The following is a 56,674-nucleotide window of genomic DNA, read 5'->3' as shown; positions in this document are numbered from 1 at the left end:
CGTGCCTGGCGCGAGTGCGTCCGAAGCAGTGCGCTGTCGGCCAAGGGCGCCGTAGTTGGCTCCGCCTCTTCCGAAAGGCTCGCTCCCGGCGGGCCGGTAGCCGAGCTGGCTGTCAGCGCGGCAAGGGCCGGCGGCAGTACGGACAGGGCTTCGTGGGGGTCTAGTGGGTGACGCCGTAGAGCAGGGCGCCGATCAGCCCCAGTACGACGGCGACGTAGGTCACTTGGGCGCGCACGGTCTGCCCCCGTCCCGGGTGCAGGCGGCGTCCGGGAGGAGCACGGCCGCCTCGTGCTGCACCACCGGATCGGTGGGCAGCGCGGTCGGCTCGATGGCGAAGCGGCCAGGGCCGCTGTGGTCGAGGGCGGCGTGCCGCAGTCTCCTGGCGAGGTCGTAGGCGGCGCGGGACACCGCCGAGGCTCCCAGCCGCGCACCCCGGGCGTTCCAGGCGTACCGGGCCGGCCTGTCGGCCGGCTGCTCGGCCGGTGAGATCTTCCACTGCGCCCGCAGGAACTGGTGGCGCACGGTTCCCTCGATCCCGTGCCGCGCGAGTGAATCGGCCATCATCCGGCGGCCGGACATCTCCCGGTGCTCAGCCACGATGCACTTTCCGAGCTCTGGAGCGGCTGCGTGCGGCGCGCTCCTTCATCACCCTCACAGCCACCTGGGCGGCCTTGCCGTATGGGAAACGTTCCGTCGAGCCGTTCGCGCACGGCAGGCAGGCGGACACCGCGGCGGCCGGGCCCGAGCCGCGTTCCTCGAAGATGATCGGCTCGACGTCTTCGGCGGTGTCGCGGTGCCAGGTGCAGTAGCCGGCACTCATCTGGCAGTCCTTTCAGGGTCTTTTTCCGTGGGGCGGGCGGTGTTCGAGCCTGTACATCTGCGGCAGCGAGCCCCGACGCACCGAACTGCTGTGTCGTCATCGGCCTTGTCGGCCCCCGCGGTCAGCGGGCCTCCGCACCGGGGGCAGGTCCCGTACCAGCCGGGCCGGTGCGACGCGCTGCGAGGCGGGATCGTCCTAGGCATCGCGACCTCATCCCCGGGCCGGCACAGGGCGCACTGACAGTCCGGCCAGCGGGAGGTCGTCCTCGGCAGCTTGGTCGGGCGGACGATGCGCGGCCGGGTCCAAGAGCGCCCCGAGTCGCGGGATACGCGGACCGTCATACGGCTCACTTCGCGGCCCTCCCCGTCCAAGGGCGCAGGACGTCGCGCCGGGCGGCGTTGTAGGCGTCCCGCTCCTGCTGGGTGGCCGCGCGCAGATGCTTCGGGCCGGCCCACCACTCATAACCGGTGGGCGTGACCAGCTGCACGGGGCCGTCGGGTCGGGGCTGCTGTACCCGGTCCGTCCACGGCGGCTCAGGCGGCATCTGCTGCCCGGTGGTCTCGCCAACCCGATACGCGCCAGGAGCGTGGCGCTCTCGGGCTGGTCCTCAACGCCGTGGTGCTGTGGAACACCCGTTACCTCGACGCCGCCGTGGCCCGGCTCCGCGCCGAGGGCCACGACATCAAGGACGAGGACGTCGCCCGGCTCTCCTTGCTCAAGGACCGGCACGTCAACTTCCTGGGCCGGTACCTGTTCAACATCACCGCCAGCGGCCCCGGCCAGGGCCTGCGGCCCTTCCGCGACCCAGACGCGTCCGAGGACGGTGACGAGGAGGAGTAATCCGGGTCCGGACCGGTGTCCATTCAAGCTATGAGCAGACGGAGTCCGAGGTCTGCCGTGTCGAGGTGGGCGAGGCCGCTGTTGCGCTCAGCCCACCGGCCGGAGTCGAGGTCGTCGCGGAGGCTTCGCACCGCCCGCCGCTCGGCGTCCGGCCCGACCCGCGTCCACACCGACATCGCACGGCGGACGTGCTCCTCCAGATACGCCCCCGGTCTGCGCCAGTACGCCTCAAACAGGCCGTCAGCACAGTCCCACGGGATGGGCACCGGCTCGGCGCGGGCGCCGATCGCATCGGCCATCCCCGCAAGTGAGGGAAATTCCGCGAGGACGGTGGCGAACTCGGGCAGGTAGTCGCGGGTGAGCCAGAACCGGTCCTGCCATCCGGGCTCGTCGGTGTCGAACGTCAGCACCACCACGCGTCGGGCTACACGCCGCATCTCGCGCAGCCCCGCTATTGGGTCCCCCCAGTGGTGAACAGTGGAGACGGCCATCGCGACGTCGAAGGAGTGGTCCTCGAACGGCAGGCTCTCCGCGGCGGCGGCCATGCACGGCGCCGAACCGGCAGGCCGCTGACGCCGCATGACCTCCGACGGCTCCACCGCGGTCACCTCGCGATCAGCCGGCTCGTAGGAGCCCGTGCCGGCCCCGACATTCAGCACCGTCCGAGCGTCGCCGAGCGCGTCCCAGATCTGCGCTGCGATCCGAGGCTCGGTACGCCGCGTCGCGGGATAAGCGCCGCCGATCGCGTCGTACAGCCGTGCACCGAGCATCCCCAGTTGCTCCTCCGGTGTCACCTTCAGTCCCCTCGCCCGTGCCTCAAGTTCCCTGTCGATGGCCGCCACCATGGCGTCAGCTCGATCGCGCCGCTCCAGCAGCAGGCCGCGCAGTCGGCGCAGGTGCGCGACTGCGTTGGTGGACGAGTCGCCGACCAGTTCCGCAACCTCCCGCAGACCGAAGCCCAGCCGCCGGTAGGCCAGCACCTCCCGCAGCCGCTCCACGTCGCCCGCCGAGTAGGCCCGGTACCCACCCGCGGTCCGCGTCGACGGACGCACGAGCCCGATCTCGTCATAGTGATGCAGCGTGCGGACGCTCACGCCGGCCAGGTCGGCCACGCGCCCCACTGTCCAGTGATCTTCCACGGCACCGACTATGCAGCCTGACGTCACGTGAGGGTCAAGAGCCGCACCATGGCCCACAAGAGCCGACGCGGAGGCCATAGCCGCACGCCGCGTTACTGTCAGAAACGGGGGGCCTTTGCGCGAACAAGACCAAGAGCAGATTGCCGGAGCCCTGCCGACACCGGATCTCACAACTCGTTCTCATCAAAGACGGAACGGACCCCCTTCTGAGACTTGCATTTCGCGAAAATCCGCGCCCATGACGGCCCCTCAGCACCCCCTCCCCGGCCGACCGGTCGGACGCGGACGACGTCGAACGGCACGCCTGTCCGAAGTGCGACGTGCAGCCCGGCTCGCCGTGCCGCTCACGCGGCGGCACCGTCGCCTCCGCCTACCACACCCGCCGCTTCACGAAGGTGCCCCAGCTGAAAAAGGCGCTGCGGGTGCCCACCCCGGCCGACCGCGGACCGGGACGGCCGTGGCGGCCGGGCACCCCGCCGCCGCCGATCGACCCGGACGTGTCGAGCGTGGACATCCGCATCGGCTACGCGCGCTGTTCGACGCTCGGGCAGGAACTCGACTCGCAGCTCGACGCGCTCGCGGGGCACGGCATTCCGAGGGACAAGATCTTCAGCGAGAAGATCAGCACTCGGGTGCGGGTCCGCCCCCGGTTCGAGGAGGCACTGAGGACGGCGCGGGAGGTCAAGGCGCACGCCCCGCACTGCCGCGTCATCTTCACCGTCTACGAGATGAAGCGCCTCGGCCGCGACGCCGCCGAACTCACCGCGCTCGCCGACCACCTCACCGCCCACGGCCTGGTCCTGGAGATGCTCGCCGGACCCCTGCGCGGCATCTACGACCCCACCGGCCCCGGCAAGCTGCTGTTCGCGTTCTTCGCCGCGATGGCGGAGACCGAGCGGGAGAACATCCGCGAGTCGACACTGGAAGGGCTCGACACCGCGGCCTGCAAGGGCAAGCACGGCGGCCGGCCCCCGGTCATCACCGACGACATGCTCCACACCGTGCTGCGGCGCCGTGCAGCCGGTGAGTCCGTCGAGCAGATCCAGCCCGACCTGATCATCCCCTCCGGCAAGCGCAAGGGACAGAACCCCTCCGTCGCCAGCATCTACCGGGCGCTCGCCGAACACGCCAAGCGCGAGGCGTACCCCCAAGCCGTCGAACAGGCCCATGCCGACTTCGCCGCCCTCCAGGTTGGCGATGTACCCGGACCTCGCCTCACTCTCCCTGACCGAGCGTCACTCTGATTACAGAGAGCTGCCTGTCACTTCGTCGTAGCTTCGGGAGAACAGGGCCGTGCCGCACAGGGGTCCCACCAACCAGTGGCGCACAGCGTCGGCGGCACCCTGCTGCCCGCCTTCCTCGCCGAGCACCGCATCATCGGGCCGTGCGGCACGGATGACGCCGAGGATCGCCTCCTCTGCCTCCACATCGACGGCGGTGACAAAGTCCCCGGCACCCTTGTCGATGCGGCTGAGCCGCTGGCCGTACATGTCGCGGATCACGTTCGCGCCAGCCAGCGCCCCGGCTATCGCGACTGCAGCATCGTCGGAGCTCGTGCATGAGTCGATCACGCCGTGCAGGCTATCGAGGCGAAGCTGTCGCCTCGGCGATCCTTGCCGGACAGAGCACTGGCGAAGCTAGGCGCCCCCGCCCGGGGCGATCAGCCCCGTCTCGTAGGCAAAGACGACGGCCTGGACGCGGTCGCGCAGGTCCAGCTTCGACAGGATACGGCCGACGTGACTTTTGACCGTGGTCGGGCTGAGGAACAGCCGGGAGGCGAGTTCGGCATTACTGAGGCCCGTCGCGAGTAGGCGGAGCACCTCGAGCTCGCGCGGGGTCAGGCCGGACAGATCGCGGTGCGGGGCGATGGTCTGCGGTTCGTAGTGATGGGCGAAGCGCTCGATCAGCCGACGAGTGATCGTGGGTGCGAGGAGAGCGTCGCCGGTCTGCACCAGGCGTAGGGCGGAGACCAGATGTTCGGGACTGACGTCCTTGAGCAGGAAGCCGCTGGCGCCGGCCGTGAGCGCGGCGTAGACGTAGTGGTCGAGGTCGTATGTGGTCAGGATGATCACCCGCGATCCGGCCGGGCCGGCGTCGCCGATGATGCGCCTGGTGGCCTCGATGCCGTCCATCTCCGGCATCCGGATGTCCATGAGGACGACGTCGGGCCGCGTACGGCGAACCGCTGCGACAGCCTCGGCCCCGTCGGCGGCCTCGGCCGTCACTTCGATGCCGTCCGCCGCCAGGATCATCTTGAAACCGGTGCGTACGAGAGCTTGATCATCGGCGATGACGACGCGCAGAGTCGACCGGTCCGCGGTCATACCGCGCTCCGCGGCATGCGGGCCGTCACGCGGTAGCCGCCGGTCGGCGTCGGTCCGGCCGTCAGCTCACCTTGGTAAACGGCCAACCGCTCGCGCAGCCCCATGTGGCCACGGCCGTTACTCTGCACGGGCGCGGATTCCTTGGCACCGCCCGTGTCCGTGATCTCGATCTCCAGACAGGCGTCGGTGTAACCGATGGTGACGGTCGCCTGCGCGCCGCGCGCATGCTTGATCGTGTTGGTCAGCGCCTCCTGTACGACGCGATACGCCGCGAGGCCCACCCCCGGTGGCAGCGGATCCGGCGGCAGCGACACCCCGACGCTGACCGGCGTACCGGCGGCACGTACGCGTGCGACGAGCGCGTCAAGCTGCGCGAGCCCAGGCTGGGGCTCCAGGCCGTCGGGCCTCTCGTGGTCCGGGGCGGCCAGCAGGCCCATCACGTGGCGGAGTTCGGCCATGGCGGCCCGACCGCCCGCCTCGACGGCCAGCAGTGCCTCCTTGGACTGCTCGGGCGCCATGTCCATCACTTTGCGGGCCGCCCCGGCCTGGATCACCATCACGCTCACATTGTGGGTCACGACGTCGTGCAGTTCGGCGGCAATGCGGACACGCTCCTCTTCGACGGCGCGACGTGTGGTCTCCTCCTGAGCGGCCTGCAGTTCTGCCATCCGGTCCCGGCTGGAGGCCAGCCGCAGTTGCAGAAAGCGGACGAGGCTGGCCAGCATCCCTGCCACCAGGAGCACGAATCCCGGGCTGGACCATCCGGGGAGCACGGGCTCCGCGTTGCGGAAAGCGAAGCCGGACAGCGCAGCGGCGATCACCAGGACAGCGATCGCCGCTATCCGGTAACGGCTGTATACAACGGCGCTGTAGGCGCCGATGACACAGGCCAGGACGGTGATCCACGAGGCGGAGCTGCCGATGGCCAGTGCTGCTCCCAGCACCACCACGAACAAGGTCAGCGGATACCGGCGCCGGGCTGCCAGCGGCAGCGTCGACAGGAAGACCAGGGCCCAGGGCACGGAAGGGGGTTCCTCCTTCACTGGCACCTGACCAGGGTCGGGCGGCGAGGGCGGGGCCGGGACCCCGGTCCCGACGTCCACCCTAGGCGGATCGATGTTCACCGGCCCGTCGCCGGGATAGCGCACCGCCACGAACAGGGCAATGACGGTCAGTACGACCGCCAGCACCACATCGGCGCGCACCGCTCGCCGGGACAGCGGGGCGGCCTTCGCCTCCGGGCGTAGCGCGTCGACGAGTTGCTGATGCCAGTTGCGCCGGTCTTCCGTCTCCACCCGTGCATTGTGCTGCGCTCTCCGCCCGGCCCGCGTCCGCCTGTCCGGCCAGGACATTGCCCAAGAGGCCTACTTCTCAGGTATGACTCGCGGCCGAATCCTCCGCAGGAAGGACCTGATGTTGGTTCCGCGGCCGACGCGCCCCATACGCGGCACTTCTAGGTTCGCAGGCAACGGCAACGGTGCCTCTCGCGATCGTAAGGACGGACAACTCGTATGCATCAAGTGATCGAACTGGAGGGTGTGGTGAAGCGCTACGTCAGCGCCGACGCGCCGGCGCTCGGACCGCTCACGCTCAGCGTCGCCAAGGGTGAGGCCCTTGCCGTTACGGGCCCTTCCGGCAGCGGCAAGTCCACGCTGCTGAATCTCGTCGCTGGTCTGGACAAGCCGACCGATGGCGCCGTGACCGTGGCCGGGCGACGGATCGACCAGTTGAGCGAGCATGCCCTCGCCAAGTTCCGTCGCGAGCACATCGGCATGGCCTTTCAGTTCTTCAATCTTCTCGACGACCTCACCGTTACCGACAACATTCGGCTCCCGGCCCAGCTGATTGGGACCAGTCGGCGCAGGGCCGCGGCCCGCGCGGGTGAGCTCATGGAGATGCTGGGGATCCAGAAGCATGCCCGCGCCTACCCGGGCCGATTGTCCGGAGGTGAACGTCAACGGGTCGCGGTCGCTCGGGCGTTGGTCAACCGGCCCGCGCTGCTGCTCGCCGACGAGCCCACCGGTGCGCTCGACACCGCCTCGGGCCACGACGTCCGCAATCTGCTGATGGATCTGCACCGCGCCGGACAGACCATCGTGCTGGTGACGCATGACCTGACGCTGGCGGAGGCGTGTGCGAGCCGCACTGTTCACCTGGTCGACGGTCACGCCGCCCTCGACTCTTACGCGCAGGCCGCCCGATGAGCCTGTTCGGTACCGGCGCGCTGGGCCGGGTCGTGCGTTCCGGGGTGAGCCGACGGCGGGTGCAGACCGTGGTGATCGCCGTGGCCACGATGATGGCCGTGGCGTCGGCCGTGGTAGCCGGGTCGCTGATGGTCGCTGCGGCCGCGCCCTTCGACCACGCTTTCGGGAAGCAACAGGGTGCGCACATCACCGCGCAGTTCGATCCGGCCAAGGCGAGTGCGGGGGAGCTGGCGAAGACCGGGAAGTTGCCCGGCGTCGCCGCGAGCGCGGGGCCGTACCCGTCCACGTCGGTCCGCCCGGTGGATCGGGCGGGCTTCCAACTGCCCACGCTGACCCTGGTCGGGCGGTCCGGTCCGGAAGGAGCCGTGGACCGCGTGGATCTGCAGTCCGGCCGATGGGCGCAGAAGCCGGGCGAGATCGTGCTCGACGCGTCGTTCGAGGGGCCCGCCATCGGGATCGGCGCCACCCTGAAGGCCTCGGACACCACGAACGCCCCAACTCTTTCGATCGTCGGCTTCGCTGTGTCGGCCAGCAAGACCGCCGACTCCTGGGCGACTCCCGCGCAGGTCGACGCGCTGGCGTCGGAGGGCAACCCAGTCTCGAGTCAGATGCTCTACCGCTTCGACTCCGCGAGCACGAAGGAGCAGATCCTCGCCGACCGCAAGAAGCTCGCCGCCTCCGTGGGGTCCCGGGCGCTGCTGGGAACCCAGTCCTGGCTGGACACCAAGCGCGCCGCTGATCAGGGTGCGGCGGCGACCGTCCCGTTCGTGATGGCTTTCGGCATGCTCGGCATCGCGATGTCGGTGATCATCGTTAGCAGCGTGATCAGTGGTGCGGTCGGCACCAGCCTGCGCAGGATCGGCATTCTCAAGGCCATCGGCTTCACTCCGCGCGAGGTCGTACGCGCCTACGTGGCCCAGGCGCTGATTCCGGCCGGTGCAGGCATGGCCCTGGGGGTCGTCCTGGGAAATCTCCTGGCAGTGCCGCTACTCTCGGACACCGAGGCGGTATACGGCACCGTCTCGCTGTCAGTGGCCTGGTGGGTGGACGTCACGGTGCCGGCCGCCGCCCTGGTCGTCGTGGGGCTCGCGGCGTTGATTCCCGCACTGCGGGCCGGAAGACTGTGTACGGTCGAGGCCATCGCGGTCGGCCGGTCGCCACGCACAGGACGCGGCCAGTGGGCGCATCGGGTGATGGGGGTGCTGCCGCTGCCACGTCCGGTGACCTACGGTCTCGCGACCCCCTTCACGCATCCGGTACGTACCCTCGCGATGCTGCTCGCGGTGACGTTCGGCACGGTCGCGGCGACGTTCGCGGTGGGGCTGACCTCGTCCCTGAACGCAATCGGCACCTCCCAGGACCCCGAGAACCGTGCCGCGGTCACGGTCACGACGACCAAGGCAATCGAAGTAGCTCCTCCCCCGACGCCTCCTGCGGGGGGCAACGCGGAAGACTCGCCTCCCCCTGGCGGCAGCGAGCCAGGCCCGCCTCCCGTGGAAGACAGCGCGACAAGCACGTCCCAAAAGCCCAAGGTCGCAGATCCGGCGAAGGTGCGGGCCGCCGTCACGTCGCAGCCGGGTACGGAGTCGTACTACGGCAAGGCCCAGACCGAGGTCACCGTGGCAGGGATCTCCGGCTCGATCCAGGCCGACCTCTACGAGGGCAATGCGCGCTCCGGCAGCTACGAGATGCTCTCCGGGCACTGGATCACTGGTAAGGGGCAGGTCGTGGTGCCCTCCCGCTTCCTGGAGAGGACCAGCACCAAGATGGGTGACACGGTGCGGGCGACCTACGAGAAGGAGACCGCGAACCTGCGGATCGTGGGCGAGTCCTTCGACACGTCGGGCAGCCAGCTGGTAATCCACGCGGACATGGCCAACTTCACGTCGGCCAAGCCCAGTACCTTCCTCATCGAGACCAAGCCCGGCGTCTCCGCCGACGAATACGCTCAGGAGGTCGCCGCAGTCGTACAGCCGCTGGGGGGCGACGCCACCACCAACGTCTCCTCGGGGCAGGAGGGCGTCATCCTCATCATGTCCGCGATGGCGGTGCTGCTCACCCTCATGCTGATCACCGTGGCCGGTCTCGGCGTACTCAACTCCGTGGTCCTCGACACCCGGGAACGCATTCACGACCTGGGCGTCTGCAAGGCGATCGGCATGACGCCGCGGCAGACCATGTGCCTCGTGCTCGCCTCGGTGGCCATGATCGGCGCGATCGGCGGGCTCATCGGCGTCCCTGCGGGGTACGCGCTGCACCACGTCGTCATGCCGGTGATGGGGCGTGCCGTAGGAACCAGCCTGCCACCGCTGGTCCTCGATGTATACGGACCTTTCCAACTGCTCCTGCTGGGGCTCGGCGGGGTCGTGATCGCGGTGCTGGGCGCGCTGATCCCGGCAGGCTGGGCCGCCAGGGCGCGTACGGCCACGGCGCTGCGCACCGAGTAGCGTCCGGCGGAGCGCGAGCGGCTGGGGCGGATCCGCCGGGTCCGCGAGGTCGGGCCGCCTGTACAGGCACAGGTGCCGATGCCCCCGTCCAGGCAGGTCCTCCTGAGAGGGACTCGGAAGGCCCGGATGGGGCCCGGCAGCGGGAAGCGATGCGGGGCATCGGCGGCGAGACCGGGCGTGGGGCAGCAGCTCCGACCCGGTCTCGGGGGCTGAGATTGGTAACCGTCGGCCGGACAACCCGCTCACCCCGACGCCCGCCGGGCCATGATCAATATCAGCGGCACTTTCTGTACCGCAACTACTCACACCCGGAGGCGCGAAGCTCCACACCATCATGAAGGTCCTCGGGCACATCTCCGTGAACATGGCGCTCGTCTATGCGCAGATCAGCGACCACGAAGTCCTGCGTGACTATCAGGCCGTGCTCGGTCCCGGCGCCACCATCGCCGGCCCTGCCGCCGACGAACTGCGCAGCGGCACGCTGCCGGATGCGTCGGTCGACTGGCTCAAGACGAACTTCTTCAAGACCGAACTCGAACTCGGCCGTTGCCTTCGGCTTCCCGCCGGAGGCCCCTGCGAATGCGACCTCTACCTGACCTGCGCGAAGTTCGTCACCACGCCCGAATACCCACCACGACTGCGGGCACGGCGCGAGCTCGAGCTGGCCCTCGCCCGCGACGCGGCCGAACGTGGCTGGGACCGCGAGGTCGAACGCCACCGCTGCACCAGCGAACGCATCGAAAGACTCCTGGCCGACCTCAGCCAGCCGGCCAACGCGGAAGCGGTGGAGGACAGCTCCAGTGCGTGATCAACCCGTAGCGGAGCTACCGGAGCGGTCCTCGCTCGTCAACGTGGGCAGTGGGCTCCGACCAGAACACGTCGGCATCCACTGGGCCATAGGCGATGTTGAAGGTGTCCAGCCAGTACGACCAGTCCCGCACTCCCGCCGCGCTGCTGAAACGGTAGTTGAGCTGCCAGCGGACCCACTGGCCGGAGGCAAGACGCACGGCTGGGGGCCGTCGCGGCCGAGGGGGATGGCGAACAGAGGCTGCACTCGGGGAAGGACGCGCAGCTGGCCGTCGGCTTCGCGGAGCTGGACGTCGACCTTGCGCAGGTCTTCCTCGACGCCATGGGGCTCGAAGCCGTCTCGCTCATGCATGCGGACCACGTGGGCAAACGAGGGCGGCACAGACGGAACAGGGAAGCCGACCGGGGCCGCGTTCCTACGGGCGGCGGCCTCTCCTCCACGGGACTGTTTTGTCCCGGACGTTCGTATCCACTGGACGGTGATTTCCACGGCCTCCACCCCCTGCCACTCCGTTGAAGATCTCACTCTATGCGCGCGGCTTCTCCGGCCCGCACCAACACCGCCAATGCCACGAGCGGCAAGCCGAAGGAAGATCAACTTGAACTTCCGCATAAACAGCGACATTGTCTTCGGGCTGCTCACCTTGGCGGGGTTCACGTATGCGCCGCAGCTCGCTGACCTGCCGGACCAGAAAGTGTGGCGCATCGACCGTGCCGCCGACTACGGCGCCTTCCGGGATGCGGCCCGCGGCCGGATCGATCTCGCCAGGATTGAACGGCACTGGGAGGACATTCTTCGGATCATCGGCTCCATCCACACCGGTGCCGTGCGCGCGTACGACGTGATCCGGATGCTGTCCCGCGACGGCCGACCCACCCCGCTCGGCGATGCGATCGCCCACTACGGGCGGATCGCCAAGACCCTGCACATCCTGCGGCTGACCGACGAGCCCGGCTACCGGCGGCAGATCAAGAGTCAGGCGAACCTCCAGGAGGGGAGCCACTCCCTCGCCCGGAAGGTCTTCCATGGCCGGTCCGGGCAGCTCTACCAGCGCTACCAGGACGGTATGGAAGACCAGATCGGCGCCCTGGGCCTGGTCCTCAACGCCCTCGTGCTGTTCAACACGCGGTACATGGACGCCGCGGTGAACCAGCTGCGTGCGGATGGCTTCGACGTCCGTGACAAGGACGTGGCCCGCCTCTCGCCGTTCGTCAGGCATCACATCAACATGCTCGGCCGGTACTCCTTCCAGCTTCCCGACCTGCCCGGCGGCCTGCGTCCGCTGCGCGATCCGGACGCGGCCGAAGAGGTGTGAATCTGGTGCAGGTGGCATTCACCGCCGGGGCTATCCCGGCGGTGACGTTTGCACTGGTCATCGGCTCGTAGTGTGCCGGGAGCCGTAACGCAACCTGAGGTCGCGGCGGCTATGAAGTTCCGGGCTGCTGTTGGGTCGGCACTGGGGGGGCGTGAGGGGCCGCCAACACTGGGTGGATGCGGCGGCCGTGGGCGGGATCGGTTCGTGGTTCGAGTCAGTCAGCCCGGAGCAGGGTGTGCATCTCGGTGGTGTCGATGATGTGGGCCCCGGAAGACTTTGTGGAGCAGGACGTTGTGGACTTCGGTGTCTGGGTCGGCGACGCCGTCGGAAGGACGTAGAGCTGGTAGTCGCGGTCGGCCGCGTCGATGACGGTGGACAGGACGGCGCCGCTGGTGCTGATGCCGGAGGCGACCAGAGTGGTGATGCCGCGCTCGCGTAGCTGCTGGTCGAGGTCAGTGGTGGACATGCCGCCGTAGCGGATCTTGCGCACGACGATATCGCCGTCCTGGGGAGCCAGGCGCTCTTGGATGGCAGTGGCAGGGTCCTCGTGGTGCATGACACGGTGTTGGGCCAGCGGGGCGATGGACTTGTTGGAGGCCGGAAACGCGTCCCAGTCGGCATCGGTGAAGCCGACGCGTACGTAGGCGATGGTGCCGCCGTTTGCGCGAACGTCGGCGATAGCCCCTTCCACACGACCGAGCAGGGCGTTTCGGTCCTCGCCTTCGGGCCCAAAGGCCAGGATCGCGGGCTGGTGGTCCATGACGAGAAGAGCGGTGTGGGGGGCAGGTGCGGGGGCAGTGCTCACTCGAGTGTTCTCGTTGCTGGTGGTGTGCCTGTCGACGCGGACGCGCACCGGTGGACCGGCTGAGGGCTGCGGACTTCAGTGGTGAGTTGCGGTGTCTCATGAGTGGCTGCGGGACAGTTCCGGCTCGTGCTGCAACGTCTGGTCCTGTCGGAGAAGCAGGAGCGGGGTGGTCAGGATGAGCAGTCCTGCGACCGTGAGAGCGGTGCGAGGGCTGGTGACGTCGGCGAGCAGCCCGGCGAGTGCGGTGAGGACGGCGATGGACGCCTGCTGGCCGATCGACCAGGCCGTCAGGGTGCGGGCGACGAGATGCTTGGGGGTGTGTTCGAGCCGGTAGGTGGCGAGCACTGGGCTGTACAGGCTCATGTTGATGATGATCGCCAGCTCGATGGCCGTCACGGTGACGAGACCGAAGGCGCCTGGACGGACAAAGGCCAGGCCGATCAGCCAGATGGCGCGCAGTGTGCCGACGGTCCGGAAGACCCAGTGCCGGCCGAAGCGGGCCACGACACGGCGGGCCAACCGGGAGCCGATGAGTCCGCCGAGGCAGGGGGCGGCGAAGGCGAGGGCGTACTGCCAGGGTGGGAACCCGAGCTGGCGTAGCAGGAGCACGGCCAGCAGCGGCTCGGTGGCCATGATCAGACCGGCGACAAGCATTTGGTTGAGGTAGAGCGGCCGCAGACCGGGGTGGCCCATGATGTGTCGCCAGCCGTCGAGCAGTGCGCCCGCCCGGACCGGGCTCTTGTCGGTTGTTCGCGGTGCTTCTTCCTGGCCACCGATCGCGGTGATGCCCAACGCGGAGAGCAGGTAGCTGAGCGCGTCGGCCACCACGGTAGTGACCGGCCCGAACAGGCCGATCGCCGCCCCGCCCAGCGGTGGCCCCACTGCGATGGAGCTCCAGTTCGTGGACTCGAATCGCGCGTTGGCCACGAGCAGGTCATCCGGTCGGACGAGGGCCTTGAGATAGGCGCCGCTGGCCGCGTTGAAGGCGATCTTAGCTGCGGCGACCACGGCCGAGACCACGAGCAGTTGGACGAGACTGAGCCACTCGAAGGCGTAGGCGACGGGGATCGTCGCCATGGACGCGAACCGGGCCACGTCCATCATGATCATGACTGAGCGCTTGCGCCGGAACTCCACCCACGGCGCGAGCGGCACCGCGATCAGCGCACCCACCGCAGGCCCCACCGCGGACAGCGCGGACACCTCAGCAGGCCCGGCATGCAGCACCAGCACAGCGATCAGCGGCAACGCCCCGAACCCCAGCCCGGACCCATACGCGCTCACCGCATATGACGCCCACAGCCAGCCGAACTGCCAGCCCAACCGTCTCCTGCCCACCATGCTCAGCGCACTCCCCTTGATGGCTCCACCCGAACAAACTGACGTTGACCGATGAGAGACAAGCGGGCAGGAAAACAGCAGGTCAAACAACTGACCTGCCAACAATCCACAACCGTCTGTTGTTAGCTAAGGTGAGCTGGCGTGGATCTCGCAGTACGTACCTTCGTCGCCGTCGCGGAAGGGGGCCAGTTCCAGAAAGCCGCGGCCGACCTGTCGATCACTCAGCAGGCCGTCTCCAAACGCATCGCCGCGCTGGAGCGCGCCCTCGGCGTGCGGCTGTTTACCCGTGCCCCACGCGGCGCTGAACTCACCATCGACGGGCAGGCATTCCTGCCCCACGCACGCGAGCTGCTACGCGTCGCCGAGCGTGCGGGCGCGTCCGTGCGCCCCGGCCGCCGTCCGCTACGCGTCGACGTGATCGCCTCGCGCAGCGCGCAGTCGAGCCTGAAGCGCGGCTTCCACCGCACACACCCCGACATCGACCTCGACGTGATGATGCTCTTCGACATCGAGACGGCCGTCACCGCCATCCGCTCCGGGGCCATCGACGCGTCCTTCCGCGCCGTCGCCGCGCCCGGCCGCCCCCTTCCCGAGGACATCGCCTCCGTCCGGGTGCTCGACGAGCCGCTCCAACTCCTCACCGGCCCCGCCCACACACTGGCGGGCGCCCGGTCGGTGACCGTCGCCCAGCTCACCGGGCACCGGATCTGGATGCCCGGCATCGCCCCGGCACCGAGTGGGGCGCCTACTATGACGACCTCGTCGCCGAGTCCGGCCTCACCATCGAGGCGACCGGCCCCAACTTCGGTTCCGACGCGCTCCTCGACACCATCTCCGACACCCCAGCCCTGGCCACCTTCATGGGTGAGCACACCCGCCTCATCTGGCCCGACGGCCACGGTCTGCGCCGCATCCCGGTGACCGACCCGACGGCCGTCTACCCGCACTCGCTCCTCTGGCACCGCGACAGCCCCCACACAGCGCTGACCACCCTCCGCACCCACCTCGCCGCCACGACGGCCGTCCACGACGCCGCCGGGATCTGGGCACCGGGCTGGGTGATTCCGCTCTGAACGGCTCCTGCCCGTGCGGCCAGGCCTGTCCAGAGCGGGCGGTCAACGGCGGGCGTCGCCGGGGGCGAGCAGGCTGGTCAGCTCGGCGACTGCCTGCGGGGAGGGCTTGAAGTAGCGGCGGACGTTCTCCGGCTTCTTGTGCCGGGACTTCGCCATCAGCGTCAACAGCGAGGCACCCCGCTCGCTGAGATGGGTCAGGGCGGAGTGGCGGTACTCGTGCAGGTCCCAGCCCGTACCCGGCCCGCGCAGGGCGGCGTGCTCGTCGAGCAGGGCGCGGGCCTGCCCGTACGACAGCCTGGCCAGCCCAGTGTCCGGGCATACGTCGCGGGGGCTGACGACCTTGCCCGGCCCAGGGCAGCGGTGGGTGACGAACACCGGCCCGCAGGTGCGGCCCTTGAGCAGTCGGGGCAGCAGCCGGGCGGTACCGGCGTCCCAGTACACGGTCTCCAGCACGTAGTCCTCGCGTGCCTGGCCCCGGCGGCGAGCCTTGGTCCGGGCACCCTTGGCCTTGATCAGGCAACGCCGCCCGGCGAAGGCCAGCTCCTCGATGTTGACGCCCAGGATCTCCTCGGACCGCCCGGCGGTCTCGTAGAGCATCCGCCACAGCGTCTTCTCCCGCAGGTGCACCTCCCTGCGCGCGATCAGCCGGTCGACCGCCATCTTCGAGCGGGCCGGGGTCTCGGAGTCCGGCACCGCCAGCCGTTTCGCCCAGGCCCGGGACCATCGGTCCCTCGTAGCCTCGCTCACGGCACCAACCGAGCCAGGACAGCGCCCCCGCCCGGCGGGAATTCCAGGTGTTGATCGCCGCGGTGCCCCAGAGCAATTCGAGGGCCTCGCCGACCTCGTCGTCCGCAACCGACGCCAGTGGCCGGGCCTCGCCGAGCCGTTCGGCGGTCTTGCCTACCCCGATCCCATAGTTCCGGATCGTGTTCGGGTTACCAAGCAAGTCGAGAAACACGTCCGCCGCCGCCCGGACGGTCAACGCCTTCCCGGCCGGCAACTGCACGACGCTGGGCACCGCTTCCCCCTTGCCACAGATAACAGGGCCGCTTCGCACGCGGCCCGTAGAACGTCACCGCAGGTGGCGGATCAAGTTAGCGCAGATACTGGAGTGTTATCCGTGGGACGACTTCAGACCGGTCCGCCGGTCGAAGCTCCGTCAGCCGCCCGCCAGGGGCGACGGAGGCTTAGCGCCGGTTTTCGTTCCGATGTTCCTACCGACGCCAATTGCAACCGATGCGAATACGCGATACGAGACTGGACGGCCGCTCGTTGATCGCCAAGCAGGTCGCTGACCTGGTCCTTCAGGGGGCCGGACGGTGGTCGTTGCACGCTACCGGACCGGGGCACAGGCGCTTGGCCGGTATCACTCCTTCGGGGGACTGAACTGGGGAAACGTCCCGGGGTCGCATTGGACGCGACGTTCTCGCGTCCAATGCGATAGGCGGAGAGTGATGAACGGATGGGTGTGGACACCCTTGTGCCCGGCTCGGCCCGGCTTCACCTGGTCGACGGTCTGCCGCTGCTGCGGCCGGAAGAGCAGGTCTTCGAGGCGATGCTGACCGGCTGGCGCAACCAGCAGTTGGCCAGGAATCTGTCACCCGGCTACGTCGAGGGCCAGGAACGCACGGTGCGTGCGTTCGCCCGCCACGCCGACGAGCTGCCGTGGGAGTGGGCGTCTCAGCACGTCGATGAGTGGTCCGTTGACTTGCGGTCGGTGCGGGGATGCGCTCGCTCACGGTGCGGAACTACCAGGGGAGGCCGAGCGTGCAGACCACGGCCCACACCCGGTGAGTTGACCGTGAACGTGTGGGTCACGGGCGCCGGGCGATCCGTGTCTCCCACTCGGTAGCCGCCCATGCTGTGCGGAGCAGCGCTTGACCATGATGTTCGCGCTGGTGAGCGCTACCCACTGCGGCATGCGCCACCGCGCGCCGGTCCGTGACGATCGCCGGCGACTTCGAGCCGCGCGTATGCCACGGGTTCGCTCGCCACCCACCGGCCGGCGCGCACCCGGTCGGGAGACCGGCGCCTTCGACCGACAGCCACCGCTTACGACGTTGTCGGCCACCGAGGGTCGTGGCGCTCCGATCGCCGGCGCGTCGTGGTCCGGTTCTTCGGCGGCTATCGACGGACCGCGTACTCGCCCAGCCCGTTCTCCACCAGCCCGAAGACCTTCTGAGCGAGGGTGACCATGGTCGGGTAGATCTCGTCGACGCCCTCGCCCTTGATCCGGCGCTTGTGGATCTCGTCGTGGAGGGAGGTGCGGGCCGCGGCGATCTGCATGGCCGCGCAGCGCGCGACCGCCTCGTCCGGACTGCTTCGCTCCCCGTCCGCCTCGGCGATGAGTTCGTGCGCGAGCAGTTGCGTGCCCCGGGCGCTCCAGGCGTACGTTCGGGTCAGCAGCGCCGGTGTCGCCAGAATCAGTTCGTGTACACGCACGTTCAGCGGGTCGGGGCTCATGCCGATCGACGCGTCCCGGGCTGCCAGCTGCTCGAGGAACTGCCGGTGTACGGCCGCCACGGCGGACTCCCCCGGTTGGCGTTCGCGTACCGCGCGGGCCAGGTCTCCGGTGTGCTCCTCCATGGGCTTGAAGACCAGGTCTTCCTTGCTTCCGAAGTAATTGAAGACCGTCATCTTCGAAACGTCCGCGGCGTCGGCGATCTCCGCCACCGCTACCTCGTCGAAGCCCCGCTCGACGAAGAGTTCGATGGCGATCCGCCGGATCCGCAGCGAGGTGTCCCGCTTCTTGCGCTCGCGCAGTCCCATACGTTCGACCATGACGCCGACTTTATCAAGACGAAAATTGAGCCTGGCCGAAAAATTGACTCAGTACATATTTGCTGCCACCGTGGGGTGATGGCCTCCTCCATGACCCCCCTGCAGCGGAACATCGCCCTCGCCGCCTGCCTGGCGACCGTGCTCCTCGCCGTCTTGGACATGCAGATCGTGTCCGCGGCGACGGTGCCGATCGTCCGCGACCTCGACCCTCTCCACGGAGTGGACCGCATACCCTGGCTGATCAGCGCCTACAGCCTGGCGGCCACCGCGGCCCTGCCGCTGTACGGCAAGCTCTGCGACGTCCTCGGCGCCAAGCACGTCTTCCTCGCAGCCGTGACCGTCTTCCTTGTCGGCTCCGGGCTCTGCGGCACCGCCCAGAACATGGACTCGCTCATCGCCTTCCGGGCGATCCAGGGCATCGGTGGCGGCGGCCTGATGAGCGTCACCCTGGTCGTCATGGCCCAACTCATGGCCGGCGCCGGGAAGCAGGGCCCGAACGGGACCAACATGGGCGGCCTGATCGCCGGCGCCGGCATGGCGCTGGGCCCGGTCGTCGGCGGCGCCCTCGCCGACCACGCCGACTGGCGCTGGATCTTCTACATCAACGTGCCTCTCGGCGTCGCCGTCCTCGTCGCCGCCGGCTACACCCTGCGCCTACCACGGCAGACCGCCGCCCGCCGCATCGACCTTCCGGGCGCCGCCCTCGTGGCCGCCTTCGCGAGCGCACTGCTGCTGGTGACGGAGTGGGGCGGCACGAACCACCCCTGGTCCTCGGCCACGATCCGCGGGTTGATCGGCGCCGCAGCCCTGTCGCTTGCCCTCTTCCTCCGGCGACAGGCGACCGCGTCGGAACCGATCCTGCCGCTGTCACTCTTCAAACACCCGGTACTGGCCGGCTCGTTCGCCATCCAACTCCTGCTCGGCATGGCCCTGACCGGCTCGATCGTCTATGTCCTCATGTACCTCCAGCTGGCCCGGGACGTCGCCGCGACCCAGGCCAGCCTGTACCTGATCCCCATGGCGATCGGCATGGCTGTCGTCGGCCTAGCTTCCGCACAACTGGCCCGCCGTGGCTGGACCGCCCGGACATTCGTGGTGTCCGGCACGGCGACCGCAACGGTCGCGCTGGCCTCGCTGGCGACGAGCGGTACCGGCACCAGCCTGTGGCTCGTCCGAGGCGAGATGCTGCTTCTGGGCCTGGGCTTCGGGCAACTCCTCGGCCAGCTCATCCTGCTCGCCCAGGAGTCCGCCCCCACGCACCACCTGGGCGTGGCCACCACCTCCGCCCGGTTCTTCCAGACACTGGGCAGCGCCCTGGGCACGGCGCTCTTCGGGACGGTGCTGGCCCGGGTGTACCAGGCGCAGGTGCCCAACTCGACGACCAGCGCAATCGCCCATCTCGAAGGCACGGCACGAACGGAAGCGGTACGCGGCTTCGTCACGGGCACCCACTGGGTCTTCCTCTGCGCGGCCGGTGCGATGGCGCTCGCCCTGCTCCTGTCCGTACTGCTGCCGAAACGCCCCAGCCCGGAACGGCCGGAACCACAGCGGCAGCCCACCGGGACAGCACCGGCTGAAAGCCGCTGAAGCATGTTGCTGAAAGCACAAGCGCTGGAGACAGATCCTGTGGCCACGGCCGAAATCCCTCATGGCCCTCATTCGATCGTGGCCGTGACGTGAGAGGTCGCACGGGTTCCCCACGCATGAAAGCGGTCTGAGCCCGTGCGGCCCTGGCCCATCTGCCTCCACCGGCATCTCTGCGCGCAACCCGGCGGGTTGGGCGTGGAGTCGACCTCCACATGGCGGGCAGGCTCAACTCCGACTGGCCCATCCTCTTCGCCGGACTGACCATCGCCGCGCTCCCCATGATCATCATTTTCCTGCTGGACCAACGGCACTTCATTCAGGGCCTGGCGGAAGGTGTGGGGAAGCGACCCCTCGCAGACAGAGCTTCACAGGCCGGCCGGGTGGCTGGACAACCAGCCAGCATGCCGGTTGCGGAGCCGATCCCGTTCAGCGGGAGTGCGGACGAAAACGTCCGCGCCACCGTCGTAGGGGTGGTGGATGCGCTCCATCCGGACGTCGGTGACGAGGACGCCCGCCACCTCGTCGTCGGCGACCGCACGCAGCAGGCCGTCGATGCACCCGAGCCGCCAAGGGCGACGGCCGACGAAGAGGTGGGAGTAGGTGGCGTACTCCGGATCGGGGTCCTCCACTGTCGGAAGAGTCCGCCAGTAGCCCGCGCCAGGCGCGTGAGCGGGGACGCCGGGCTCGGCCGTCCACACCGGACGGACCACGTACACGTCCTCGTCTGCGAACAACTCGTCGAGCACGGTGTTGTAGCGCTCCAGGACAACGGCGTATTCGCCGTCGTTCTCCGGATACCTTTTCGATTTCGGCAGGCTGTGGAAGCGCACCCACACCTCCGGGTAGGCACCGCGGAGCCTGTGTCCGACAGGGTCACATTCGGGCCAGCGCTGCTGCCACAGTGCCGTCAAAGCAGCCTGCTCACTTCCGGACACCGGTAGCTCCCGTCCCCCGCATGGTCTTCTGTGCCCTGGCGGACCACGATGCCCTACGCGCTGCTCGCCATGAGGAAGACGTCTTACTGGTCCTCAGGACGGCGTGCAAGGCGGTCTCAAGCAGATGAGTTCGCAGGCGAGTTGGAGCGGGTACCGGCCAGGCACCACCGGCAGTCTGCCGGAAGAATCTCGTGCAGACGGTCGGCACCGAGGTCTGCAGGCGCCCCCGACGGCGGCGGGGAGCGATGCTCCGGCCCGGATGGAAGTGCCGGCGGAGGATCGCTCACAGCCCGCGTCCGACCGCTTCCATCACCTGCGCCACTGCTTCCTCCACCTGTGTGGGGAGCATGTGCCGCAGGGGGCCGTCGATGAGGAGGGTGGCCATGCCATGGACAGTCGCCCAGACGAAGTATTCGGATCCTGGGCGGCGTTCGGGGGGAACAGCGCCACATGCGGTGAGCTCGTCGAGGGCGTCCGCGAGCATGCGGAAAGCGGTGCGGCCTCCGGCTCCGGTCGCCGCTTCGGCATCGGTATCGGCCATCTCCGTGGTCGCGAACGCCGCGCGGAACAGGCCGGGTTCCGCCTGGGCGAAGCCGAGGTATCCGCGCATGAGGGCCCGTAGCCGGGCGTGGGCCGCGGTGGCCGCCGCGTCGGGGGCTGCATCGGCTGACAGGGACGTGGTATCGGCCCCCGGCCGGCTTGCTGCTTGCGCTGCGCTCTGGTTCACCTCGTCCGACGCGGCCTGAGCCAGTGTGTGCTCCATCGCGCGAGCGAGGTGCGCCAGTGCCGCCTGTGAAACCGCGCTCAGCAGGGCGCGGCGGTCGGTGAAGTGGCGGTAGGCCGCGTTGGGGACGACGCCTGCGCGCCGGGTGGCTTCACGCAGGACCACCGCGTCCGGGCCGCCGGCGCGGGCCAGTTCCACGCCCGCCGCGATGAGCGCGTGCCGCAGGTTCCCGTGCCGATAGGTGTCGCGGGTGGTCATCGGGGCTCTCTCCGTTCAGGCCTGGTCTGTGCTCGGTTCGTTCCGCCGCCAGATGTGGACGGCATCCACATCCATGCGTAGTCTACGGCCCATCCCCTCCCTCACCCATGGCGACGGGCGACCCGCCAAATGTGGATGCTGTCCACAAGTGGGCGCGAAGAGGAGAGGGGCCCACAAGGACTACGCGGGAACGCGTGCGCAGAAAGGTCGATCCATGGATGACGCGGTGCGGCTTGAAGCACTGACCAGACGGTACGGGTCCGGGAAGACGGCGGTGACCGCGCTCGGCCCGGTCAGCATGAGCTTCCCCCGCGGAAGTTTCACAGCGATCATGGGTCCCTCCGGGTCGGGGAAGTCGACACTGCTCCAGTGCGCGGCAGGTCTGGACCGGGCCACCTCCGGTAGCGCCGTCCTCGACGGCACCGACCTGTCGGCGCTGAGCGAGACGAAGCGCACCACGTTCCGCAGGGAAGCGACCGGCTTCGTCTTCCAGGCGTACAACCTGCTGCCGTCGCTTACCGCTGAGCAGAACGTCGCGCTGCCCCTGCGGCTCTCGGGCAGACGGCCGGGGCGCGACGAGGTGCGACGGGCACTGGCACAAGTCGGCCTCGCGGATCGGGCGCACAGCCGGCCGGATCACCTCTCCGGAGGCCAGCAGCAGCGTGTCGCCGTGGCGCGCGCCCTGGTCACCAGGCCCGCCGTGCTTTTCGCCGACGAACCCACCGGAGCCCTGGACCTCACGACGGGTAATGAACTGCTGGAGCTCTTGCGGGACTTGGTGGACTCACGCGAGCGGGGAGTCGGGACGGTTGTGATGGTCACGCACGACCCCCGAGTCGCGGCCTTCGCCGACCGGGTGGTGTTCCTCACCGACGGCGTTCTCGCCGGGGAGTTGCACTCCCCCACCGCGCAGACGGTCGCCGCGCGCATGTCCGACCTGGGCCGCCCCGGGCCCGTGGCGACGGCTCCGCGATGCTGAGCGTGGCCCTGGGCACGCTGCGGGCCCGCTGGGTGTCGTTCCTCGGCACGATCGCCGCGCTGGTCCTCGCGGTCGCGCAACTCGCCGCGCTGGGTGTGGTGATGGTGGCCGCGCTCCAGCCGCCGCAGCGACCCCCACAGCGGTTCGCCACCGCCCCGAACGTCGTGCTGCCCTCCGACCCGTCCTGGGACCCCGCCCACCACGACCTCGGCGTGCGATCACTGACTGAGGCCAAAGGGGTACCACCCACACTGGTGGACAAGCTGGCCGGGACGGGGCGCACCATCGTCGACCGGACCTTCTACGCCCAACTCGCACGCGGCCCCAAGAACCAGGTCGGGCACCCGTGGCCGGTGGCGCGGTTCGGCGGCCACACCCTGCGGGACGGCCGTGCGCCACGCACCGACCGGGAGATCGTGGTGGCCGCCGGGCGGGCGCACACCGGGGAGCGGGTCTCGGTACTGACCGCGGCCGGCCCCGAGAGCTACACGGTCGTCGGCACCGTCTCCCCCGTGGACTGGGAGGACGCCATCTTCTTCACCACGACCGAGACCGCCAGACTGTCGCCGAGGATCGACGCCCTGGTCGCGCTCGGCCCGCCGGAGCGGGTGCGCGCGGCGGTGCACGAAGCCGGCGATACGGTCCAACTCCTCACCGGCCGTGCCCGGCACCACGCCGACGCGGCTGCCAAGGACGACCGGGAAGCGCTGGACAACACCGTCACGCTGCTGCCGGTGATGGCCACGGTCGCGGGCACAACGGCGGTCTTCGTCGTGGCGTCGACCTTCGCCTTCTCGGTCGTACAGCGCCGACGGGAAATCGCCCTGCTGCGCACCGTGGGCGCCGTCGGACGGCAGGTGCGCCGCATGATCTACGGTGAGGCCCTCCTCGTCGGCTGCTGCGCATCGGCACTGGGCTCGCTGCTCGGGCTGCTCGCCACCGGGCCGCTGACCAGCCTGCTCATCAGGATGGACATCGCGCCACCGTGGTTCGACGTCGGCCCTGCCTCGGCGTCATGGAGCATGATGGCACCGTTGGGAGCGGCGTTCCTGACGGGTGTGCTCGTGGCGCTCGGCGGCGCGATGGCCGCAGCACACCGGGCCTCCCGGATACAGCCCATGGAGGCGCTGCGGGAGGCGGCAGTCGACGACAGCGCAACGACCCCCGGCCGCACCGTTCTCGGCGTCGCGGGCATCGCCGGTGGCCTTGGAACCGCCTGCTGGATCGGACTGGCGGCGCCCCGCACGGCTCTGTCCCCCACCGCGTACGTGGTCTGCCTGATGGTGCCCGTGGTGGCGACCGCGCTGCTCGCCCCGCTCGTGGTGGGACCGCTTGTCCGATTGCTGATGTGGCCCCTGCGCCGCCTGCCGGGGCCGCACACCATGCTGGTGCGGCAGAGCACACTCGCGGCCCGCAGGCGCACGGCGGCCACCGCGGCGCCCGTACTGCTGACCGTCGGGCTCACCCTGTCCCTGCTGACGGCGACCAACTCGCTGGGCGCGGCCCGCGACCACGGGCTGCGCGGCACCATCAGTGCCCCCTACGCCCTGGTGCCGGACGGTACACCGGGGATCAGCCCGGCCGTGGCGGCACGAGTGGACCGTATCGAGGGTGTGCAGGTGGCGGCGCCCGTACTCACCACCGTCTATCTGCCGGACGGTGACAATCGCCTTGAGGAGATCGACGGACTCGCCCTGGAACCCGCCGCACTGAGCCGGACCATGCGGCTGAAGGTGGTGCACGGATCACTCGGAGACTTCGGTGACAACAGCATGGTCGTCGCCGAGCAGTGGGGCAGGAAGGTCGGCGACCGGGTCCCCGTGCACCTTGCGGACGGCCGGCACATCACACTGAAGGTGGCGGCAACCTACGCGGCACCACCCGGCGGGGACGTCGCCTACCTCCCCGAAAGCCTCGCTGACACCGGTGTGTTCGCGCGCGACGGACTGGCCCGCCGCGGGTATCTGGCGCTGAGCCCCGGCACGGACCGCGAAAGAGCGCTGACGGCCGTTCGCACCGTGGTCGAAGGGAGCGGGGCGCACCTGACAACCAGAGACGACCTGGTCACCGCCGAGGCCGCATACGCCCGCCAGCTGACCGAGACCCGGCAGCGCTCCACCGCGGTCATCGTCGTGCTCTTCTGCTTCCTGGCCATCCTCAACACGCTGCTGATGGCCACGGCGGACCGCCGCAGCGATCTTGCCGTCCTCCGCCTGGCCGGAGCCACGCCCCGGCAGGTTCTGCGCTTCTTCGTCGCCGAATCGCTTCTGGTCTCGGCAGTCGGGACAGCCCTCGCGGCGCTCGCCTTCGGTGTCAATCTCATCGGCTTGGTAGGCGCTTTGCACGCCCTGTTCGGGACAGCACCGATCGCGGTGCCCTACGCACTCATCGCCTCCATCGCGGCTGTGTCGGGCATGCTGGCGGTGGCAGGGACCGTCTTGCCGGTGACCGCCGCTTTGCGGCGCCGGGCGATGGATACGGCAGGTGACCGATGATCCGTGATGATCTGAAGGAGTGAGCAGCCCCGCGGCCTTCTCATCGCGGCTCCGGCCCCGCTACCAGACGAGAACCGGCCACCGCCTGCCCCTGCTCCGCCTCGCTAGCACATCCTCACCTGCTTGGGACGACTCCGCTTATCAACAGGGAAAGGAAGGATACGGCCCACGCCTCCGGCTGCCTCGCCGACCGGCTGCGCCGCCGCCTCCCGCCTCGGTGGCTCCAAGGTTCTGTGTCGAAAGTGGATCTCGAACGTTGGATGATCACGGTTCATGGCGCGGCGAGATCGCACGGACGAGCAGTGGGCGGTGCTGGAGCCGTTGTTGCCGAAGGGGGCGAGGACTGCACGGCTGCCTGTGCGGCCGCGGCGGAGCTGATCGACGGCATACGGTCCCGGATCCGGACCGGTGTTTCGTGGTGCGACGTGCCCTTCGGGTACGGGTCGTGGGACCGTAACGCTCGCGCGGCCGGTTCACCACCAAACTGCACCTCGCCGTCGAGCAAGGTCAGAAGCCCATACATCATCCGTGATCACGGCCGGTCAGCGCGGGGACTCACCGCAGTGCGAACCCGCGCTGGAGCAGATCCGCGTGCCCCGAGGCACCGGGCGGTCGCCGCGGCCTGTTGACCCGTGCAGAACCTGTCACCCCTGGAGGTGCGCCAGCACGGCCGCCGGGGTACCACACCACTGCGTACACCATCGCGAACGTCCACAGGACAACACCGTCCACGGCGCTTCGCATCTTGCGATTCGCTTCGCTGCGGGGCTTAGTGCTTCCGCCAACCGCATCGTCCTCCAAAAAGATGCGGATCTAAGTGTCAGCGCCGTAGACCCAGGTGGGGTCGGAGCCTGTGACGAGCACGTCTGCACGCTCCGGCGTGAGTTGCACGGTGACCGCACATATGCCCGAGCTTCCTTTGCCGTGAAGGTCAGGTTGCTCCACCGGTCCGGATCGCCCGGCAGGGGCGCGCCACGCACTGTCTGCACCAGGTCGTCCAGAGTGTTGGCACAAAAGGTCCGGCTGTGACGTTCGGTGGATACCTCGACGACATCAGTACTGAAGCCTGTCGAAGCAGTGAGGGCCGCGGCCAACGTGACCGTGGCTGCGCCGTACGGGCAGATCCGCAGTGGCTTGTGTGGCAACAAGCGGTCATGCCGCTGATTTGGGCCCTTCGGCCGGGCCCGTGCAGGCCGGGGGTGTCGCGTCCGACGGGCTTGCCGCCACCGGCCACGCGGCCATGGCCGCGTCGACGATGCGATCCAGCGTCTCGCGTCCGGCTCCGTCCCATGCCTGTTGGTTCATCCCTTGGATGACCGCCGCGTAGAAGGCTGCGAGGCCGTCGGTGTCCGTGTCGGCCGGAAGGCGTCCTGCGTCGAGGTCGGTGCGGATGCAGGCGGCGATGGCCGCCTTGGACTCCTCGCGCATGGCGCGCAGCTTGTCCTTCACGTCCTGTGAGCCGGGGGCGCAGTTGGTCGCTCCGGTGATGATGAGGCAGCCCGGCGGGTGGCGGGGGTCGGTGTAGTCGGCGGCGAGGTGACGGAGCATCCGGGTGATGGCCGTGCGGGCGTCGGGGCCCTGTGGCGGGCCTGCGGCGTAGCTACGCGTGTACAGCCCGACGGCCTCGTCGAACAGCTGCTTCTTGTCACCGAAGGCGGCGTACAGGCTCGGCGGGTTGATGCCCATGGCCTTGGTGAGGGAGGCGATCGAGGTCGTGTCGTATCCGTGCGTCCAAAACTCATGGAGCGCGACGGTCAGGGCTTCGTCGCGGTCGAAAGCGCGCCGGGCCCGGCCGGGTTTGGCATGCGCGGGGCTCTTCTCACTGCTCACGAAGCTCACCCTACCGCAGCTATAGCGACCGCTACAGGCTTTCTGCTACCGTCCGGGCAACGCGCTTTAGTGATCGCTAAAGAGGCGTTCGCGCCACCGCGTCTGCCCGCTTCCTCGAAAGGGACCACCCATGACCACCGCACCCCTGCTCACCGGCCTCGCCCGCACCACTCGCGGCTCCGGCCCCGGCCTCCTCCTCGCCCACGGCGCCGGCGGCGGGATCGAAGCCAACTACGGGCCGATCCTGGACGGACTGGCCGCACAGCACACCGTCGTCGGAGTCGACTTCCCCGGCGCCGGCAAGACGCCGCAGTCCGGGACACCCCTGGACGCGGACGAGCTGGCGGATCAGATGGTGGCCGCCGCAGACGCCGAAGGGCTCGAGACGTTCGCGGTCAGCGGCTACTCGCTCGGCGGGCCCGTCGCCATCCGCCTCGCCGCACGCCACCCCGAGCGGGTCACCGCACTCATCCTCAGCGCCACCTTCGCCCACGCCGACACCCGCACCGACCTGGCCGCCTCCATCTGGCAGCAGCTCCACGAGTCCGGCCAGCACACCCTGCTGGCCGGCTACCTGAACCTGATGGCACCCAGCGAGGACACCCTGAACACCCACACCCCCGCCCAGATCCGAGACTCCGCCGAGCAACTCGCATCCGACATCCCGCCCGGCACCGCAGCCCACCTCGACCTGGTCCGCCGCATCGACGTACGCACCGACCTCGCCCACATCACAGCGCCGACCCTTGCCGTCATCACCACCGCAGACCCGCTCATCTCCCCCGCCCTGCAGCGCCACCTCGCCACTGGCATCCCCACAGCCGAAATCGCCGAACTGCCCACCGGACACCTGCCCTTCGCCGAAAACCCGCAGCAATGGCTGAAGCTCATCACCGACTTCCTCGCACAGCACTGAGACCGCCCAAGGAGCCGACCAGACGACGCGCTTACTGCGACCACCGGCAGCGGCAGACCACGACCAGCCGCCAACTCCGACAACCGGACCCCCACCGGCACCCGCACCCGCACCCGCACCCGCACCCGCACCCGCACCGGATCACGCCACCACCCGTCACCGCAGTGCGGGCGTGACAGGTAGGAATTTTCCTACGTATGGTGGAGGGCATGAACATCACGCACGCCAAGTCCGTCACCCTGCCCGTCTCCGACCAGGAGCGGGCCAGGGACTTCTACGTCGACGCGCTCGGCTTCCGGGTGCTCGCCGACCAGCGCATGGGACCGGTCCGCTGGCTCCAGGTCGCACCGCACGGAGCCGAGACCGGCTTCACGCTCGCCTCCGCCGAACAGGGCTTCACTCCCGGCAGCGTCAGCGGCCTCATCCTGGAGACCTCCGACCTGGACACCGACTGCGCCGAACTCGCCAGGGCCGGAGCCGCCGTCGAGGGCCCGCACGAGCTGCCGTGGGGCCGCCAGGCCACCCTCACCGACCCGGACGGCAACAGCTTCGTGCTCGCCGAGCCGACGCCCGCACCGGCGAAGTCCGGGTCCTGAGCCGATGCGCACCACCGGCACCGAGGACGGGAAGGTCTTCGCCGCGCTGGCCAGCCCGGTGCGCCGCGAGGTGCTGGAACTGCTGCGGGAGCAGGGGCCGCAGCCGGTCACCCGGCTCGCCTCACACTTCGCCATGGCCCGCCCCAGCTTCTCCGAGCACCTGCGGGTGCTGCGGGAGGCCGGACTGGTCAGCGAGACCAGATCGGGCCGGCAGCGGCTGTACCGGCTGGAGGCGGCCCCGCTGCACGACGTGCAGGAGTGGCTGAGCCCGTTCGAGAGGTTCTGGCGCGAGAAGCTCGGCAACCTGCGCGACCTGCTCGACACGCTTCCCGACGGGGAGCACCCGCCCGGGAACGGCGACACCCGTGGTGTCGGCGATGCGCAGGGGGACGGCGACACCCGTGGGGACGACAGGCCATGACCGACGACGAGGTGACGAGCAGCAATACGGCCGACGACGATCCGGGCACCGTGCGGGTCGACCAGTTCCTGTCCCACCCACCCACCAAGGTGTGGCGGGCCCTGACCGAACCGGACCTGATCGCGCAGTGGCTCATGCCCTGCGACTTCCGGCTCGAGGTCGGCCACCGCTACACCATGCAAACCCGGCCCATACCCGCCACGGGGTTCTCCGGCACCGTACGGGCCGAGGTGCTCGCCTTCGAGCCCGAGCGCATGCTGCGCGTCGGCTGGCGCGACGCGGACCCCGCGAGCCCGAGCGGCGCCGACTGGACCGTCACCTGGACCCTGCGGCCCGAAGGGCGCGGCACCCGGCTCTTCCTTCTCCACGAGGGCTTCGACCCCGACAACCCGCTCCAGCAGCGGGCCCGCAACGCGATGGGCGGCGGATGGAACTCCCTGGTCCAGCGCCGACTGGCGGATTTCCTCGACGAGTCGGCCCCGCACTGACACACCCGGCGAACAGACAGGAACACCCGATGTCCGACACAGCAGACCACTACGCCCACCTCGCCGACGCCTTCCTGGCCCGCGTCCGGGCCACGCCCGACGACCGGTGGGACGCGCACAGCCCATGCCGGGGCTGGACGGCCCGCGATGTCGTCGCACACGTCATCAACGGACACCGCGGCATCCTCGCCGCTGTCCACGGCACTCCCCCCTCCCCCGCGCACGGCGTCGGCGTCTCACCCATGGCCGAGGCGCCCGCCGTGGAACCGGGCGCCGACCTGGCGGCAGCGTTCCTCGCCTGCCGCGACGCCATGACCGCGATGCTCCGCGATCCCCAGCAGGCCGGCCGCCCCCTGCCCGGCGGACCACTCGGACCGGTGCCCGTGGAAGTGGCCGTCGAGGTGATCGGCTCCCTGGAACTGCTGGGCCACACCTGGGACCTGGCCCGAGCCACCGGTGGCGACGAAATACTCGACCACGACGCCGTCACCCGCACCCACCAGGCGCTGCTCCCGCACCACGCGGCGCTGCTGTCCACCGGGGCCTTCGACCCGAGCCTCCCGGCACCCGAAGGCGCCGACGCGCAGACCGCGTTCCTCTGCTTCACCGGGCGGCACCCCTGAAGCTGCCGCACCCACCCGCATGCACAGCAGTGCGGTTCTGACGGGCGCTGACTGGCCCGCGAAAATAAACCGCCACGCCCCCTTCGTCCGCACCGACGCGTTGCGGACCGACACCGAACAACCCGACACACCCGGCCAAGCAGTGCACGAAGCCCTGGCCGAAACGGTCGGGATCCCGCTCGACGACCGGCTCCAGGTCTTCGCCGGCCACAACGGCACCAATCGCACGCTGACGTACGACAACCACCCCGACGCGCACCGGAACGGAGGCAACGCCCATACGGCGGTCACCATGCACCCCGGCCGGTCCACACTGCTCGGCCTGGATACCACCGCTGATCTCCAGCCGAAGCCGCCGTGCAGGAAGAACCACTCGACTCCCACCACTCACGAAGCGCTCCCCCGCCCCGCGCAGGACCCCGCAGAAGACTCCGGCGCCGACCCGTCTCTGGTGAAGCACCACGGCAGCACGCGTGGCCACGCCCACACCGCCGAGCACGGGTGCGCCGGGAAGGACGGGAGGGGAAGGGTCTGTTCGGGCCACGGTTCATACGTTCGGGAGTCGGGGAGGGAGGGGTCCGGTCCGGCACCGGCCCCAGCGAACCGGCAGGTGGCGGCCGGACGTTCGCGGTGTCGTTCCACGTACCGGCCGCCGCCCGTCCGGTGAAGGCGTTGCCGGTCACGACGGTGACGGCGGCTTGGCGGGAGCAGAGGAGTGTCAGGCGGTGAGGCGTGCCGCCGGCTCTTTCACATGAGGGTCATTGTTCGTCGCGGTGGACAACAGTGATGAGATGCTGCTGGGGGTCGGGGTCTTCGAGTTCGTCGAGTACGGCGACGGCCAGGTCTTCGGCGCTGATCCACGATCGACCGTCGGGGCCGGTGAGCAAGGTGTCGGTGCCGCGCAGGTAGCGGCCGGTACGTTCGCCGGGCTCGAGCACAGCCGGCGGGCTCAGGTAGACCCAGTCGCCACCGGCATGGGCCTGGCAGGTCCGCAACTGCGCCACCCCGGCGGCGGCGATGGTCTTGAACCCGGCCGGGACATAGGCGGGGTTGTCGGCGACCAGCCGCTCGTGGTCGCCGGGGCTGCGCAGTGCGCCTGCGCCGCCAACCACGAGGGTCCGGATGCCGAGCTCTGCGGCGATGCTCAGCACCGTACGGGTGGCCCCGACCAGGAACTCCTGGTCGACCGGGAAGGTCCGCACGGTCAACACGACCGCGTCCGCGGCACTGTGCGAGGCGGAGCCTGCGAGCGCCTCGCGTACGGCGTGCGAGTTGTTCACATCGACCGCGATCGGCGTCACGTTCGGGTCGTCGCTCGCCGGCTTCCGGGACAGGGCAAGCACCCGGTGTCCGCGGGTACCGGCCTCGGTGATCACCCGGCTGCCGACCATCCCGGTGGCGCCGAGCACGGCGATGGTCATATTCGTTCTCATCGAATCTGCTCCTTCTGGATCGGTTCTTCTCGTATGGGATCTACTGAGGATCGGATGGGATCTGCTGCGGGCCGGCTGCGTGCGAGGCGGCTCGTCAGGCTCGGGGCATCGAGCTGGGCGGCGAGCATGGCTGCCAGGGCGAGGACGAAACCAAGGGTCTGCAGCAGACTCAGCGACTCGCCCAGCGCGATACCGAAGGCGGTTGCGACCAAGGGGGACAGCAGCACCAGCGGGGCGGACGCGCCGACCGGCAGCTTTCCGATCCCGCGGAACCACAGTGCGTACGCGATCAGTCCGCCCACGCTGCCGAGCCACAGGTAACCGCCGACAGCTCCGGCGTCGATCCGCTGCGGCACCCACTCGATCGCGAGAGTGAGCGGGAGCAGCAGCAGGCCGCCGGCCGTCAGTTGCCAGCCGGCCAGTGTCAGTGGGCCGACCCCCGCCGGGCGGCCCCAGCGCTTGGTGAGGACGACCCCGCCGGCCATGGTGGCCGTATGCCCGACACCGGCGAGCACCCCGACGACGTCCAAGCGGGCCGCCGGACCGAGCACGACGAGACCGACGCCGATCGCGCCCAACACGCCCCAGGCCAGGCGCCAGGCGGTCGGTCGGTCGCGGAGTACCGCGACAGCCAAGCCGGCGACCAGCAGCGGCTGGACAGCGCTGAGGGTGGCTGCGACACCGCCGGGGAGTCGTTCGGCCGCCAGGAACAACAGAGGGAGCCCGCCGATGTTGAGCACGCCGAGGAGGGCGGCCCTCCACCACCAGTCTCCGTGCGGGAGCACCCGGGTGATTGCCAGTGCGAGCAGCCCGGCGGGCAGGGCGCGCATCAGTCCGGCGAACAACGGGTGCCCGGGCGGCAGCAGTTCGGTGGTCACCACATATGTGGTGCCCCAGGTTGCGGGGGCGAGCGCGGTCAGCGCGACGGTCGCCGCCCGCTGTGCGTGCGAGGGCGGTGGCGGGCTCGATGACCGCTCGGTCGTGGCATTCATGTGAGGAGTCTCGGCGTGACGGGATCATGTAGGCAAAGCATGGTTGCGATAGAAGCTATGAAGGACAACGATGACTGTATGGATCTCCAGCAGCTGCGGTACGTCGTCGCCGTCGCCGAAACCCGCAACTTCACCCGCGCTGCCGAGCATTGCCGTGTAGTGCAGTCCTCCCTCAGCCACCGGATCGCCGGTCTCGAACGGGAGTTGGGGATCAGATTGTTCGCCCGGTCCAGCCGTCGTACCGAGCTGACCAGCGCCGGAGAGGCCTTCCTCGTCGGTGCCCGCGAGTGCCTGGCCGCTGCGGAGCGGGCGGTTGCCGACGCCGCCGCAGCAGCCGGTGTGGTGCGCGGCCGACTCGCCGTTGGCATGATCAGGACCGCAGCTGCCATCGACGTCCCCGAACTGCTGCAGCGGTACCACGCCCGGCACCCGGACGTCCGCGTCAGCCTCCGCGCCGGAAGCAGTGACGAGCTGGCCGCGGCGATCCGGAACGCAGAGCTGGACATCGCCTTTCTCGGCCTGCCGGAGGGCCAACGGCCAGAGGGTGTGGAAGCCATCGTCCTCGATCACGACGAACACGTACTAGTGGTACCGGCCGGGCACCGGCTCGCGTCCGCTTCCCAGGTCACGCTGCACGAGGTTGCCGAGGAGACGTTCGTGGACTTCAGGGACGGGTCACCCGGTCGGGCCCAGTCCGACCAGGCGTTCGCCGCTGCGGGCCTGGCCCGTGATGTTGCGTACGAGGCAGGCGTGGCCGAGCTGATAACGCGGCTGATCGCGCGTGGGCTCGGCATCGCATTGCTGCCGTCCGCGTTCATCCGACCGCTGGCCGCCGACGACCCGGAACTGGCGCTGGTCCCGGTGGTCGACGGGCCGCACCGCATCGAGTATCTGGCGTGGAGCCGCTTCAACCCCAGCCCGGCCACCCGAGCGCTGCTCGATGTCCTCGGGGCCGGATCGCAGGCGTAGCCGACTCTGGACCCTGGTATCGAGAAGTACGCCGCGGCGCCCTGGAGCCTGGCCGCGGAGTCAGGAGCGGTGCCGGAGTCCCGAAAGGTGCCGTGGGGCGGCATCGACGACGAGGTCGCCTTCGAGACCGGCGATCCGGTGACGGAGCCAGGCAGCGGCTTGGCAAGGCCGGGTCGAGGGCGACCTTAGGGAGGTGTGCGCCAGGTCAGTACGGCGATTCAACAACCCACACTCCCCTCCCCTGGTGTCCGGCGGGCATCTCTGACCAGGCCCGAGAGACACCCTGGCATCGCATGCCGACTTGCGACATGCCCAACCAGTCAGTCCATCCCGCAAGCGAGACACACCGAGCCTCGCCTGCGTGCCGATCAGGCGACGCTCACCGCGCTGCCGGAGCCGGTCACGGGCGCCGAGGGCTGGCCACGGCGCTGCGCAGCTTCTTTCGCGCGCTGAAGCGTGAACGCGTGATCTTCCGCAACCCCGCCCGGGGCCTCCCGGTCGGCGACATCAAGGGCATCCCGAGGTCGATCCCCTCCGAGCTCCTGATGGGCTCCTCGAACAGGCGACGACACTGCTCGGCCGCCTCGTCGCGGCCCTCGCCGCCGTTCACGCGCTGCCCGGCAAGGAGATCCGGACCACCCTGCACACCACGGGTCTGGATCTCTTCAAGGGGCACGCTCGAAGTCCGGCGCGGTCTGCTACGGCACGCCCTCCACCCGGAGGAGCTCACCACCAACTCGCCGGCGACTGGACGGCCTACCGCCACCGGCGTTGGCCGACGTCGTCCAACCCCCGCCTGCTGGTCAGCCAGAAGAGGGCCATCGACCCCGACCACCCGGCGGTCAGCACCGGCACTCTGAGCGGCGCTCTTCCCCGCGGGCTGACGCTGAGCGGCCTGCGCCAGGACCGCATCCTCGACGAAGCGGCCGAAAGCCGACCCGCACCAGCTGATGCGCCTGTTTCGGCATCACCGAACAGACCGCCGTGCGCTACGTCACCGCCGCCCACCCCGAGCGCACCAGCGAGCTGCCCCGGTGAGCACCGCCGTGACGAGGTCAGCGCGCGGCGGACCCGGCCGGTTGCCCCGCAGGCACCAGGCGAGGCACGAGCCGGACGTAGGTGACCATGCCGATCACCTCGACCAGGGTCTGGGTGACCACGACCACCGCGGCGACGGCCAGGGCGTCGGGCAGCGCCAGGGCCAGGGGCAGGACGACGAGGGAGTTGCGGGTCGCCCCGGTGAAGACGATCGCCCGGCCCGCGGGCGCTTCCAGGCGGAACAGGCGGGCCACGGCTTTGCCGGCGAACGCCATCACCACGAGGAACGCCACGTAGAACGGGATGACGGCGGCGACGTCGGCCAGGCTGCCGCCGAGCTTGGGGACCTGGGAGGCCACCACGACCAGCAGGGTGGCGGCCATCAACGGCACCATCGTGGTGGTCGCGCCGTCGGACACCTTCTGCCCGGCGGGTCGGCGTCCGGCCCACGCCTGCAGGGCCCACGCGAGGGCGAGCGGGACGACGATGAGGACGACGAACGCCTCGACGAACGGGCCGACCTCGACGATGTCGGCGAGCTCCGAGCCCATGAACAGGTACAGGAACCCTGGCAGCAACAGCATCTGTGCGACCAGGAGGACCGGGGTGGCGGCCAACAGGCGGCGGCTGGAGCCGCCTGCCAGGCCGGAGAAGACGATGACGTAGTCGACGCACGGGCACAGCAGCACCAGCAGCACGCCGAGCCGGACCGCCTGGTCGGCGGGCAGGGACGCGAACATCGCGGCGACCACCAGCGGCACGACCACGAAGTTCACCACGACCGCGGCGGACAGGAACCGGCCGTCTCGCAGCGAGCGGACGAGCTCGGCGGCAGGGACCTGGAGGAAGGTGACGAACAGCAGCGCCCCGAGCACCGGGTTGATCGCGTGCTCCAGCGCGGGTCCGAAGCCGGGGGCCACCCAGCCCAGCAGTCCACCGGCGGCCATCGCCGCCAGGTAGATCGCGACCTGGTGGCGTTCCATCCGCTCGACCAGGACCTGCGGTCCCTGCTGCGACACCCGAACTGCTCCTTCTTTCGGTGCCGGCCGCCCCGCGGCGACCGCGCCCGTTCATCCTCACAGGCCGCCGTGCCCGGCCTGAGCACGACTCCCGGCTCAGCGGTCGGACGCGTGGGCGTCCGCCCCGGGCGCGGACCGGCAGTCGGCATGCCGAGGTCGGCTGGTGCCGGGGAAGTCCGGCAGCCCGCTGTCCGGCGTCGGCGCCGGACGACGAGTACGCCCAGTCCGGCGGCCACGGCCGGTACTGCCAGGGCGGGCATCCACAGCGCGCCGATCGCGGAGGTGATGCCGGTGCCGCCGAGGACGGCCGGCAGCGGGCCCGCGCAGCACATCGCGCAGGCGGCGATCACGGCCGCGCCAGCGCCGAGGGCACTCCAGGGCCGCGAAGGACGGGAGGCGGCACGGGGCGGAACGGTCATGCGGTCGCTGCGAAAAGGTCGGCCAGCATCCCGGCGGCGGACTCGGGCGCCCGCACCTCCAGCCGGAGAGCGGTCGGGGTCAGGTGCAGACGGAAGTCGAAGAACGCGCAGCAGCCCTGCTCGGCCGCGGCGAGGGCGGCGACCTCACCGGCGAGTTCGGCGCCGGCAGGGAAGGACAGGCGCACGCCGTCGTCGATCTCCTCGCGCTGTTCGGCCTTGCCGACCAGCTGCTGCCACTGCTCTGTGCGCTCGCCCAGCTCGGCGCCGCCCAGCCTGCAGGCCACCGGCGTGTCCCGCCACACCTCGGCGGCCGGGCCCGAACGCGCGGGAGACAGCGTGATCGGCACGGGCCCGGCCGTCGGCGACGGGCTGGTCATGGTGCAGCCGCAGCCCGGCCCGCACGCCCCTGCGGGCGCTGGGCTCGACAGGTCGGCGTGGACGGCGGCCAGGTGAGCTAAGAACGCGCGCAACTCGGCGATCCGGCCGTGGGTCTCCGCGATCCGGCCCGCGACCAACGGCAGCATCCGCGCCCGGACCGACGCGCACACTCCGTCCTCGCGGACGTCGAGGAGCTCGCGGATCTCCTCCAGTGCCAAGCCCAAGAGCTTCGCCGAGGAGATGAAGGCGAGACGCTCCACCGCGTCCTCGCCGTACACGCGATACCCGGACGGCGTGCGGTCGGCGGGCAGTAGCCCGGCATCCTCGTAGAAGCGCAGCGTCGTGGCCGGCACGCCGGAGCGCTCGGCCAGCTGCGAAATGCGGTAAGTGGTCACACCGCGGACCGTAAACCTTCGACCCGACTCGAAGGTCAAGCCGGAGCCCGCACCTGATCAGCACCGGATCGCGCACCTGCGTAGGTGTTCGCCCGAGGACCCCTCCTGGATTCCATGAACTCGCGCGCTTCTGACCGGCCCGCCCAGAGAGTACGCCGCCAGGAGAAAGCCACGATCACGTCGAAGCCAGGCTCGTGGGTCCGGGCGCATCCGCGCCTCACCCAGGCGTCGACCCGGCGGTGTGGCTGAGGGAGGCGCCCACAGATCGGAGCCCGGAGCATTCATCACCGCAGCGCTCACCGGTACGTCTTCCGGCTGCTGGGGAAGATTCGACGTGAGCGCGTCCCATGACGTTTTGGTCCTGCAAGGTCAGAAGTGCCGCGAAGCGGAAGTCCCGGTCCTCGGAGGCCTGCTCACCGACCTATGATGCGAACCCGGCCCTCCACCTGCTTGGAGAAGACGCATGACGGATGCGAGCACCGGCAAAGTGGTCGTGAACAGGGTGATGTCCCTCGACGGGTTCATCGCCGGTCCCGGCCACACGATGGACTGGATCTTCGAGCACATGACGTCGGCGACGTTCCCGGAGGTCATGGCGGCCACGGGCGCCATGCTCATCGGCCGGGGCACGTACGAGGTCGGCAAGCGCATGTCCGACGAGAACACCGACTACGACGGCGGGGCGCAGTTCGTCCTCACCCACCGCCCGCCCGACGAGCCGGACCCCAACGTCACCTTCCTCACCTGCGGCATCGAGGAAGCCGTGGCCACGGCACGCCACGCCGCCGGCGACAAGAACCTGGAGATCCTCGGCGCCGACGTGGCCGCCCAGTGCCTGCAGCGCGGCCTCGTCGACGAGATCCTGGTGTACGTGCTACCGGTGCTGCTCGGCGACGGCGTCCGCTTCGCGCCGCCGGGCCTCGACCGGATCGACCTGGAACCGTTCAGCAACGTCCAGTCGGGCGGGGTCACCATGCTGCGCTTCCACGTGCGCAAGACGGATGCTTGAGCGCGGCGGCTGCCACAGAACTGTCGGAGCACGGCCGGTGGGCTGTCTCCCCCTGCCATCCCTTTCATGGGCGATCCACACCGGCAGACGTCATAGCCGGCACCCTCGCCTGGGTCGACGCCGCAGCCGTGGCCGCCTACAACTGGCCGCCTACCACTTGGGCGCCTCCGGCAGCTTCCCGCGCGTCGCAGGCCGGTGCTTGAACGGGTCGTCGACCTGACGCGGCAGCAGTCACCCGCTGTTTGTCGAGTGGGACGAGCCGATGCGCTTCCTGCTGTCAGATCAATCCCAATAGTGGACGCGCTTCATCCCACCGTCTATGGTCCCGATGAAGAATTCGGCGCGGTTATTGTCTCCGTCGACGTACGCCCCGATGTTGCGGAATATCCAACAGCCGGCTCCCCGAACTTGTGAGACTCTCTTTGCACGTATAGGGTCCGAGTCCTGCTCAAGAAGATCGTAGAACTCGGAATCGGTGCTCGTCGTCGTGATGCAAGCTTTGAAGTCACCGCCACCCGACTTCACCGCTTTCGTCCTGTATCTGCTCTGGTAGTAGACACCGTGCGTTCCGAGGTCATCCCACTCGCCCGGCCCCGGCGGGGCGGCGTGAACGGCCTGCGCATCACCCGGCCCCGCAGGCGCGGCATGAACGGTCTGAGCAGAGGAAAGCGGAATCGCAACTGCCAGTACCGCGATGCTTGACGTTAAACGCCGATTGGGTAGTTTCACTTGTCCTCCCGTCGTGTCCGGGTGTCATTCCGACTCGTCCGTATACGTAGCGCGCATGTTCGCACTTAGTGAAGAGGATATTGAGCCATCTTCCATCCGCTGAATTCTGCGTTCTGGGCCCCGCTCCGGGTGCTGGTGGCGACGGTTGGGGTTCCCGGGCTACGCCCGGAGTTGCCGGGCGGAAGCCCTCTGGATCGCTGGGTCCGTGGTGCTCCGGGCTGGCGGGCGCGGTAGGCGCCGAGGTGTCGCGGATCTGGGTGTTGGGCCTGGTGCTCGGTCTCGGTGTGCGCCCGGGCCACGCCCTCTCGGAAGCAGACAGTGCGCGGCCAGAACGCGGGCCACGAATACGTCGAAACCAGGCTCGTGGGTCCGGGCGCGTCCGCGCCTCGCCCAGGCGTCGACCCGGCGGTGTGGCCGAGGGAGGCGCCCACAGATCGGAGCCCGGAGCATTCATCACCGCGGCGCTCACGGACTCTGCGGTCGGTTCCCCCATGTTTTGCTGCTTGGTCGACAACGCCGGCAGAGCACCATGCCCGACACCGTTCCGCTCGGTCGTCCATGCCGAGGTCTCGTCGGCTGCGTCGCACCGCCTTCGTGTTGTTGCGCCACTGCACCGCAGGTCGTGCGGAATCATCCGCATCCTCAAGTCCTCCCTGCCGCCTCTACGGCGGCGGCGACGAAGGAGGCGACCAGGGGGCGGCGGTCGTCCTGTGCCCATGCGAGGACGAGTGCGCTGGTGGGGGCGTCGGTGACGGGTCGGTAGACGAGGTCGGGGTGCATGGGCCGGGCCAGTGAGCGGGGCAGTACGGCGATGGTGCGTCCCAGTCTGATCAGGTGCAGGGCTTCGGCTGCGTCCGTGACCTGCGGCCCGTGCTCGGCCTCGGGTGCTCCGGTCCAGCGCACGCCTTTCCAGCGTGGCAGTGTCTCCTGGGCGAGGTCGGCGAGCGTGACCTGTGGACGAGTGGCGAGCCGGTGGTCGGGCGGCAGGATCGCCACCCTTCCTTCGACCGTCAGGGTTTCGTGGTCCAGGCCGGTCATGTCGTCGAACGGTGCGTACAGCAGGGCGACATCGGCGCGGCCGTCGCGGACGTGATCGGCGCGGTCGGTGGCGCCGCCGAAGAGGATGTCCACCTGGCGGGCGTCGGGCCGGCCGGCGTAGGCGGCCAGGATGCCGGACAGCAGGTTCGCATCGCCGCCGGGTTTGATCACCAGGCGCAGGCGGGCTTGCTGTTCGGCGGCCCGGCGGGTCTTCTCGGCAGCCGCGCTGACGGCGTTGAGGGCGTGCCGGCCGTGGTGCAGGAGTGCTTGACCGGCGGGGGTGAGGGTGACGCTTCTGCTGGAGCGTTCCAGCAGCCGCACTCCGAGCCGGGCTTCCAGGCGCCGGATCGCTTTGGACAGGGCCGGCTGGGCGATCGCCAGGCGGGTTGCGGCGTGGCCGAAGTGCAGTTCCTCGGCCACGGCGACGAAGTACTCCAGCTCGCGGGTCTCCAGCTCGGCCATGCCGCGAGACTACCGCTCGCTCGATTCCTGCCAGGCATGGAACGAGAACGGATGGATCTTGGACGGGGGTGAAATATGCCTGTTCGCTGGGGGCATGATTCACCACACGATGATCGTGGCGTTCGACGATCCGATTCCCGCGAGTGAGCTGGACCAGTACCTCAAGGAGTTCGAGGAGCTGGTGATGGGCTCCGGCCTGGTCGAGTCGTTCACGGCCCGGCACCACATCCGCGTCCCGGGCGACGATCACGCCCCGCTGGCCGTCGCCAGCGCCGTCCTGCAACTGGGCCTGACCGACCTCGACGCCCTGAACGCGACCTTCACCATGCCCGGGGCAGCCGACCTCATCAAACGCTGGCAGAGCCGCCACCCGTACAAGGCGATCTGGGTCAACCACGAGCCGCTGGCGTGAGCAGCTACGCCGGCAAGACCGGTCTGGTCACCGGCGCCGGAAGCGGAATCGGGCGCGCCGCCGCGCTCGAGTTCGCCCGGCGCGGGGCCGCGGTCGCTGTACTCGACCTGGACGAGTACAGCGCTCGTCAGACCGTGGAGCTGATCGTGAAGGAGGGCGGCCGGGCTGAGGCCGTGGCCGTCGACATCGGCGATGAACAGTCCGTGCAGCGGGCCGTGGCTCAGGTCATGGCAACGTTCGGCGGGCTCGACTTCGCGGTGAACAACGCGGGAATTCCCTCATATGACCGTGACCTGACGGAGATGTCGGTCCAGGAGTGGGAGCGCGTACTGCGAGTCAACCTGATCGGCACATGGCTGTGCATGAAGTACGAACTGCCCGTGATGAAGCAACACGGCGGCGGGGCGATCGTCAACGTCGCCTCCAACGGCGGCCTGTACGCGATCCCCGGCGCCCCGGCGTATGTGGCCAGCAAGCACGGCGTCGTCGGCCTGTCCAAGGCGGCCGCCATGGACCACGGGCCGGACAACATCCGAGTCAACGCGCTGTGCCCGGCGCTGACGAAGACCGCCATGTTCGATGGTGTCGTTGCTTCGGCCGGTGCGCAGATGGCCGAGCGGCAGGCGGCCGTGACCCCGCTGCGCAGGCTGGCGGAGTCCGAGGAGGTTGCAGCCGCGGCTGTGTGGCTGTGCTCGCCGGACGCCTCCTACGTCACCGGTACCGCCCTGTCGGTCGACGGCGGCCGCCGGGCTTGAGCGGGGGCACGGACGGCGGCGGGGGCGGGCCGCTGCCCGCCCCCACCGCCACCGCTGCCGCTATCAGAGAGATCTGCGGATTGGAGTCGGCTGGGGTTCGCGCTCCAGATGTGCACGGTGCGGTATTTGGGGCTGTTCCTGGAAGACCCGCTGGATGTGCCGTGGCCGGTGGTGGAGTACCTGGCCGAGCCTCTGGAGATGAAGGACACCTCGTGCGTGAAGCAGTACACCGAGCGGTCCAGGACGGCGTACGAGCACGCGAAGTTCCGTACGTTCCCGCACGGGCGGGCCTGGACGCATGCGGAGGGGCCGCAGGCGCTGTTCAACCAGGCGACCCGGGTGGCTGCGGCGGAACCGGGTGGCTGCGGAGGAACCGGGTGCTGCTGCCGGGCGTGAGCGTGCTGGGCGCGGCAGGTGGCGGAGGTGCGCGCGGTCGCCGACAAGCGGCTGTACGCGACGCTGGCCAGGGCCGCCCGCCGCGCGGACCCGGCGCTGCCCGGGGACCTGGTGGCGCTGCTGGAAGTGCCGGAGGGGCGGCTGACCTTGGAGCTGGAGTGGCTGCGCCGACCGCCGCCGCGACGACGGGCACCGGGATGGCGAACGCCCTGGAGCGGGTCGATGAGATCTCCGCCTTCCGCCTGGAGAGGGTGAGAGTGGAGAAGGTGCCGCCGAACCGGCTGGCGGCGGTCGAGGAGCACGGCGCCGACCTGGGCGTGGCGGCGCTGTGGCGGGCGCTGGAGGAGGAAGTGGGCCGGGAGCCCGGGCGGGAGCCGTCACGCTCCCCGCCGGGGCCCCTGGAGCGTACGGGCGCCGAGGCCGGTCGGAGTCCGTTCCTGAGCCGTTGATCTCGTGAGTTATGGCCGCCTGGACGCTGTCACACCAACTTCCGGGGCCGCTGCCTGTTCAACATCGCCTCCAGCCTCCGGGTCGGGGCCCTGCGCCCCTTCCGGGACTCCGATGCCGCCGAAGACGGCGAGGACGAGGACGGCTGTCGGCCCAGGCCCCCGAAGGGTGCCTGGGCCGACCTACTGGGGTGGCTCAGTCAGCCGGGGTGTTCGCCTGCTTGGGCAGGCAGAACATCAGGGTCCACATCAGGGCGAGGAGGCCGCCGTCCCACCACAGCACGGTGACGAAGGCGTCGCGGTTGAGTCCGGCATCGGGCGAGCCGTCGGTGGTGGCGAAGAACACCAGGGCGGTCAGCGCGGTGCCGAGGGCGATGCCCAGGTGCATGACGGTGTTGAACAGCCCCGAGGCCGAGCCGGCGTCCTCGTGCGGGACCTTGGCCAGTGACATGTCGGCGAGCGGGCCGCCGACCATGCCGAGGCCGAAGCCGATCAGTGTCACCGGGGCCGTCATCGCCGTCAGGGTCAGGCCCGCTTGGCCCGTGTCGATCTGGAGACCGTAGGCGGCCACCGCGGCGAGGGTGATGAGGGCTCCGGTCTGGGGAAGGCGACGGGCGAAGCGCCCAGCGCTCTTCACCGCGATCGTCGCGCCGACCAGCTCGCCGAGGGAGAGCAGCACGAAGGCCAGGGCCGCGTGGAGGGGGCTCATGCCCAGACCGCGCTGGAGGTAGAGGGTCCAGGTCATGAAGAACAGCCCGCACAGCAGGCCGTGCATGAGCTGCGCGGCCATGCCGCCGGAGAACTGCCGGCCCCGGAAGAGGGACAGGGCCACGAGCGGGGCGTTGTCCTGCTTGCGCCGCTGATGGCGCAGGAAGGCGCCCAGGGTGAGCAGACCTGCGGCGAGCAGGGCGAAGCACCACAGGGGCCAGTGGTGCAGGTGTCCCTCGGTGAGGGGGAAGACGGTCAGGATGATGGCCAGTGCGGACAGCAGCATGCCGGTCACGTCGGGTTGGTCGGCCTTCCGGGCGGTCGATTCGGGGATGAACCTGCGTCCCAAGAGAAGCACGGCGAGCCCGACGGGCACGTTGACCAGGAAGACCGGCCGCCAGGACAGCCCGGACAGGTCCGCCTCGGTCAGCAGGCCGCCCATCACCGGGCCCAGGACGTTGGCGAGCGACATGATGGCCCCGTACAGGGCGAACACCTTGCTGCGGTTCTGTCCCTCGAAGGTGATGTGGAGGGTGGCCAGGATCTGCGGAATCATGATGGCCGCTCCCACACCCTGGAGGGCGCGGGCCCCGATCAGCACTCCCGGCCCGGCGGCGAGGCCGCACAGCAGCGAGGCCGAGGTGAAGATGACGGTGCCGATGAGCAGGATCTTTCGCCGACCGTAGAGGTCGCCGAGGCGACCGCCGGTGATCAGCCCGACGGCGATGGGCAGTGAGTAGGCGGTCGTCAGCCACTGCACCGCGGCCGGTCCGGCGCCGGTCGACTCCTGGATCGCGGGCAGGGCGGTCAGGACGACCGACTGGTCGATCATGTCCATGAGCTCGGCGCCCAGCAGCACCAAGAGGGCGATCCAGGCGGCCAAGCCCATCTTCGACAGGCCAGGTGCGGAGTGGCATGGAGATGGGGTGGTGTGCTGCGGCTCGTTGTCGAGCGCGGAGAAAGACACGAGAGGGGACTCCTGTTCCAACGGAACCGGGGAGCCCTACCGGCAGCCGCACCCGGGCCGGAAACGCGAAACCCGGGGCACACGGCAGAGCTGCACCCGGGAAAGACAGAAAACTGCGGAAAAGGTGACGCAACTCAGACCCGCGCTACGTCCGCCCCCGGACACGTGCGACAAAACAACACGCGGGGACACGGACGGCTACATGGCCCGGTTGATAGGTCGCCACCTCAAGATCACGCAGAAGAAACAGGATTCCGGTCACTGCCACCGACACCTCGGCGCAGGAACCCACCCAGCGTACGACACGCCCGGACCCCGCCGTACACCAGTAGCAGGCCCGCCCCGGGACGGATCGATTACGCATGGCGCCAAGCCCCGCTGCCAGACACAGTCCTTGCCCGAGCGAGATCGAACGTGATGACCCGGCGGCTGCGGAGCGTCGTTCTGGTTCGCAGAACCCGTTCTCACTCAGCAGTAACCCCGCTCTCCGCTCTGTCATTAAGGCTCCGGGAGCAGGTGCTCAGGGCTTCGGCAACGGCAGGCCGGGCCTGCACGGGTGCCGCAGGTACTGCCCGCCGCCGTACACGTGCGGCGTGAAGGTCTCCGGACCGGGCCGACCTGCCTCGTCGTAGGCGGACAGGACCGTCTCGATGCACTCCCACAGCTTCTTGCATGTGTGTAGCGCGGCCTGTGCGGGCGCGGGCACTTGCACGCGCTCGTGCTCCAACGCGTCCCAGCCGCTGCGGCCCGGTCCAGCGCCCCGTCGGGGGCGGCCACCCGCTGCGCGAAGACCCGCTCGCCGACCACGGTGACGCGTACGTCGGCGGCCTTGGGAATCTCGGCCCGGAACAGGTGCGCGGTCACGGCCAGGGAGTGCTCGGCGGCGAACTTGACCGCGGCCTCGGAGTCGTTGGTCACGTTCGGAGCGGAGATCTTGCGGTCTCGGCCCTGCATTGCGGCATTCGCTGCGATGCAGGGCGCATCGAGAGGAACGCCCTCGGGGGTCCGAACAAGTTCGTCGAAGGCGGGCTCGGACGAAACCCGGGGTCGGGTCCAGCGGGGTCGGGTGCCGGTACTCAACGCGGGCTGCGTCGGCTCCGGTAGGCCGCGACGCTGGCCCGGTGTGCGCAGGTTCGGGTGCAGTACTGCTTCGAGCCGTTGCGCGAGAGGTCCACGAAAGTGGCCCGGCAGGTCGGCCCGGCACATACGCCGAGACGAGCGGGACCGAGCGTGGCGATCACGGATGCCAGTGCGCTGAGCGTCGTCGCTGCAAGGTGCGCCGCGCAGCGGTCGGTGTCGGAGGCCACCTCGGTCCACCAGCGGTCGTCCTCGTGGCGCAGTACCGGGGTGGCGCGGCTGCGACGCAGACCGTCGTTGATCAGAGCCGCAGCCGCGTCCGCATCCGTGTTCGCCCGTTCGAGCACCTCACGCACCGTCTCGCGCAACGCGCGGACTTCCGCCAGGTCGGCGCGGGTGAGATACCGCGAACCGGTCCCTTGGTTCGCCGCCGAACTCGGAGGCTCGACCGCGGGGTGGTCGTCAAGGAAGTCCCGGAGCTGCTCCACGGTCTCCAGCGCGTCCTCTCCCTTGACCGGTCTCAAGGTGTTGGCCAGGTCGACGGCCGTCTGGACCACCAATGGGTTGTGATACGCGTCCCGCATTTGACGTGTCTCCTCACCGCTCCGTAACGTTACACTCAAAGGAGCTTTCGCATGTCACAACATACCCGGCGGGGCGCGACGCCGCAGACGATCCCGCCCGGAGGTGCTCCGGCACCGGAACGAACGGATGCCCCGGACGGGCGCCGGCTGGCGCTGACTCTCGGGATGCTGGTGCTGCCGATGTACGTGGCACTGGGAGCGCCGTCGGTGGCCCTGCCGGCCATCGGCCGCTCACTCGCGGTGCCGTTCGGGGCCACCGCATGGATTCTCGCCGCGTGGTCGCTGACCTCCGCGCTCGCGATGCCGGTCGCGGGTCGGCTGCTGGTCCGCCGGAGCCCCTTCCAGGTCCTGGTCGCCGGGGTCGTGGCGCTCGCCGCAGGCTCCGCGCTCGCCGGAGCCGGACCGGCGCTGTCCGTCGTGATCGTCGGCCGACTGATCGGCGGCGCCGGGGCGGGGGCGACGGTGATCGCCGTCTTTGCCGCGGCCACCGCCCTTCCCGGGCGGCAGCGGATCCGCGTCCTGGGAATCATCGCGGCGGCCAGCGCGACGGCGTCGGGGTGCGGGACTCTGGTAGGCGGGGCGGTGACCGCATGGCTCGGGTGGCGTGCCGTGCTCGCGATCCCGGTCCTCGCGCTGCCCCTCCTGCTGGCCGCATTGCCGAGCAGGCGCGCGCTGACGCGGAGCGGTAGCGGCGAGCAAAACGGCTCGACCGAGCGACTCGATGTCGTCGGTGCGGCCGTGCTGTCGGTACTCGCCGGCTCCTTGATCACGTTGCTGCAGGCACACTCGGTCGGACTGCCCGCTCCGGTCACGCTCGTCGTGGCCGCCGCCGGGGCGCTCGCCGCCGTCGGACTGTGGTGGCGCGTGCGCAGCACGCCCGACGGGTTCGTGCCTCGGCGGGTGCTCGCATCCCGCGGCTTCCTGGCGGCCGGGCTCATCGGCGGGACCGTCTTCGCCGGCTACTACGGGGTGCTGTTCCGCGCCCCCTCCCTGATCGAGCAGGCCACGGGCGGTGGCCCCCTGGAAGCCGGCGTGCTCCTGCTCCCGGCCGCCGCCTGCTCGGTGCCGGCCGGGCGGCTGATCGGCACCTTGACCGACCGGTTCACCGGCTGGCAGATGTCGGCCGGGCTTGCGGCACTCACCGTCATCGGCGTGCTCGTGGTCGCGGTCTCCACCGGGCCGGTCCCGATCGTCCTCGGCACAGCCATGACCGTATGCGGGTTCGCCGGTGCCCAAGCCGTAACTGTGAACCTCGCGCCGGACCTGGTCGCCGCGGACGACCGCCACACCGCACAGGGCCTGCTCAACTTCATGAACGTCCTGGGCGGCGGCATCGGTCCGGCCGCTGTCGCAGGTCTGTCCGGCATCGTGCCGGCGCCGGTGGCCCTCGCCGTGCTCGCGGCACTCCCCCTGTCCGGACTCGTCCTCAGCCTGACCCGGCGCCCCGCCCCCGAGTGCCGCCCCGAACCCGGTGCCACGCGTGGGAGCCCGCGCTGACAGTCCACCTGCATCTGACCCGACAACGCCTCGACCAGTATGGAGCCTTGCCATGTCCGCCCAGCCGTTCGAGGTCGGCATCACCGAAGCCGAGATCGCGGACCTGCGTGAACGATTGCGACGGACACGGTGGCCCGAGCGCGAACCGGTGGACGACTGGTCACAGGGGCTGCCGCTGGCGTATACGCAGGAGCTGTGCCGCAGCTGGGCCGAGGACTACGACTTCGGGTTCGCCGAGCGGCTGAACTTCTTCCCGCAGTACCGCGACACCATCGACGGGCTGGGCATCCACTTCCTGCACGTCCGCTCGCCGGAGCCGGGCGCGTTCCCGCTCGTGCTCACGCACGGGTGGCCAGGTTCGGTGCTCGAGTTCCTGGAGGTCCTCGGCCCGCTGACCGACCCCCGCACGCACGGCGGTGACCCGGCGGACGCGTTCCACGTGGTCGCGCCGTCGTTGCCCGGGTACGGCTGGAGTGACAAGCCGTCGACGACCGGGTGGGGCATCACCCGCATCGCGCGCGCCTGGGACACCTTGATGGTCTCGCTGGGTTACGAACGGTACGGCGCGCAGGGCGGTGACTGGGGTTCGGCGGTGTTCGGGGCGCTGGGCGAAGTGGCACCCGATCGGGTCGCCGGCGTCCACCTGAACCTGGGATCCGTGGCGGCGGGCACGTTCAACGACCCGACGCCCGCGGAGCTGGCGAATCTTGAGGCCGAGAAGGAGATGCAGCGCACCGGCCGGGGATACTCGGCGGTCCAGGCGACCCGGCCGCAGACGCTCGGCTACGGCCTCACCGACTCCCCGGCCGGGCAGGCGGCTTGGATCGCCGAGAAGTTCTGGGCTTGGACGGACAACGACGGCCATCCGGAGGACGCGTTGTCGCGGCAGACGATCCTCGACGAGATCTCGGTCTATTGGTTCACCGCGTCGGCCACGTCGTCGGCGCGCCTGTACTGGGAGAGCTTCGCCAACTTCCGGGACAAGGTGACCGCGCCATCCGGGCTGTCGGTCTATCCGCGCGACATAACCCGCCCGTCGAGGCGGGAGGCCGAGCTGCGGTTCACCGACCTGCGCTGGTTCGAGGAGCTGCCGCACGGTGGCCACTTCGCCGCGCTGGAGCAGCCGGAATCGCTGGTCGAGCAGGTGCGCGGATTCTTCCGCCTGTTCCGTTGACTGTCCGTGCCATCTCCTGGGAAGCCCACGCCCAGGAGATGGTCCTGTCCGTCCCCCGGGTCAACGGCAAATCGACGGCCGCGCACCACGTTCTCCTGAATGACCAGTTGCGAGAGTTCTGCGAACGGCGCGCGAGTGATCGCGTTTCCGCAGGTCGCCGTTTGCGGAAAACCTCTCAAAACCAGGGCGTTGTGCGAAACGGATCTGAGAAACTGCCGGGGTGGGCCCGGCCCCCGATCAAGCCGCGAGTGCGGTAGAACGCAACGAATGCCCCAAGTGTGAAGCCCCGGCCGGGAGTCCGTGCCGCACCCGGAGCGGGAAAGGCGCAAAGGAAGTACCACACACCGCCCGCTTCACCCTCGTCCCCGCACTCCGCGAAGAACTCGACCTCCCCGTACCCGACGACCGCGGCCCGAGCTGGAGAAGGCGCTCAAGCTGACGTACGACATCCGTGAGAAGACCCTGGAGGGCCAGCAGACCGCCGCCGCCAAGGGCAACCACGGCGGCCGGCCGAAGGTCATCGACGACGACTCACTCCTCCTGCCCCAGGTCCTCCTGCTGCTTGCGGCTGCGGGCCTGCGCAGCCTCGGAGATCGGTTCGGGGCTGTGGCCGCGGGCCTTGACCAAGGCGTGGAACAGGTGGTTGAGGGCGTTGTGCTTGTGGGTGAGCTTGTTGGGTTTCTGCGGCGAGCGAGAAGCGATGGCCGCGCTGCTGGAAGCCACCACCTCGTCCGGGCCGGACAGATGGTCCGCACCGACAAGGGCTTCGCCGGCGAGGAGTTCGAAACCTTCATCACCAGCCGACTGAGGGCTCACCTGGTCCGGCCGAAGCGCAAGGGCGAGCCGGTCCGGCACGGGAAGACCGCCCGCGTCCGCCATGGAGCGAAGCCGTCATCGCCACCCTCAAAGGCCAGCTCAGCTCGAACAGCACGGCGGCAGCATCCCGGCCGCGGTCTTCGCCCGCTCCGGCCAACGACTCCTCGCCCTCGCAGCCGGTATCCGGCATCTGGCGCAACTGGACCACCGGCGCCAAGACCAAACGCTCCCTGATCGCCTACGACCATCGAGAACATCGGACTCAACTATCCAGCGGGGGTGTCAGTCGTTGTGGGCGACCGGCTCGGGATCGGTGTCCAGTGCGTCGAGCACTGCGTCGCCGTTCGCCCTCGCCCACTCGGCCAGCATGTGGATCGGTTCGATCAGCGTCGCCCCAAGTGCGGTGAGCTCGTACTCGACGCGGGGCGGGACTTCGGCGTAGGCGTGGCGGCGGATGAGTCCGTGCGCCTCGAGGCGTCGGAGCGTCTGGGTGAGCATCTTGCGGGAGATGCCGCCGATCAGCTCGATCAGCTCGCCATGGCGCACCGGGCCCTTGCTGAGACCGGCGAGCACGACCACCGTCCACTTGTCGGCGATGAGCTCGACCGCCAGCCGCGCCGGGCAGTCGGCGAGAAAGAGATCACCGGGACCAGAACCGCTCATGGCGCCAAAGGTACCTGCTGGTTCCTATCGGAAACCTAGCCTGGGTTCTCTCCCCCTTCCAAAGCCAGGAGAGTCATGCGAGTCATCACCCAGGAGATGCTCGGCGGTCCCGAGGTGCTCACCGTCGTGGACGCGCCCGAGCCCCAGCCCCTTCCGACCGAGGTCCTCGTCCGCGTCAAGGCTATCGGGCTGAACCCGCTGGAGGCGCGCCTGCGCGCCGGCGAGTTCCCGCTGATCGGCCAGCCGCCGTTCATCCTCGGCTGGGACATCAGCGGCGTGGTCGAGGAGTCGTCGCAGACGTGGCGGTTCCGGCCCGGCGACGAGGTGTTCGGGATGCCGCTGTTCCCGCGGGCGGCGAGCGCGTACGCCGAGGTCGTGGCGGCGCCGGCGTTGCACCTGGCACGCAAGCCGGCGTTGCTCTCGCACGTCGAGGCGTCGGCGCTGCCGGTCGTCGGGCTGACGGCGTGGCAGGGCCTCGTCGACCTGGGCGGCGTGAGCGAGGGCGACCGCGTCCTGGTCCACGGCGGTGGTGGCGGGGTCGGCCACGTCGCGATCCAGATCGCGAAAGCGCTCGGCGCGCACGTGATCGCGACCGCCGGCGGGAGCAAGCGGAAGTTCGTCGAGGGTTTCGGCGCTGACCAGGTGATCGACTACACGGCGGTCGACTTCACCGAGGCGGTCCGCGACATCGACGTCGTGCTCGACACTATCGGCGGCGACACCGTCAAGCGGTCGCTCGAAGTGCTCCGCCCAGGCGGGCACCTGGTGACGGCGGTCGCCGAGGAGGATGCGGAGCTCATCGCCGAGTACGAGGCGGCCGGCATGCGCTTCAGCGGCATCGCGGTCGACCCTGATCCGGTCGCCCTGCGAGGTCTCGTCGAACTCGTCGAACAGGGCAGGCTCCGGGTCCATGTGCAGCAGACGTTCCCGTTCGAGCGGGTCGCCGAGGCGCACCGGCTGCTCGACGGCGGTCACCTCCAGGGCAAGCTCGTCCTCACCATCTGATCCCCTCATGCCCGTGAGAAGTTCGCCGGCATCGTGCTCCGGCTGGGCGGCCCCTTGTCGGCGAACTCCGCAACAAAGCACGGAGTTCGCCGCGCTCCGAGATCTCGGCGAGGTCGCCACCGTCCGGTCGACCCGCAAGTCCGTCCTGCCTTCCCGGGCCGGCCGTGCGGACCTACAGTGCGGAGCGCGCCGTCCGGAGCGAGCTCCGCCGCTCAGCCCTCCGGAGGGACCGATGCGCCTCCTCCTCCCCCCCCAACAGCGGGTGCCAGATGAGTCGCGTCCCGCCTTCCTCGGGCTGAGGATCTCCATGTCAGCGCCGAGCTTGCGTGCCCGGTCCGCCAATACACCCGCGTTCAACACGCCAGCCGTCTGGCTCTGGACGCGTGGGGGCGGCTGATGGACGAGACCGTCTCGACGCCCCGGTCACGCCCCGTACGAGCTGAACCGGTGCCTCGAGAGCGGCTACCTCCTCCACGTCTCCCGTGACTCCACCCGGTCCCTCTGGACGCTGCCGGCCGACAGGAACGCCGACTTGCACCCCGACGACGGCTGCGTCGACGGCAGGGCGCCGCCCTCACACCCGAACACCAGCCGCAAGCGGTCATCGGCACCACCTCCAGCGCCGATCCCAGCATCCCGACTCCCGCCCTCTTCCACGGCATCGACGAATACGCAACCTCAGCGACGGGGACAAGGTCAGCGACGCCCCGATCAAACTCGACGACGCCGGTACGACCCTCATTGAGCCGACAAGCTGGACCCGACCGGCAGGGGACGCCGACGCGGGACATGCGCTGGAAGGCGCCCCTGAGCACCTTCGAGATGGCCCTCGAAGGCCGACTCTCCGGAAACCCGCCGCTGGCCAACCGACCATCGCAGACCAATCGCTCGATGGGCGTACCTCCGCACCGAACGTGCCTGACTGCCCCGGCGGCTCGGCGGTCCGGGCAGTGGAGCACTCCGGCAGTACCCGGGTCTCGGAGCCGGTGTCGGCGGCGTGTGTCACAAGAGGATGACGGTGCGCTCGCCCGGTGCATCCTGGTGAGCCCAGGCCGCCTCGACCTGGTCGAGCGGGAACGGGCGCGGGTGCACGGCCATGCCGCCTGCGGCGATCGCTGCGACGAGTTCGGTGAGCTCCCGCTGCATGCTCTGCATGTCCACCGAGCCGAAGCCGCTGCCCAGGATGCGGAACGCGTTGGAGCGCAGGGCGTGCCCGGACAGGGTGATCGAGTCTCCGCCCACGCCGCCGATCTGCACCCAGTCGAGCAAGCGGGTGTGCTGGGTGCGTGCTCCGAGGACGGCGCGCATGGCGAGTTCGGTGGCTGGGCCCCAGATGTAGTCGAGGACCACGTCGACCTCTGCGGCGGCCTCGGCGAGCGAGGCCGCGGTGGCGTCCTGGTCGGGGGTGAGCTGGACGATATCGTCCGCCCCTTCGGCCGGGAGCTCGTCGAGGCGGGTGCGGTTGCGGCCGGCGGCGATCACTCGCCCGGCGCCGAGGTGTTTGGCCACCTTGACGGCCATCGATCCGGCGTTGCCGGTCGCGCCGTGCACCAGGACCGACTGCCCGGCCTGGAAGGGCACACGGGTGCGCAGCGCACACCATGAGGACATGGCGGGGTTCATGGTTGCGGCCAGAAGTGCGGGAGCGGCTCCGGCCGGAACCGGGATGGCGGCGGCCGGGTCGACGACGATGCGTTCGGCCAAGGTGCCGGCGCCCATCACCATGACGTATCCGAGGCTGCCGTCCGCCCGGCGGACGACGGCGTCGGCACCTGCCAGCGCGGGCAGTGTCCTGGGACTCGTGTAGTGCTTGCCGGCGGCGATGCCGCGGGTGGCGGGGTGCACGCCGACGGCGAGGACATCCACCACCTCTTGGCCGGGGGCGGCATCGGGGGCGGGGATGGAACGAAGGTGCGGCGGCTCGTCGTAGGACTCTACGAGCGCGGCATTCATCATGGACATGCGGGCCTCTCTGGCGTGGATTGGCGGTGAGGGGCGGCGGCTCGGCTGGGACGGAACCGACGGGCGAGTCGTAAGATACGGCGCAGTGTCTTATTTGCCGAGGATAGAACCCGACATTAAGATACGCAAGCGAACCTAATCGCCTGGCGGAATACCGCGAGAATGGATGCGTGGCGCAGTGGATATTGGGGGCAGTGGTGAGTGAGCAGCACACGGAGAGCACTCCCACCCGACGCAGGGGTGCCGCCCTGGAGAAGGCCATCACCGACGCCGCCTGGGAGGTTCTGGTCGAGCAGGGCTACAACGGCTTCACCTTCGAGGCCATCGCAGCGCGTGCCGGCACCAGCAAACCGGTGCTCTACCGACGCTGGCCGCAGCGCGAGGACCTCCTCATCGCCACACTCGCCCGCTACTGGCGCCCACTCGACATCCCTGACACCGGAGACCTACGCCAGGACGCCGTTACTCTCCTGCGCACGGTCAACTCCGAGCGGGCCCGAGCACTGATACTCATGCAGATCCATCTGGCGGACTACTTCCGCGCAACCGGCACCAACTTCAGCGACCTACGCAGCCGCCTCCATAGCGCAGACGAGACGCCCCCCTTCGAGCGGCTCGTCGACCGCGCTGTCGAGCGCGGCGAGCTGGCGGAGGTGCCGCGGACCGAACGCATGGTGAACCTGCCCTTCGATCTCGTGCGCCACGACATGCTGATGCGTATGGGCCCCGTGCCGGACGAGACGATCGTCGAGATCGTGGATACGGTGTGGCTGCCCCTGCTCGACCTGCCGTCCCGCGGTGCGCACGCAGGACGTTGAGCCCCGCAACGGCGTACCGGCACGACCTCCCGGACCGAAGTGGAGTCCCCTCCTATAGCGCAGCGGGGTTTCAGTCGTGCGAGGGGCGGGCTCGCAGGGACCGCCCCTCGATCGTGCGACTACGCCGCAAGTAGCGACAGCGGCGGGCAGCCTCCGAGGGCGATCAGCGAGTATCCCGCCACGCTCATCAAGAAGGGCACCACTTGAGCCGGGTCTGGCCGGGCGGGGTTCTCGGTCACTGCTGACCGGTTGCCGGCGGTCCGTCGAGGACGGTGGGCTTGTAGTCGAGCACTTGCGAGCGGCCGTCCAGGGTGCGGCTTTCGATGAGGTCGAGCTTGACATCAGGGTAGCCGTCGAAGATCCGGTCGCGCCCGGTTGCCCCGGTGATCACGGGGAAGACGACGACGCGGAACCGGTCGACGAGACCTGCCTTCAGCAGCGATCGGGAGAGGCTGAGGCTGCCGAGGGTGCGCAGGTCTCGCGAGCCGCGCTTCATCTTCCGCACGGATTCGACCGCGTCGCCGGTGACCAGGTCGGTGTTGGCCCAGGACAAGGGCGCGGTCAGAGTGGAGGAGAAAACGACTTTGTTCAGCGCGGTCAGCGCATCGACACCCTCCTCGCCTCGCTCGGCGAACGCGGACATCACCCGGTACGTCGTCGCGCCCATGAGCGTGACCCAGTCGTTCTTGCCGTCTTCTTCCAGCCACGCGAAGTACTCCGGGCCCTCCATGCCCCACCATCCGGGCCAGCCCTCCGCCGCGCCGTATCCGTCGAGGGACATGATGTAGTCGACCATCAGGCTTGACATCGGGTTTCCTTCCTTCGCCGGGTGTCTTCCCAATCCAGACCCATGGCGGGCCGGAAACTCATCGGTCCTTGCTGCGCGTGGCCGCGTCGGCATCGGTGACGCGGAACAGGACGAGGAATGACAGTCCAGGTCAGACGCTTGCGGTGCGGGGTGAGGCGGTGGCCCATGAGGGGTGATGGCGGCCCAGGCGATCAGTGCCTCGGAGCCCGACGAGCCGTTCGTGGTCCAGCCCCCTCCAGGGCCCGAAGCCCGGGCGATCCCGCCCGAACCCGGACACCGCTTGCCCCGCGTGGAGCCGAAACGGGAGAGCGCGAAGGGGTACAGCGGGTACAGCAGCAGCCACACGAGCGCTCCAGCGGCCCCCGTGGCGAGCGTGTGCGGGGTTGCCTCTTCAGCGGCCCCCGTGGCGAGACCGACGACGACGCTGGTGGCTGCCCGGAGCAGAGCTCCACGAAGCGAGCCGCCGACCGGTTGCCCTGCTCGCGAGCACAAGGGTGTCCTGATCCCTGTCGGACTGCGCATATCCCCTACGTGATCATGACGCACCGTAGTCGGTGACTCACGGTTCGCGCTATGGCCTACGATCCTCTCCTGGCCGCTGTAGGCCTGTGTGCAGGAGATCTCCACCCGTCGGCAGGGTCGACAGTACCTTTCCGGCGGATGTCGATCCCTGTCCTCCGGGCCGGCGGCCCGTGCAACTCGTGCGCAAGGGAACAGGCACACCAAGGACGGTGACCCATGGCCGGTACAGCCATGACTGCGACGTTTCTCGCGGTGCTCGCCGGGGCGTCGCTGCTCGCGGTCACCGCGCGCCGCCTGCGTCCCAACGACCGGCTTCCCTCCCTGGAGGGCTGGGCGCTGGCCGACCGGAGCCTCGGACCCTGGTGGACCTGGGTGCTGCTCGGCGGCACGATCTTCACGGCGTACACCTTCACCGCCGTACCAGGACTGGCGTACGGCAACGGCGCGCCCGCGTTCTTCGCGGTGCCCTACACGGTACTCGTCTGCCCGCTCGTCTTCGTCCTGCTGGCCCGGCTGTGGACGGTGGCCCGGCGGCACGGCTACATCACCGTCGCCGACTTCGTGCGCGGACGGTACGGATCCCCTCCACTGGCCCTGGTGGTCGCGCTGACCGGGATCCTCGCGACGATGCCGTATCTGGCACTGCAGCTGCTGGGCATACGCGCGGTGCTGACAGCCGGCGGCATGTACCCGGGGGGCGTGACCGGCGATCTGGTGATGGCGGCGCTGTTCGCCGGACTCGCGGTGGCGACCTACCGGCACGGGCTGCGGGCGCCGACCGTCATCTCCGCGCTGAAAGCGGTCGCCGTCTTCGTCTCATTGACCGCCGTGACCTGGCTGGTCCTGGTGCGGCTCGGTGGTCCGGGTGCGATCTTCGAGGGCGCCGCCCAGCAGCTGGGCTCTCCCGCGCTGCTCCTCAGCCCCGCGCATCAGCCCGCCTACGCCACCCTCGCCCTGGGCTCTGCGCTCGCCCTGCTGATGTACCCGCACGTGCTCACGGCGGGCTTCGCCTCCGACGGTTCGCGCACCCTGCGCAAGACCGCCGTGGCGCTGCCCGTGTGGACCGGGCTGCTCGCACTCTTCGGGTTCCTGGGGATCGCCGCACTCGCGGTGGGGGTGCGGGCGCCGGAGGGCGCGGCCGAGGCGGCCGTGCCGATGCTGGTGGACCGGCTGATGCCGGGTGCGCTGGCCGGGCTGGTGTTCGGAGCGATCACCGTGGGGGCGCTGGTCCCGGCTGCGGTGATGTCGATCGCGGCCGCGACCAGCTTCGTCCGCAATGTCTATGTCGAGTACGTCCATCCGACGGCCACGCCCAAGCGGCAGGTGCGCGTCGCCAAGTCGGTGTCGCTCACCGCGAAGGTGGGCGCGGTGGCGTTCGTGTTCGGGCTGCGCGATCAGGACGCCGTCAACCTGCAGTTGCTCGGCGGGGTCTGGATCCTGCAGATCTTCCCGGCTGTGGCCGTGGGGCTGTACACCCGGTGGCTGCACCCCCGAGCTCTCCTTGCCGGGTGGGGCGTGGGCATGGTGGCCGGGACGTTCCTCGTGGTGCGGGAAGGGTTCTCGCCCATCGTGCCGATCGGCACGGATGCCGGATCGCTGGAGATATACGTCGGGCTCGTCGCGCTGTTGCTCAATCTGACTGTCGCAGTGGCCGGGAGCGTCGCTCTCGAACGTCTCCACGTCCCGCGCGGCGCCGACCTCACCGACCTGCCCCCGCGTCTGACCGTCAGGCGGCGCCCCGAGACGGGAGCGAACAACCCATGAGACACAGACCCGGCATCCCTGTGCCCGTGCCGCAGCCCGCAGTTCCAGCCGAGGCACTCGCCCCCGCGATCGACGACCCCGCCGACGCGGAGAGGGAGGCCGGTGTGGCTCGGCTGTTCGAACTGCACTACACCCCGATGCTGCGACTCGCCGTGCTGCTGGGAGCCGACGATCCGGAGAACGTGGTGGCCGAGGCCTACTACCAGATCTACCGCAGATGGCCACGGCTGCGGGACACTGCGGCGGCTGAGGCTTATCTGCGCTCCACGGTCTGCAATCTGACGCGGATGCGGATACGCCATCTGCAAATGGCACGCAAACACGCGGTGAGATCACCCGACGAGATGGTCGCCTCGGCCGAGAGCACTGCGCTGCTGCGCGACGACCAGCGTGCGCTGATCGACACACTGCGGCAGCTCCCGACCCGGCAGCGCGAGGCGCTGGTGCTGCGGCACTGGCTCGGGCTGAAGGAAAGTGAGATCGCCGCTGCGATGGGCATTTCCTGCGGATCCGTCAAGACGCATACGACGCGCGGTATCGCAGCGCTGACCCAGGCGATGGAGGCCCGGAAATGAACGACACCAGTCCCGACCGGACGGAGAGGGAACTGGGCGAGGCCCTGGCCGCGCTCGCGGACGGGGTGCGGGGTGCCCCCGACGCCTACAGCACT

47 protein-coding genes and 10 pseudogenes (1 of these 57 running past the window's edge) are annotated in these 56,674 nt (G+C 69.7%); 30 read left to right on the top strand and 27 right to left on the bottom strand.

From position 1 onward, the window contains the following. Positions 1-219: 219 nt before the first annotated feature. The 3 genes from JW613_RS22050 to JW613_RS22040 form a co-directional block, all read right to left on the bottom strand. Positions 220-597 carry a hypothetical protein gene (locus JW613_RS22050; RefSeq protein WP_209212562.1) on the bottom strand — a complete coding sequence of 126 codons (378 nt, stop codon included), beginning with the start codon at positions 595-597 and terminating at the stop codon, positions 220-222. Next, a complete protein-coding gene (locus tag JW613_RS22045) occupies positions 590-820 on the bottom strand; it encodes a hypothetical protein (protein WP_209212561.1) in 231 nt (76 codons plus the stop codon). Before JW613_RS22045 ends, JW613_RS22050 begins: the two co-directional genes overlap by 8 nt. Positions 821-1,166: 346 nt before the next feature. Beyond that, a complete protein-coding gene (locus tag JW613_RS22040) occupies positions 1,167-1,364 on the bottom strand; it encodes a hypothetical protein (RefSeq protein ID WP_209212560.1) in 198 nt (65 codons plus the stop codon). 44 nt (positions 1,365-1,408) lie between these two features. Here JW613_RS22040 and JW613_RS22035 point away from each other — a divergent pair. Continuing rightward, positions 1,409-1,660: pseudogene (locus JW613_RS22035) on the top strand (Tn3 family transposase); the annotation flags it as partial. A gap of 23 nt (positions 1,661-1,683) precedes the next feature. Here the strand turns inward: JW613_RS22035 and JW613_RS22030 are convergent. After that, the gene (locus JW613_RS22030) at positions 1,684-2,781 is read right to left on the bottom strand and encodes a MerR family transcriptional regulator (RefSeq protein WP_209212601.1); all 1,098 of its coding nucleotides are present in this window, start codon (positions 2,779-2,781) and stop codon (positions 1,684-1,686) included. Between the two features lie 311 nt (positions 2,782-3,092). On the opposite strand from JW613_RS22030, the pseudogene JW613_RS37055 reads away from it, so the two are divergent. Beyond that, positions 3,093-3,221, top strand: a pseudogene (locus JW613_RS37055) (zinc finger domain-containing protein); the annotation flags it as partial. After that, the gene (locus tag JW613_RS22025) at positions 3,195-4,043 is read left to right on the top strand and encodes a recombinase family protein (RefSeq protein WP_443742842.1); all 849 of its coding nucleotides are present in this window, start codon (positions 3,195-3,197) and stop codon (positions 4,041-4,043) included. The pseudogene JW613_RS37055 and the gene JW613_RS22025, both read left to right, overlap by 27 nt. Positions 4,044-4,091: 48 nt before the next feature. Here JW613_RS22025 and JW613_RS22020 read toward each other — a convergent pair. The 3 genes and pseudogenes from JW613_RS22020 to JW613_RS22010 all read right to left on the bottom strand — a co-directional run. Further along, positions 4,092-4,370, bottom strand: a pseudogene (locus tag JW613_RS22020) (inositol monophosphatase family protein); the annotation flags it as partial. 66 nt (positions 4,371-4,436) lie between these two features. Beyond that, positions 4,437-5,123 (bottom strand): response regulator, encoded by a 687-nt coding sequence (locus JW613_RS22015; protein WP_209212559.1) that lies wholly within the window; start codon positions 5,121-5,123, stop codon positions 4,437-4,439. Continuing rightward, positions 5,120-6,418: a sensor histidine kinase gene (locus tag JW613_RS22010; RefSeq protein ID WP_209212558.1), complete on the bottom strand. Its 1,299-nt coding sequence runs from the start codon at positions 6,416-6,418 to the stop codon at positions 5,120-5,122. Before JW613_RS22010 ends, JW613_RS22015 begins: the two co-directional genes overlap by 4 nt. Before the next feature lie 216 nt (positions 6,419-6,634). Here JW613_RS22010 and JW613_RS22005 point away from each other — a divergent pair, with 216 nt between their 5' ends. The 3 genes from JW613_RS22005 to JW613_RS21995 all read left to right on the top strand — a co-directional run bounded on the left by JW613_RS22005 (position 6,635) and on the right by JW613_RS21995 (position 10,582). After that, positions 6,635-7,327 carry an ABC transporter ATP-binding protein gene (locus JW613_RS22005; RefSeq protein WP_209212557.1) on the top strand — a complete coding sequence of 231 codons (693 nt, stop codon included), beginning with the start codon at positions 6,635-6,637 and terminating at the stop codon, positions 7,325-7,327. After that, entirely contained in the window at positions 7,324-9,774 is a 2,451-nt protein-coding gene (locus JW613_RS22000) for an ABC transporter permease (protein WP_209212556.1), read from the top strand. Before JW613_RS22005 ends, JW613_RS22000 begins: the two co-directional genes overlap by 4 nt. Before the next feature lie 334 nt (positions 9,775-10,108). Further along, a complete protein-coding gene (locus JW613_RS21995) occupies positions 10,109-10,582 on the top strand; it encodes a hypothetical protein (RefSeq protein WP_209212555.1) in 474 nt (157 codons plus the stop codon). A gap of 16 nt (positions 10,583-10,598) precedes the next feature. On the opposite strand, the pseudogene JW613_RS21990 reads toward JW613_RS21995, so the two are convergent. Next, a pseudogene (locus JW613_RS21990) lies at positions 10,599-11,071 on the bottom strand (hypothetical protein). Between the two features lie 127 nt (positions 11,072-11,198). On the opposite strand from JW613_RS21990, the pseudogene JW613_RS21985 reads away from it, so the two are divergent. Next, positions 11,199-11,897 (top strand): annotated as a pseudogene (locus JW613_RS21985) (Tn3 family transposase); the annotation flags it as partial. 214 nt (positions 11,898-12,111) lie between these two features. Here the strand turns inward: JW613_RS21985 and JW613_RS21980 are convergent. Together JW613_RS21980 and JW613_RS21975 are read right to left on the bottom strand one after the other, a co-directional pair. Further along, entirely contained in the window at positions 12,112-12,702 is a 591-nt protein-coding gene (locus JW613_RS21980) for a cysteine hydrolase family protein (RefSeq protein ID WP_307865991.1), read from the bottom strand. 96 nt (positions 12,703-12,798) lie between these two features. Beyond that, positions 12,799-14,043 carry an MFS transporter gene (locus tag JW613_RS21975; RefSeq protein ID WP_209212554.1) on the bottom strand — a complete coding sequence of 415 codons (1,245 nt, stop codon included), beginning with the start codon at positions 14,041-14,043 and terminating at the stop codon, positions 12,799-12,801. 141 nt (positions 14,044-14,184) lie between these two features. On the opposite strand from JW613_RS21975, the pseudogene JW613_RS21970 reads away from it, so the two are divergent. After that, positions 14,185-15,116: pseudogene (locus JW613_RS21970) on the top strand (LysR family transcriptional regulator). Positions 15,117-15,158: 42 nt separating this feature from the next. Here JW613_RS21970 and JW613_RS21965 read toward each other — a convergent pair. Further along, positions 15,159-16,134: pseudogene (locus JW613_RS21965) on the bottom strand (tyrosine-type recombinase/integrase). Positions 16,135-17,240: 1,106 nt separating this feature from the next. Then, positions 17,241-17,897, bottom strand: a complete 657-nt coding sequence (locus JW613_RS21960) for a TetR/AcrR family transcriptional regulator (protein ID WP_209212553.1) — start codon at positions 17,895-17,897, stop codon at positions 17,241-17,243. A 78-nt stretch (positions 17,898-17,975) separates the two neighbouring features. Here JW613_RS21960 and JW613_RS21955 point away from each other — a divergent pair, with 78 nt between their 5' ends. Then, positions 17,976-19,484 carry an MFS transporter gene (locus JW613_RS21955; RefSeq protein ID WP_245226076.1) on the top strand — a complete coding sequence of 503 codons (1,509 nt, stop codon included), beginning with the start codon at positions 17,976-17,978 and terminating at the stop codon, positions 19,482-19,484. Between the two features lie 365 nt (positions 19,485-19,849). Here JW613_RS21955 and JW613_RS21950 read toward each other — a convergent pair whose 3' ends face one another. Further along, positions 19,850-20,419, bottom strand: a complete 570-nt coding sequence (locus JW613_RS21950) for a DUF3885 domain-containing protein (protein WP_307865990.1) — start codon at positions 20,417-20,419, stop codon at positions 19,850-19,852. A 283-nt stretch (positions 20,420-20,702) separates the two neighbouring features. Further along, on the bottom strand, positions 20,703-21,401 hold the full coding sequence (locus tag JW613_RS21945) for a TetR/AcrR family transcriptional regulator (RefSeq protein WP_209212552.1): 699 nt from the start codon (positions 21,399-21,401) through the stop codon (positions 20,703-20,705). Between the two features lie 214 nt (positions 21,402-21,615). Here JW613_RS21945 and JW613_RS21940 point away from each other — a divergent pair, with 214 nt between their 5' ends. Together JW613_RS21940 and JW613_RS21935 are read left to right on the top strand one after the other, a co-directional pair. Next, complete coding sequence (locus JW613_RS21940) at positions 21,616-22,380, top strand: ABC transporter ATP-binding protein (protein WP_209212551.1); 765 nt, start codon at positions 21,616-21,618, stop codon at positions 22,378-22,380. Beyond that, a complete protein-coding gene (locus JW613_RS21935) occupies positions 22,374-24,875 on the top strand; it encodes an FtsX-like permease family protein (protein WP_209212550.1) in 2,502 nt (833 codons plus the stop codon). Before JW613_RS21940 ends, JW613_RS21935 begins: the two co-directional genes overlap by 7 nt. Positions 24,876-26,027: 1,152 nt before the next feature. Here the strand turns inward: JW613_RS21935 and JW613_RS21930 are convergent. Further along, on the bottom strand, positions 26,028-26,705 hold the full coding sequence (locus tag JW613_RS21930; RefSeq protein ID WP_209212549.1) for a TetR/AcrR family transcriptional regulator: 678 nt from the start codon (positions 26,703-26,705) through the stop codon (positions 26,028-26,030). A gap of 130 nt (positions 26,706-26,835) precedes the next feature. Here JW613_RS21930 and JW613_RS21925 point away from each other — a divergent pair, with 130 nt between their 5' ends. The 5 genes from JW613_RS21925 to JW613_RS21905 all read left to right on the top strand — a co-directional run bounded on the left by JW613_RS21925 (position 26,836) and on the right by JW613_RS21905 (position 29,749). After that, entirely contained in the window at positions 26,836-27,621 is a 786-nt protein-coding gene (locus JW613_RS21925; RefSeq protein WP_209212548.1) for an alpha/beta fold hydrolase, read from the top strand. 209 nt (positions 27,622-27,830) lie between these two features. Beyond that, positions 27,831-28,217 carry a VOC family protein gene (locus JW613_RS21920; protein WP_209212547.1) on the top strand — a complete coding sequence of 129 codons (387 nt, stop codon included), beginning with the start codon at positions 27,831-27,833 and terminating at the stop codon, positions 28,215-28,217. Positions 28,218-28,221: 4 nt separating this feature from the next. Continuing rightward, positions 28,222-28,638: an ArsR/SmtB family transcription factor gene (locus tag JW613_RS21915; RefSeq protein WP_209212546.1), complete on the top strand. Its 417-nt coding sequence runs from the start codon at positions 28,222-28,224 to the stop codon at positions 28,636-28,638. Continuing rightward, positions 28,635-29,126, top strand: a complete 492-nt coding sequence (locus tag JW613_RS21910) for an SRPBCC family protein (RefSeq protein WP_209212545.1) — start codon at positions 28,635-28,637, stop codon at positions 29,124-29,126. The genes JW613_RS21915 and JW613_RS21910 overlap by 4 nt, the downstream gene beginning before the upstream one ends. A gap of 29 nt (positions 29,127-29,155) precedes the next feature. Then, the gene (locus JW613_RS21905) at positions 29,156-29,749 is read left to right on the top strand and encodes a TIGR03086 family metal-binding protein (RefSeq protein ID WP_209212544.1); all 594 of its coding nucleotides are present in this window, start codon (positions 29,156-29,158) and stop codon (positions 29,747-29,749) included. Positions 29,750-30,507: 758 nt separating this feature from the next. Here the strand turns inward: JW613_RS21905 and JW613_RS21900 are convergent. Beyond that, positions 30,508-31,182: an NAD(P)-dependent oxidoreductase gene (locus JW613_RS21900; RefSeq protein ID WP_245226075.1), complete on the bottom strand. Its 675-nt coding sequence runs from the start codon at positions 31,180-31,182 to the stop codon at positions 30,508-30,510. After that, the gene (locus JW613_RS21895; protein WP_209212543.1) at positions 31,179-32,174 is read right to left on the bottom strand and encodes an EamA family transporter; all 996 of its coding nucleotides are present in this window, start codon (positions 32,172-32,174) and stop codon (positions 31,179-31,181) included. The genes JW613_RS21900 and JW613_RS21895 overlap by 4 nt, the downstream gene beginning before the upstream one ends. A 78-nt stretch (positions 32,175-32,252) precedes the next feature. Between JW613_RS21895 and JW613_RS21890 the strand changes: the two genes are divergently transcribed. Further along, positions 32,253-33,143 (top strand): LysR family transcriptional regulator, encoded by an 891-nt coding sequence (locus tag JW613_RS21890; protein WP_209212542.1) that lies wholly within the window; start codon positions 32,253-32,255, stop codon positions 33,141-33,143. A gap of 1,055 nt (positions 33,144-34,198) precedes the next feature. Here JW613_RS21890 and JW613_RS21885 read toward each other — a convergent pair. Next, entirely contained in the window at positions 34,199-35,164 is a 966-nt protein-coding gene (locus tag JW613_RS21885) for a bile acid:sodium symporter (protein ID WP_209212596.1), read from the bottom strand. A gap of 451 nt (positions 35,165-35,615) precedes the next feature. Next, entirely contained in the window at positions 35,616-36,392 is a 777-nt protein-coding gene (locus JW613_RS21880) for a heavy metal-responsive transcriptional regulator (protein ID WP_209212541.1), read from the bottom strand. Positions 36,393-36,855: 463 nt separating this feature from the next. Here JW613_RS21880 and JW613_RS21875 point away from each other — a divergent pair, with 463 nt between their 5' ends. Next, a complete protein-coding gene (locus JW613_RS21875; RefSeq protein WP_209212540.1) occupies positions 36,856-37,401 on the top strand; it encodes a dihydrofolate reductase family protein in 546 nt (181 codons plus the stop codon). Between the two features lie 282 nt (positions 37,402-37,683). Here the strand turns inward: JW613_RS21875 and JW613_RS21870 are convergent, their stop codons facing one another. Then, a complete protein-coding gene (locus JW613_RS21870; RefSeq protein WP_209212539.1) occupies positions 37,684-38,130 on the bottom strand; it encodes a YndA family protein in 447 nt (148 codons plus the stop codon). A gap of 642 nt (positions 38,131-38,772) precedes the next feature. Beyond that, positions 38,773-39,630, bottom strand: a complete 858-nt coding sequence (locus tag JW613_RS21865) for a LysR family transcriptional regulator (protein ID WP_209212538.1) — start codon at positions 39,628-39,630, stop codon at positions 38,773-38,775. Between the two features lie 94 nt (positions 39,631-39,724). Here JW613_RS21865 and JW613_RS21860 point away from each other — a divergent pair, with 94 nt between their 5' ends. From JW613_RS21860 to JW613_RS36870, 3 genes and pseudogenes are all read left to right on the top strand, one after another. Further along, positions 39,725-40,042 (top strand): hypothetical protein, encoded by a 318-nt coding sequence (locus JW613_RS21860; RefSeq protein ID WP_209212537.1) that lies wholly within the window; start codon positions 39,725-39,727, stop codon positions 40,040-40,042. Continuing rightward, the gene (locus tag JW613_RS21855; protein ID WP_209212536.1) at positions 40,039-40,797 is read left to right on the top strand and encodes an SDR family NAD(P)-dependent oxidoreductase; all 759 of its coding nucleotides are present in this window, start codon (positions 40,039-40,041) and stop codon (positions 40,795-40,797) included. The genes JW613_RS21860 and JW613_RS21855 overlap by 4 nt, the downstream gene beginning before the upstream one ends. 60 nt (positions 40,798-40,857) lie before the next feature. Then, positions 40,858-41,537: pseudogene (locus JW613_RS36870) on the top strand (DUF4158 domain-containing protein); the annotation flags it as partial. Between the two features lie 298 nt (positions 41,538-41,835). On the opposite strand, the gene JW613_RS21840 reads toward JW613_RS36870, so the two are convergent. The 3 genes and pseudogenes from JW613_RS21840 to JW613_RS21835 all read right to left on the bottom strand — a co-directional run bounded on the left by JW613_RS21840 (position 41,836) and on the right by JW613_RS21835 (position 44,975). Next, entirely contained in the window at positions 41,836-43,314 is a 1,479-nt protein-coding gene (locus JW613_RS21840; RefSeq protein ID WP_209212534.1) for an MFS transporter, read from the bottom strand. 520 nt (positions 43,315-43,834) lie between these two features. Beyond that, positions 43,835-44,193: pseudogene (locus tag JW613_RS36865) on the bottom strand (hypothetical protein); the annotation flags it as partial. Positions 44,194-44,390: 197 nt separating this feature from the next. Next, positions 44,391-44,975: a CGNR zinc finger domain-containing protein gene (locus tag JW613_RS21835; protein ID WP_209212533.1), complete on the bottom strand. Its 585-nt coding sequence runs from the start codon at positions 44,973-44,975 to the stop codon at positions 44,391-44,393. A gap of 51 nt (positions 44,976-45,026) precedes the next feature. On the opposite strand from JW613_RS21835, the gene JW613_RS21830 reads away from it, so the two are divergent. The 4 genes and pseudogenes from JW613_RS21830 to JW613_RS37045 form a co-directional block, all read left to right on the top strand. Beyond that, positions 45,027-46,472 carry an MFS transporter gene (locus JW613_RS21830; RefSeq protein ID WP_209212532.1) on the top strand — a complete coding sequence of 482 codons (1,446 nt, stop codon included), beginning with the start codon at positions 45,027-45,029 and terminating at the stop codon, positions 46,470-46,472. Between the two features lie 52 nt (positions 46,473-46,524). Next, the gene (locus tag JW613_RS21825) at positions 46,525-47,646 is read left to right on the top strand and encodes an epoxide hydrolase family protein (protein WP_209212531.1); all 1,122 of its coding nucleotides are present in this window, start codon (positions 46,525-46,527) and stop codon (positions 47,644-47,646) included. 220 nt (positions 47,647-47,866) lie between these two features. Continuing rightward, a complete protein-coding gene (locus JW613_RS37050) occupies positions 47,867-48,085 on the top strand; it encodes a zinc finger domain-containing protein (RefSeq protein ID WP_435853333.1) in 219 nt (72 codons plus the stop codon). Positions 48,086-48,331: 246 nt separating this feature from the next. After that, positions 48,332-48,710 (top strand): annotated as a pseudogene (locus tag JW613_RS37045) (IS982 family transposase); the annotation flags it as partial. Positions 48,711-48,744: 34 nt separating this feature from the next. Here JW613_RS37045 and JW613_RS21815 read toward each other — a convergent pair. Next, a complete protein-coding gene (locus JW613_RS21815; protein ID WP_209212529.1) occupies positions 48,745-49,125 on the bottom strand; it encodes a winged helix-turn-helix transcriptional regulator in 381 nt (126 codons plus the stop codon). A 75-nt stretch (positions 49,126-49,200) separates the two neighbouring features. On the opposite strand from JW613_RS21815, the gene JW613_RS21810 reads away from it, so the two are divergent. Continuing rightward, positions 49,201-50,130 (top strand): NADP-dependent oxidoreductase, encoded by a 930-nt coding sequence (locus JW613_RS21810; RefSeq protein ID WP_209212528.1) that lies wholly within the window; start codon positions 49,201-49,203, stop codon positions 50,128-50,130. Between the two features lie 1,002 nt (positions 50,131-51,132). Here JW613_RS21810 and JW613_RS21805 read toward each other — a convergent pair. Further along, a complete protein-coding gene (locus JW613_RS21805; RefSeq protein ID WP_209212527.1) occupies positions 51,133-52,092 on the bottom strand; it encodes a quinone oxidoreductase family protein in 960 nt (319 codons plus the stop codon). A 170-nt stretch (positions 52,093-52,262) separates the two neighbouring features. On the opposite strand from JW613_RS21805, the gene JW613_RS21800 reads away from it, so the two are divergent. Then, positions 52,263-52,910 carry a TetR/AcrR family transcriptional regulator gene (locus JW613_RS21800; protein ID WP_307865989.1) on the top strand — a complete coding sequence of 216 codons (648 nt, stop codon included), beginning with the start codon at positions 52,263-52,265 and terminating at the stop codon, positions 52,908-52,910. Positions 52,911-53,145: 235 nt separating this feature from the next. Here JW613_RS21800 and JW613_RS21795 read toward each other — a convergent pair whose 3' ends face one another. Next, positions 53,146-53,718: a dihydrofolate reductase family protein gene (locus JW613_RS21795; protein ID WP_209212526.1), complete on the bottom strand. Its 573-nt coding sequence runs from the start codon at positions 53,716-53,718 to the stop codon at positions 53,146-53,148. A gap of 738 nt (positions 53,719-54,456) precedes the next feature. On the opposite strand from JW613_RS21795, the gene JW613_RS21790 reads away from it, so the two are divergent. The 3 genes in view from JW613_RS21790 to JW613_RS21780 are tightly spaced (each overlapping or abutting the next) and all read left to right on the top strand, a layout consistent with a single transcriptional unit that may run on beyond the window. Continuing rightward, positions 54,457-56,004: a sodium:solute symporter family protein gene (locus tag JW613_RS21790; RefSeq protein WP_209212525.1), complete on the top strand. Its 1,548-nt coding sequence runs from the start codon at positions 54,457-54,459 to the stop codon at positions 56,002-56,004. Further along, complete coding sequence (locus tag JW613_RS21785; protein ID WP_209212524.1) at positions 56,001-56,579, top strand: sigma-70 family RNA polymerase sigma factor; 579 nt, start codon at positions 56,001-56,003, stop codon at positions 56,577-56,579. Before JW613_RS21790 ends, JW613_RS21785 begins: the two co-directional genes overlap by 4 nt. Next, positions 56,576-56,674 carry the 5' portion of a hypothetical protein gene (locus JW613_RS21780; protein ID WP_209212523.1) on the top strand. Its footprint extends 225 nt past the window's final position, so only the first 99 of its 324 coding nucleotides appear in the window; the start codon lies at positions 56,576-56,578; the stop codon falls past the right edge of the window. The genes JW613_RS21785 and JW613_RS21780 overlap by 4 nt, the downstream gene beginning before the upstream one ends.

The organism is Streptomyces smyrnaeus, assembly GCF_017676345.1.
GTDB classification, from domain to species: Bacteria; Actinomycetota; Actinomycetes; order Streptomycetales; family Streptomycetaceae; genus Streptomyces; species Streptomyces smyrnaeus.
Note: the sequence above shows the minus strand (reverse complement) of the source record. Positions and strands in the feature narration are given on the sequence as shown.

What these genes read in the sequence shown, in the direction of transcription:
- JW613_RS21835 (WP_209212533.1), bottom strand. Translation starts at nt 44,975, where the DNA reads ATGCGGGACGCGTATCACAACCCATTGGTGGTCCAGACGGCCGTCGAC.
- JW613_RS21945 (WP_209212552.1), bottom strand. Translation starts at nt 21,401, where the DNA reads ATGACCACCCGCGACACCTATCGGCACGGGAACCTGCGGCACGCGCTC.
- JW613_RS21920 (WP_209212547.1), top strand. Translation starts at nt 27,831, where the DNA reads ATGAACATCACGCACGCCAAGTCCGTCACCCTGCCCGTCTCCGACCAG.
- JW613_RS21790 (WP_209212525.1), top strand. Translation starts at nt 54,457, where the DNA reads ATGGCCGGTACAGCCATGACTGCGACGTTTCTCGCGGTGCTCGCCGGG.
- JW613_RS21805 (WP_209212527.1), bottom strand. Translation starts at nt 52,092, where the DNA reads ATGTCCATGATGAATGCCGCGCTCGTAGAGTCCTACGACGAGCCGCCG.
- JW613_RS21925 (WP_209212548.1), top strand. Translation starts at nt 26,836, where the DNA reads ATGACCACCGCACCCCTGCTCACCGGCCTCGCCCGCACCACTCGCGGC.
- JW613_RS22015 (WP_209212559.1), bottom strand. Translation starts at nt 5,123, where the DNA reads ATGACCGCGGACCGGTCGACTCTGCGCGTCGTCATCGCCGATGATCAA.
- JW613_RS21830 (WP_209212532.1), top strand. Translation starts at nt 45,027, where the DNA reads ATGTCACAACATACCCGGCGGGGCGCGACGCCGCAGACGATCCCGCCC.
- JW613_RS21815 (WP_209212529.1), bottom strand. Translation starts at nt 49,125, where the DNA reads ATGAGCGGTTCTGGTCCCGGTGATCTCTTTCTCGCCGACTGCCCGGCG.
- JW613_RS21955 (WP_245226076.1), top strand. Translation starts at nt 17,976, where the DNA reads ATGGCCTCCTCCATGACCCCCCTGCAGCGGAACATCGCCCTCGCCGCC.
- JW613_RS21860 (WP_209212537.1), top strand. Translation starts at nt 39,725, where the DNA reads ATGATTCACCACACGATGATCGTGGCGTTCGACGATCCGATTCCCGCG.
- JW613_RS21795 (WP_209212526.1), bottom strand. Translation starts at nt 53,718, where the DNA reads ATGTCAAGCCTGATGGTCGACTACATCATGTCCCTCGACGGATACGGC.
- JW613_RS21915 (WP_209212546.1), top strand. Translation starts at nt 28,222, where the DNA reads ATGCGCACCACCGGCACCGAGGACGGGAAGGTCTTCGCCGCGCTGGCC.
- JW613_RS21895 (WP_209212543.1), bottom strand. Translation starts at nt 32,174, where the DNA reads ATGAATGCCACGACCGAGCGGTCATCGAGCCCGCCACCGCCCTCGCAC.
- JW613_RS22045 (WP_209212561.1), bottom strand. Translation starts at nt 820, where the DNA reads ATGAGTGCCGGCTACTGCACCTGGCACCGCGACACCGCCGAAGACGTC.
- JW613_RS21910 (WP_209212545.1), top strand. Translation starts at nt 28,635, where the DNA reads ATGACCGACGACGAGGTGACGAGCAGCAATACGGCCGACGACGATCCG.
- JW613_RS21975 (WP_209212554.1), bottom strand. Translation starts at nt 14,043, where the DNA reads ATGGTGGGCAGGAGACGGTTGGGCTGGCAGTTCGGCTGGCTGTGGGCG.
- JW613_RS21890 (WP_209212542.1), top strand. Translation starts at nt 32,253, where the DNA reads ATGGATCTCCAGCAGCTGCGGTACGTCGTCGCCGTCGCCGAAACCCGC.
- JW613_RS21785 (WP_209212524.1), top strand. Translation starts at nt 56,001, where the DNA reads ATGAGACACAGACCCGGCATCCCTGTGCCCGTGCCGCAGCCCGCAGTT.
- JW613_RS21865 (WP_209212538.1), bottom strand. Translation starts at nt 39,630, where the DNA reads ATGGCCGAGCTGGAGACCCGCGAGCTGGAGTACTTCGTCGCCGTGGCC.
- JW613_RS21935 (WP_209212550.1), top strand. Translation starts at nt 22,374, where the DNA reads ATGCTGAGCGTGGCCCTGGGCACGCTGCGGGCCCGCTGGGTGTCGTTC.
- JW613_RS22000 (WP_209212556.1), top strand. Translation starts at nt 7,324, where the DNA reads ATGAGCCTGTTCGGTACCGGCGCGCTGGGCCGGGTCGTGCGTTCCGGG.
- JW613_RS21875 (WP_209212540.1), top strand. Translation starts at nt 36,856, where the DNA reads ATGACGGATGCGAGCACCGGCAAAGTGGTCGTGAACAGGGTGATGTCC.
- JW613_RS21995 (WP_209212555.1), top strand. Translation starts at nt 10,109, where the DNA reads ATGAAGGTCCTCGGGCACATCTCCGTGAACATGGCGCTCGTCTATGCG.
- JW613_RS21905 (WP_209212544.1), top strand. Translation starts at nt 29,156, where the DNA reads ATGTCCGACACAGCAGACCACTACGCCCACCTCGCCGACGCCTTCCTG.
- JW613_RS21940 (WP_209212551.1), top strand. Translation starts at nt 21,616, where the DNA reads ATGGATGACGCGGTGCGGCTTGAAGCACTGACCAGACGGTACGGGTCC.
- JW613_RS21900 (WP_245226075.1), bottom strand. Translation starts at nt 31,182, where the DNA reads ATGAGAACGAATATGACCATCGCCGTGCTCGGCGCCACCGGGATGGTC.
- JW613_RS21810 (WP_209212528.1), top strand. Translation starts at nt 49,201, where the DNA reads ATGCGAGTCATCACCCAGGAGATGCTCGGCGGTCCCGAGGTGCTCACC.
- JW613_RS21885 (WP_209212596.1), bottom strand. Translation starts at nt 35,164, where the DNA reads ATGGAACGCCACCAGGTCGCGATCTACCTGGCGGCGATGGCCGCCGGT.
- JW613_RS21825 (WP_209212531.1), top strand. Translation starts at nt 46,525, where the DNA reads ATGTCCGCCCAGCCGTTCGAGGTCGGCATCACCGAAGCCGAGATCGCG.
- JW613_RS22005 (WP_209212557.1), top strand. Translation starts at nt 6,635, where the DNA reads ATGCATCAAGTGATCGAACTGGAGGGTGTGGTGAAGCGCTACGTCAGC.
- JW613_RS21960 (WP_209212553.1), bottom strand. Translation starts at nt 17,897, where the DNA reads ATGGTCGAACGTATGGGACTGCGCGAGCGCAAGAAGCGGGACACCTCG.
- JW613_RS22040 (WP_209212560.1), bottom strand. Translation starts at nt 1,364, where the DNA reads ATGCCGCCTGAGCCGCCGTGGACGGACCGGGTACAGCAGCCCCGACCC.